This window comes from Vibrio sp. PNB23_22_6 (genome assembly GCF_052877535.1).
This window is the reverse complement of the sequence record NZ_JBNFXP010000025.1, coordinates 1-55,366: the sequence shown is the minus strand read 5'-3', so window position 1 is coordinate 55,366 and position 55,366 is coordinate 1. Positions and strand designations below refer to the sequence as shown.

General features: G+C 45.8%; 51 protein-coding genes, 3 tRNA genes, 1 other RNA gene and 1 pseudogene. 45 read left to right on the top strand and 11 right to left on the bottom strand.

Going from position 1 to position 55,366, the window contains the following annotated elements:
- The 7 genes and pseudogenes from ACVA54_RS16710 to ACVA54_RS16680 form a co-directional block, all read left to right on the top strand.
- Window positions 1-143: transketolase-like TK C-terminal-containing protein (locus ACVA54_RS16710; RefSeq protein WP_446619251.1), on the top strand; the 143-nt coding region annotated here is incomplete at its 5' end.
- Window positions 144-283: 140 nt separating this feature from the next.
- Entirely contained in the window at window positions 284-1,336 is a 1,053-nt protein-coding gene (gene epd, locus ACVA54_RS16705) for an erythrose-4-phosphate dehydrogenase (protein WP_099080705.1), read from the top strand.
- Window positions 1,337-1,489: 153 nt separating this feature from the next.
- Window positions 1,490-2,653: a phosphoglycerate kinase gene (locus ACVA54_RS16700; RefSeq protein WP_099080706.1), complete on the top strand. Its 1,164-nt coding sequence runs from the start codon at window positions 1,490-1,492 to the stop codon at window positions 2,651-2,653.
- Between the two features lie 154 nt (window positions 2,654-2,807).
- Window positions 2,808-3,884 (top strand): class II fructose-bisphosphate aldolase, encoded by a 1,077-nt coding sequence (gene fbaA, locus ACVA54_RS16695; protein WP_099080707.1) that lies wholly within the window; start codon window positions 2,808-2,810, stop codon window positions 3,882-3,884.
- Between the two features lie 480 nt (window positions 3,885-4,364).
- Window positions 4,365-5,231: a small-conductance mechanosensitive channel MscS gene (gene mscS, locus ACVA54_RS16690; protein WP_099080708.1), complete on the top strand. Its 867-nt coding sequence runs from the start codon at window positions 4,365-4,367 to the stop codon at window positions 5,229-5,231.
- Between the two features lie 90 nt (window positions 5,232-5,321).
- Window positions 5,322-5,741 (top strand): annotated as a pseudogene (locus ACVA54_RS16685) (LysR family transcriptional regulator); the annotation flags it as partial.
- Window positions 5,742-5,881: 140 nt separating this feature from the next.
- Complete coding sequence (locus ACVA54_RS16680) at window positions 5,882-6,574, top strand: oxidative stress defense protein (RefSeq protein WP_099080709.1); 693 nt, start codon at window positions 5,882-5,884, stop codon at window positions 6,572-6,574.
- 71 nt (window positions 6,575-6,645) lie between these two features.
- Here ACVA54_RS16680 and serA read toward each other — a convergent pair whose 3' ends face one another.
- The 5 genes from serA to ACVA54_RS16655 all read right to left on the bottom strand — a co-directional run bounded on the left by serA (window position 6,646) and on the right by ACVA54_RS16655 (window position 9,951).
- A complete protein-coding gene (gene serA / locus ACVA54_RS16675; RefSeq protein WP_099080710.1) occupies window positions 6,646-7,875 on the bottom strand; it encodes a phosphoglycerate dehydrogenase in 1,230 nt (409 codons plus the stop codon).
- Between the two features lie 261 nt (window positions 7,876-8,136).
- Entirely contained in the window at window positions 8,137-8,793 is a 657-nt protein-coding gene (gene rpiA / locus ACVA54_RS16670) for a ribose-5-phosphate isomerase RpiA (protein WP_099080711.1), read from the bottom strand.
- A gap of 58 nt (window positions 8,794-8,851) precedes the next feature.
- A complete protein-coding gene (locus ACVA54_RS16665; RefSeq protein WP_099080712.1) occupies window positions 8,852-9,445 on the bottom strand; it encodes a 5-formyltetrahydrofolate cyclo-ligase in 594 nt (197 codons plus the stop codon).
- Between the two features lie 4 nt (window positions 9,446-9,449).
- A non-coding RNA gene (gene ssrS / locus ACVA54_RS16660) (6S RNA) lies at window positions 9,450-9,634 on the bottom strand.
- Between the two features lie 8 nt (window positions 9,635-9,642).
- The gene (locus ACVA54_RS16655; protein ID WP_099080713.1) at window positions 9,643-9,951 is read right to left on the bottom strand and encodes a cell division protein ZapA; all 309 of its coding nucleotides are present in this window, start codon (window positions 9,949-9,951) and stop codon (window positions 9,643-9,645) included.
- 248 nt (window positions 9,952-10,199) lie between these two features.
- Here ACVA54_RS16655 and ACVA54_RS16650 point away from each other — a divergent pair, with 248 nt between their 5' ends.
- The 3 genes from ACVA54_RS16650 to ACVA54_RS16640 are packed head-to-tail and all read left to right on the top strand — an operon-like array spanning window position 10,200 to window position 13,238.
- Window positions 10,200-10,778 carry a YecA/YgfB family protein gene (locus tag ACVA54_RS16650; protein ID WP_446649762.1) on the top strand — a complete coding sequence of 193 codons (579 nt, stop codon included), beginning with the start codon at window positions 10,200-10,202 and terminating at the stop codon, window positions 10,776-10,778.
- A 41-nt stretch (window positions 10,779-10,819) separates the two neighbouring features.
- Complete coding sequence (gene ubiH / locus ACVA54_RS16645; RefSeq protein ID WP_099080714.1) at window positions 10,820-11,998, top strand: 2-octaprenyl-6-methoxyphenyl hydroxylase; 1,179 nt, start codon at window positions 10,820-10,822, stop codon at window positions 11,996-11,998.
- 31 nt (window positions 11,999-12,029) lie between these two features.
- Window positions 12,030-13,238, top strand: coding sequence for an FAD-dependent 2-octaprenylphenol hydroxylase (locus ACVA54_RS16640; protein WP_099080715.1), 1,209 nt, complete (start codon window positions 12,030-12,032; stop codon window positions 13,236-13,238).
- 88 nt (window positions 13,239-13,326) lie between these two features.
- On the opposite strand, the gene ACVA54_RS16635 is transcribed toward ACVA54_RS16640, so the two are convergent.
- The 3 genes from ACVA54_RS16635 to ygfZ form a co-directional block, all read right to left on the bottom strand.
- Window positions 13,327-13,533 (bottom strand): DUF1107 domain-containing protein, encoded by a 207-nt coding sequence (locus ACVA54_RS16635; RefSeq protein ID WP_005449772.1) that lies wholly within the window; start codon window positions 13,531-13,533, stop codon window positions 13,327-13,329.
- Between the two features lie 638 nt (window positions 13,534-14,171).
- Window positions 14,172-14,645, bottom strand: coding sequence for an aminoacyl-tRNA deacylase (locus ACVA54_RS16630; protein WP_446649761.1), 474 nt, complete (start codon window positions 14,643-14,645; stop codon window positions 14,172-14,174).
- On the bottom strand, window positions 14,638-15,606 hold the full coding sequence (gene ygfZ / locus ACVA54_RS16625) for a tRNA-modifying protein YgfZ (RefSeq protein ID WP_099080717.1): 969 nt from the start codon (window positions 15,604-15,606) through the stop codon (window positions 14,638-14,640). The genes ACVA54_RS16630 and ygfZ overlap by 8 nt, the downstream gene beginning before the upstream one ends.
- A gap of 156 nt (window positions 15,607-15,762) precedes the next feature.
- On the opposite strand from ygfZ, the gene ACVA54_RS16620 reads away from it, so the two are divergent.
- Window positions 15,763-16,023, top strand: a complete 261-nt coding sequence (locus ACVA54_RS16620) for an FAD assembly factor SdhE (RefSeq protein ID WP_099080718.1) — start codon at window positions 15,763-15,765, stop codon at window positions 16,021-16,023.
- Window positions 16,024-16,141: 118 nt separating this feature from the next.
- Complete coding sequence (locus ACVA54_RS16615) at window positions 16,142-16,411, top strand: hypothetical protein (RefSeq protein ID WP_099080719.1); 270 nt, start codon at window positions 16,142-16,144, stop codon at window positions 16,409-16,411.
- Window positions 16,412-16,416: 5 nt separating this feature from the next.
- Here ACVA54_RS16615 and nadB read toward each other — a convergent pair whose 3' ends face one another.
- Complete coding sequence (gene nadB / locus ACVA54_RS16610; protein ID WP_099080752.1) at window positions 16,417-18,024, bottom strand: L-aspartate oxidase; 1,608 nt, start codon at window positions 18,022-18,024, stop codon at window positions 16,417-16,419.
- A gap of 557 nt (window positions 18,025-18,581) precedes the next feature.
- On the opposite strand from nadB, the gene rpoE reads away from it, so the two are divergent.
- From rpoE to acpS, 11 genes are all read left to right on the top strand, one after another.
- The gene (gene rpoE, locus ACVA54_RS16605; protein WP_099080720.1) at window positions 18,582-19,160 is read left to right on the top strand and encodes an RNA polymerase sigma factor RpoE; all 579 of its coding nucleotides are present in this window, start codon (window positions 18,582-18,584) and stop codon (window positions 19,158-19,160) included.
- Window positions 19,161-19,186: 26 nt separating this feature from the next.
- Entirely contained in the window at window positions 19,187-19,813 is a 627-nt protein-coding gene (locus ACVA54_RS16600) for a sigma-E factor negative regulatory protein (protein WP_172438180.1), read from the top strand.
- Window positions 19,810-20,775, top strand: a complete 966-nt coding sequence (gene rseB, locus ACVA54_RS16595) for a sigma-E factor regulatory protein RseB (RefSeq protein WP_099080722.1) — start codon at window positions 19,810-19,812, stop codon at window positions 20,773-20,775. Before ACVA54_RS16600 ends, rseB begins: the two co-directional genes overlap by 4 nt.
- Window positions 20,772-21,242, top strand: coding sequence for a SoxR reducing system RseC family protein (locus ACVA54_RS16590; protein WP_099080723.1), 471 nt, complete (start codon window positions 20,772-20,774; stop codon window positions 21,240-21,242). Before rseB ends, ACVA54_RS16590 begins: the two co-directional genes overlap by 4 nt.
- 155 nt (window positions 21,243-21,397) lie before the next feature.
- Window positions 21,398-23,191 (top strand): translation elongation factor 4, encoded by a 1,794-nt coding sequence (gene lepA / locus ACVA54_RS16585; protein WP_099080724.1) that lies wholly within the window; start codon window positions 21,398-21,400, stop codon window positions 23,189-23,191.
- Window positions 23,192-23,295: 104 nt separating this feature from the next.
- A complete protein-coding gene (gene lepB, locus ACVA54_RS16580) occupies window positions 23,296-24,195 on the top strand; it encodes a signal peptidase I (protein WP_099080725.1) in 900 nt (299 codons plus the stop codon).
- A gap of 20 nt (window positions 24,196-24,215) precedes the next feature.
- Entirely contained in the window at window positions 24,216-24,893 is a 678-nt protein-coding gene (gene rnc / locus ACVA54_RS16575; protein WP_099080726.1) for a ribonuclease III, read from the top strand.
- Window positions 24,886-25,848: a GTPase Era gene (era, locus tag ACVA54_RS16570; protein WP_099080727.1), complete on the top strand. Its 963-nt coding sequence runs from the start codon at window positions 24,886-24,888 to the stop codon at window positions 25,846-25,848. The genes rnc and era overlap by 8 nt, the downstream gene beginning before the upstream one ends.
- A 111-nt stretch (window positions 25,849-25,959) precedes the next feature.
- Entirely contained in the window at window positions 25,960-26,688 is a 729-nt protein-coding gene (gene recO / locus ACVA54_RS16565) for a DNA repair protein RecO (protein ID WP_099080728.1), read from the top strand.
- The gene (pdxJ, locus tag ACVA54_RS16560) at window positions 26,685-27,416 is read left to right on the top strand and encodes a pyridoxine 5'-phosphate synthase (protein ID WP_099080729.1); all 732 of its coding nucleotides are present in this window, start codon (window positions 26,685-26,687) and stop codon (window positions 27,414-27,416) included. The genes recO and pdxJ overlap by 4 nt, the downstream gene beginning before the upstream one ends.
- 12 nt (window positions 27,417-27,428) lie before the next feature.
- Window positions 27,429-27,809 (top strand): holo-ACP synthase, encoded by a 381-nt coding sequence (acpS, locus tag ACVA54_RS16555; protein WP_099080730.1) that lies wholly within the window; start codon window positions 27,429-27,431, stop codon window positions 27,807-27,809.
- Window positions 27,810-27,898: 89 nt separating this feature from the next.
- Here acpS and barA read toward each other — a convergent pair whose 3' ends face one another.
- Window positions 27,899-30,697 (bottom strand): two-component sensor histidine kinase BarA, encoded by a 2,799-nt coding sequence (barA, locus tag ACVA54_RS16550; RefSeq protein ID WP_099080731.1) that lies wholly within the window; start codon window positions 30,695-30,697, stop codon window positions 27,899-27,901.
- 189 nt (window positions 30,698-30,886) lie between these two features.
- Here barA and rlmD point away from each other — a divergent pair, with 189 nt between their 5' ends.
- The 13 genes from rlmD to rpoS all read left to right on the top strand — a co-directional run bounded on the left by rlmD (window position 30,887) and on the right by rpoS (window position 45,053).
- Window positions 30,887-32,206 carry a 23S rRNA (uracil(1939)-C(5))-methyltransferase RlmD gene (rlmD, locus tag ACVA54_RS16545; protein WP_446649760.1) on the top strand — a complete coding sequence of 440 codons (1,320 nt, stop codon included), beginning with the start codon at window positions 30,887-30,889 and terminating at the stop codon, window positions 32,204-32,206.
- A 124-nt stretch (window positions 32,207-32,330) separates the two neighbouring features.
- Window positions 32,331-34,550, top strand: coding sequence for a GTP diphosphokinase (relA, locus tag ACVA54_RS16540; protein WP_099080733.1), 2,220 nt, complete (start codon window positions 32,331-32,333; stop codon window positions 34,548-34,550).
- Between the two features lie 220 nt (window positions 34,551-34,770).
- On the top strand, window positions 34,771-35,562 hold the full coding sequence (gene mazG, locus ACVA54_RS16535) for a nucleoside triphosphate pyrophosphohydrolase (protein WP_099080734.1): 792 nt from the start codon (window positions 34,771-34,773) through the stop codon (window positions 35,560-35,562).
- 157 nt (window positions 35,563-35,719) lie between these two features.
- Window positions 35,720-37,360, top strand: a complete 1,641-nt coding sequence (locus ACVA54_RS16530) for a CTP synthase (RefSeq protein WP_099080735.1) — start codon at window positions 35,720-35,722, stop codon at window positions 37,358-37,360.
- 81 nt (window positions 37,361-37,441) lie between these two features.
- Window positions 37,442-38,743: a phosphopyruvate hydratase gene (gene eno, locus ACVA54_RS16525; RefSeq protein WP_099080736.1), complete on the top strand. Its 1,302-nt coding sequence runs from the start codon at window positions 37,442-37,444 to the stop codon at window positions 38,741-38,743.
- 332 nt (window positions 38,744-39,075) lie between these two features.
- Window positions 39,076-39,357 carry a cell division protein FtsB gene (gene ftsB / locus ACVA54_RS16520; protein ID WP_099080737.1) on the top strand — a complete coding sequence of 94 codons (282 nt, stop codon included), beginning with the start codon at window positions 39,076-39,078 and terminating at the stop codon, window positions 39,355-39,357.
- A gap of 1 nt (window position 39,358) precedes the next feature.
- Window positions 39,359-40,063 (top strand): 2-C-methyl-D-erythritol 4-phosphate cytidylyltransferase, encoded by a 705-nt coding sequence (ispD, locus tag ACVA54_RS16515; RefSeq protein WP_099080738.1) that lies wholly within the window; start codon window positions 39,359-39,361, stop codon window positions 40,061-40,063.
- Window positions 40,064-40,080: 17 nt separating this feature from the next.
- Complete coding sequence (gene ispF / locus ACVA54_RS16510) at window positions 40,081-40,557, top strand: 2-C-methyl-D-erythritol 2,4-cyclodiphosphate synthase (protein ID WP_446649759.1); 477 nt, start codon at window positions 40,081-40,083, stop codon at window positions 40,555-40,557.
- 45 nt (window positions 40,558-40,602) lie between these two features.
- On the top strand, window positions 40,603-41,646 hold the full coding sequence (truD, locus tag ACVA54_RS16505) for a tRNA pseudouridine(13) synthase TruD (RefSeq protein ID WP_099080740.1): 1,044 nt from the start codon (window positions 40,603-40,605) through the stop codon (window positions 41,644-41,646).
- The gene (gene surE, locus ACVA54_RS16500; RefSeq protein ID WP_099080741.1) at window positions 41,646-42,422 is read left to right on the top strand and encodes a 5'/3'-nucleotidase SurE; all 777 of its coding nucleotides are present in this window, start codon (window positions 41,646-41,648) and stop codon (window positions 42,420-42,422) included. The genes truD and surE overlap by 1 nt, the downstream gene beginning before the upstream one ends.
- Window positions 42,422-43,048 (top strand): protein-L-isoaspartate(D-aspartate) O-methyltransferase, encoded by a 627-nt coding sequence (locus tag ACVA54_RS16495; protein WP_099080742.1) that lies wholly within the window; start codon window positions 42,422-42,424, stop codon window positions 43,046-43,048. Before surE ends, ACVA54_RS16495 begins: the two co-directional genes overlap by 1 nt.
- A gap of 14 nt (window positions 43,049-43,062) precedes the next feature.
- The gene (locus ACVA54_RS16490; protein ID WP_099080743.1) at window positions 43,063-43,986 is read left to right on the top strand and encodes a peptidoglycan DD-metalloendopeptidase family protein; all 924 of its coding nucleotides are present in this window, start codon (window positions 43,063-43,065) and stop codon (window positions 43,984-43,986) included.
- An 80-nt stretch (window positions 43,987-44,066) separates the two neighbouring features.
- Window positions 44,067-45,053, top strand: coding sequence for an RNA polymerase sigma factor RpoS (gene rpoS / locus ACVA54_RS16485; protein WP_099080744.1), 987 nt, complete (start codon window positions 44,067-44,069; stop codon window positions 45,051-45,053).
- Window positions 45,054-45,137: 84 nt separating this feature from the next.
- Here the strand turns inward: rpoS and mutS are convergent, their stop codons facing one another.
- Window positions 45,138-47,699, bottom strand: coding sequence for a DNA mismatch repair protein MutS (gene mutS, locus ACVA54_RS16480; protein WP_119463561.1), 2,562 nt, complete (start codon window positions 47,697-47,699; stop codon window positions 45,138-45,140).
- 85 nt (window positions 47,700-47,784) lie between these two features.
- Here mutS and pncC point away from each other — a divergent pair, with 85 nt between their 5' ends.
- From pncC to ACVA54_RS16435, 9 genes are all read left to right on the top strand, one after another.
- Complete coding sequence (gene pncC, locus ACVA54_RS16475; RefSeq protein WP_099080746.1) at window positions 47,785-48,267, top strand: nicotinamide-nucleotide amidase; 483 nt, start codon at window positions 47,785-47,787, stop codon at window positions 48,265-48,267.
- Between the two features lie 201 nt (window positions 48,268-48,468).
- Window positions 48,469-49,512: a recombinase RecA gene (gene recA / locus ACVA54_RS16470; RefSeq protein ID WP_099080747.1), complete on the top strand. Its 1,044-nt coding sequence runs from the start codon at window positions 48,469-48,471 to the stop codon at window positions 49,510-49,512.
- Between the two features lie 207 nt (window positions 49,513-49,719).
- On the top strand, window positions 49,720-50,187 hold the full coding sequence (recX, locus tag ACVA54_RS16465; protein WP_099080748.1) for a recombination regulator RecX: 468 nt from the start codon (window positions 49,720-49,722) through the stop codon (window positions 50,185-50,187).
- Between the two features lie 142 nt (window positions 50,188-50,329).
- Window positions 50,330-52,912: an alanine--tRNA ligase gene (gene alaS, locus ACVA54_RS16460; protein ID WP_446642637.1), complete on the top strand. Its 2,583-nt coding sequence runs from the start codon at window positions 50,330-50,332 to the stop codon at window positions 52,910-52,912.
- Window positions 52,913-53,114: 202 nt separating this feature from the next.
- Window positions 53,115-54,302, top strand: a complete 1,188-nt coding sequence (locus tag ACVA54_RS16455; protein ID WP_446596925.1) for an aspartate kinase — start codon at window positions 53,115-53,117, stop codon at window positions 54,300-54,302.
- 92 nt (window positions 54,303-54,394) lie between these two features.
- Window positions 54,395-54,592: a carbon storage regulator CsrA gene (gene csrA, locus ACVA54_RS16450; RefSeq protein ID WP_004415691.1), complete on the top strand. Its 198-nt coding sequence runs from the start codon at window positions 54,395-54,397 to the stop codon at window positions 54,590-54,592.
- 295 nt (window positions 54,593-54,887) lie between these two features.
- A tRNA-Ser gene (locus ACVA54_RS16445) sits at window positions 54,888-54,979 on the top strand.
- Between the two features lie 31 nt (window positions 54,980-55,010).
- Window positions 55,011-55,087: transfer RNA gene (locus ACVA54_RS16440), tRNA-Arg, on the top strand.
- A 29-nt stretch (window positions 55,088-55,116) separates the two neighbouring features.
- A tRNA-Ser gene (locus ACVA54_RS16435) sits at window positions 55,117-55,208 on the top strand.
- The last annotated feature ends 158 nt before the right edge of the window (window positions 55,209-55,366 follow it).

Below are 55,366 nucleotides of genomic sequence, written 5' to 3'. Positions count from 1 at the left end.
TCTGGTACAAGTACGTTGGCTTCGACGGTCGCATCATCGGTATGACAACGTTCGGTGAATCTGCACCGGCAGAGCAATTGTTCGAAATGTTTGGTTTCACGGTAGAAAACGTAGTGAACACAGCAAAAGAGCTGCTAGCGTAAGCTGAAGTAGATATAAGAAAAGCCGAGTGTTCATGCTCGGTTTTTTTATGTCTCAAATAGAGAAAACTATTCAGTTAATGCGTTCCAACCTTCAATCAGGTACTATCTGTGACACGAAATTTTAGTGGAGTGAAGGACGAATGCTAAAGGTTGCGATCAATGGATTTGGGCGTATCGGTCGTAATGTACTGCGGGCAGTGTATGAAAGCGGTAAGCATCAACAGATCAAAGTCGTTGCGGTCAACGAATTGGCTCAGCCAGAAGCGATGGCTCACCTCCTCCAATATGACACCAGTCATGGCCGTTTCTGCAAGAAAGTCTCTCACGACCAAGAACACCTCTATATTCATCACGGCTCTTATCATCAAAGTACGGGCGAATTTGATACTATTCGCATTCTCCACCTTTCTGAAATCGAACTATTGCCATGGCGTGATCTAGAAGTTGATATTGTACTCGATTGTACCGGTGTTTATGGTTCTCAAGCGGATGGTTTAGAGCATATTGCCGCTGGAGCGGAAAAGGTTCTATTTTCCCACCCTGGTGCAAACGACCTGGATAACACCATTATTTATGGGGTGAATCATGAAACCTTACGAGGGGAACACAAGGTCGTCTCTAACGGGTCATGTACCACCAATTGCATCGTGCCGATTATTAAAGTCTTAGATGAAGCGTTTGGCATTGAATCTGGTACCATTACTACCATCCACTCTGCAATGAACGATCAGCAAGTCATAGATGCTTATCACTCTGATTTACGCCGTACTCGTGCCGCAAGCCAATCAATTATTCCGGTAGATACAAAATTGCATAAAGGCATTGAAAGAATCTTCCCGAAATTTTCCAACAAATTTGAAGCCATTTCGGTGCGCGTACCTACCGTTAACGTTACTGCGATGGATTTAAGTGTCACAATTAGTACAAATGTGAAAGTTAATGACGTAAATCAAACCATTGTTAACGCATCTCAGTGTACATTACACGACATTGTTGACTATACTGAATCGCCGCTCGTTTCTATTGACTTTAACCACGATCCCCATAGTGCAATTGTCGATGGAACACAGACCCGAGTAAGTAATGGGCATCTAGTAAAAATGCTCGTTTGGTGTGATAACGAATGGGGCTTTGCTAATCGAATGCTGGATACTGCGTTAGCAATGCAGGCTTCCTCTCAAGGAGAGTCTTGAGCGTTGAAAGCCCTGGAGAAATTTTTTTATTTTTACCCTTGAAATAAATCAGAGGTATCTCCATATCAGTAACCAGTTTAAAGAATTAACAGGCTTGGCAGGGTTGCTGAGTTGTCAAAAACTTTATTAATTTAATATTTGAGAGGACACATCATGTCTGTAATCAAGATGACTGACCTGGATCTTGCAGGTAAACGCGTATTCATCCGTGCTGACCTAAACGTACCAGTAAAAGACGGTAAAGTAACTTCAGATGCACGTATCATTGCATCTCTACCAACTATCAAAATGTGTCTAGAAGCTGGCGCAAAAGTAATGGTTACTTCTCACCTAGGTCGTCCAACTGAAGGCGAATATGCAGAAGAGTTCTCTCTAGCTCCTGTAGTGAACTACCTAAACGATGCTCTTGATTGTGAAGTTAAGCTAGCGAAAGATTACCTAAATGGTCTAGAACTAAACGCTGGCGAGCTTGTTGTTCTTGAAAACGTTCGCTTTAACAAAGGCGAGAAGAAAAACGAAGAAGAGCTATCTAAAGCATACGCAGCGCTATGTGATATCTTCGTAATGGATGCATTCGGTACTGCTCACCGTGCACAAGCGTCAACACACGGTGTAGGTATGCACGCTCCAGTAGCATGTGCTGGTCCTCTACTAGCTGCTGAACTAGAAGCACTAGGTAAAGCAATGAGCAACCCAGAGCGTCCACTCGTTGCTATCGTTGGTGGCTCTAAAGTTTCTACTAAACTGACTGTTCTTGAGTCTCTATCAAAAATCGCTGACCAATTAGTTGTTGGTGGTGGCATCGCGAACACATTCATCGCAGCTGAAGGCCACAACGTAGGTAAGTCTCTATACGAAGCAGACCTAGTTGAGACAGCTCAAAAACTAATGAAAGAGTGTGCGATTCCAGTAGCAACTGACGTTGCATGTGCAAAAGCATTTGATGAGAACGCAGAAGCTGAAATCAAAAACGTTGCTGACGTGCAAGACGACGACATGATCTTCGACCTAGGCCCTGATTCAACTGCGGCTCTAGCTGAAATCATCGGCAACGCAAAAACTATCCTTTGGAATGGTCCTGTAGGCGTATTCGAATTCAAAAACTTCGAAGCAGGCACTCGCGGCATTTCTGAAGCAATCGCTAAGTCTGCAGCATTCTCTGTGGCGGGCGGTGGTGACACGCTAGCTGCTATCGACCAGTTCGGTATTAAAGCTGACGTTTCTTACATCTCTACTGGCGGTGGTGCATTCCTTGAGTTTGTTGAAGGTAAAGTACTTCCTGCAGTTGCGATGCTAGAAGAGCGCGCTAAAGCGTAAGAATTAATGAGAGCGGGGGTGATACTCCCGCTTTCTTGTTTGCTGCAACCAGGAAGGAACTCTGCTAGAATACCTCCAGTTGTGAGCAAACGTTTGCAAGAATTTAAACTTAATTGTTTTATTTTTAAAACGACAGAAAAATAGGATCAAATCCATGTCTAAGATCTTCGATTTCGTAAAACCAGGTGTTATTTCTGGTGATGATGTACAGAAAGTTTTTGAAGTAGCGAAAGAAAACAAATTCGCACTTCCAGCGGTAAACGTTGTTAACACTGACTCTATCAACGGTGTTCTTGAAGCAGCAGCTAAAGTTAAAGCGCCAGTTGTCGTTCAGTTCTCTAACGGTGGTGCAGGTTTCTTCGCAGGTAAAGGCGTTAAACTTGAAGGTCAAGGTGCACAAATCCTTGGTGCTGTAGCTGGTGCGAAATACGTTCACGCAGTAGCTGAAGCTTACGGTGTTCCAGTTATCCTTCACACTGACCACGCAGCTAAGAAACTTCTTCCTTGGATCGACGGTCTACTAGACGCTGGCGAAGCTTTCTTTGCTGAAACTGGTAAGCCACTATTCTCTTCTCACATGATTGACCTTTCAGAAGAGTCTCTAGAAGAGAACATCGAAATTTCAGCTAAATACCTAGAGCGTATGGCTAAGATGGGTATGACACTAGAAATCGAACTAGGTTGTACTGGTGGTGAAGAAGACGGCGTTGATAACTCTCACATGGATGCATCTGAGCTATACACTTCTCCAGAAGACGTTGCTTACGCATACGAGAAACTAAGCGCAGTTTCACACCGTTTCACTATCGCAGCATCTTTTGGTAACGTACACGGCGTTTACAAGCCAGGTAACGTTGTTCTAACTCCAACTATCCTACGTGACTCTCAAGCATACTGTGCAGAGAAGTTCGGTATCGCACCAAATGCTCTAAACTTCGTATTCCACGGTGGTTCTGGTTCTACAGAAGCAGAAATCCAAGAGTCTATCGGCTACGGTGTTATCAAAATGAACATCGATACTGATACACAGTGGGCAACGTGGGATGGTATCCGTACATACGAAGCGGAAAACCACGACTACCTACAAGGTCAAATTGGTAACCCAACTGGCGAAGATGCACCAAACAAGAAGTACTACGATCCACGCGTATGGCTACGTGCAGGTCAAGCTTCAATGGTTGCTCGTCTAGAGAAAGCATTCTCTGACCTAAACGCAGTAGACGTACTATAATTTCTTTGAAATAGTACTCGCAAAATTACCCAAACCCGCTCTTATGAGCGGGTTTTTTTATGTCTATTTGGCGCTTTTTGAGAATGTTTCGCTGAACTTTCACACAAGACGCTCAATCATTCACCACACTAGGACTGATGGAGATGGTGTTGAATATCTTATATGCATAGTCGCAATTTTTGAAACATAAGATGTTTAACGCGAGGTGGACTGGAACAATAGAAAGACTGTGGTGAAATGTAACTTCATTGCGTAATCTGTAACAGGCTAGTATCAATTAACGCAGAGTAAGTGGCTGTTTTGCATATCTTTGCGAAACTTTAACTTTGCAAAAAGTCAGAATTGGGATATTGTGCCAAAATTCTGACACTGTTCAGTAAAGCAATAAGGATGTTATTCACAATAAGAACACATAAGTATTGTGGTTAATATTTAAACAGCAATTAGACTGATATCTCTTTATTTTTGAGGATACGAATTATGGCAGGCGAATCGATGGGTATCGATACCTCTTTGACTGATGGGCTAAATGAAGCGCAGACGTGGTTAAGCAACAACTCAGATCTTCTGATTCAATATGGCGTTAATATTATCTCAGCTGTACTGATTCTATTTATTGGTAATTTTATCGTGAAGATGATTGCTAATAGTGTGGCGAAGGTGCTTGAGAAGAAGAGCATGGATAAAGCGGTTGTCGAGTTTATCCACGGTATTGTTCGGTACCTACTATTAGTGATTGTTTTGATCGCAGCGCTGAGCCGAATTGGCGTGCAAACGGCTTCAGTGGTCGCGGTAATCGGTGCGGCAGGCTTAGCCATTGGTCTTGCTCTACAGGGTTCACTGTCTAACTTTGCAGCTGGCGTTCTTATTGTTGCTTTCCGCCCATTTAAATCAGGTGATTACGTTGAAGTCGGCGGTGTGGCGGGTAGTGTAGAAGCGATCCAAATTTTCCAAACTGTGCTAAAAACACCAGACAACAAAATGGTTGTTGTGCCTAACTCTGGCGTGATTGGCTCACCAATTACGAACTACTCTCGTCATGCAACGCGCCGCGTCGATCTTGTTATCGGCGTTTCTTACAAAGCGGATTTGAAGCAAACAAAGCAAGTGATTCGTGAGGCATTAGAAAAAGACTCTCGCATTCTGAAAGATCCAGAAATGACGATCGGTGTACTCGCACTCGCAGACTCTTCAGTTAATTTCGTGGTTCGCCCATGGTGTAATACGGAAGATTACTGGAATGTTTACTTCGACTCGACTCAAGCGATCAAAGAAGCGCTGGATGAAGCTGGTATCGAGATTCCATTTCCGCAAATGGATATTCATTTCAACAAAGTCGATGCTTAATCAATAAGATTGAGAACACCAAAAAGCGAGGCATTGGCCTCGCTTTTTTATATCTCGCAAAGAGCGTAATGGCCTGCCTGCTGAAGCGATGATGCTGTTGTTTATCAAGGCAGTTTTGATCGGGCTGCAGAGCACCTATTTGTGTCTCAATCTGCGATTTCTCAGCGTATCAAACAGCTTGAAAAGTACCTTGCTCAGCCGGTATTGATTCGAGATCTGCATAAAACATTTTTGACTGAGCATTTTAACATCCACCTAGACAGCGTAATTCACCATAATATCAGCAGCTCAGAAGCTTTTCTAAAAATGGCCTTGGCTGGTATTGCCTATTGTTTGATCCCTCGTTTACAGATTACGGATGAGATTGAAAGAGGGGCGCTTATTGATATTACCCCAGGCTTTTTGATGCCGTATCAGATTTGCTGGCACCATTGGCAGTTGGAGGCAGGTGTATTGCAACAAATGTTGCAAGCGATCATTCATTATGCTCAGCAGCATTTACCACAATAAGTTATCAAGTTAAGCGCGGTTTAGATTGGTATCACGTTGGAGTAACACCGTCAAAGTTGTGTTAGAAGTGGGGTGAAGTGCTTGGAAAATCAGCAAAATTACCTATGATGAGTTCATCTCAATATAGATGGATTTGTCGAATGAAACTATTTTCATGTTTGCTAGCTTCTACACTGAGCCTTACTAGTGTATCAGTATTCGCTAATGTCCCTGAGTTTGCTCACCTGAGCACGACTGGTTATGGCGAGGTTGTGGCTACTCCTGATATGGCCACTTTTTCAGTAAAAGTGGTGGATACCACAATGACTGCGGAGCAAGCGAAGTTATCCGTTGATGACAAGGTGGATGCATTTTTAAAAAGTCTTGCTGACGCAGGTCTATCGAAAGAGCACATCATTAGCTCAAACCTTTATTTGGCACCTCAGTATCATTACCCCAAATCAGGTAAAGCGGAGTTGGTAGGTTATCGTGCATCACGCAGTATTGATGTGACAGTTAATGACCTTGCAAAACTCAATCAATACTTGGATATGGCGTTAAAAGCGGGCATTAATCAAGTGGATAATATTCAGCTTAAGGTAAGTAATCAGCTTGAGTATCAGCAAAAAGCGCGCATGGCGGCAATCAAAGATGCTCAAGACAAAGCGGCATCTTTAGCAACAGGCTTTGATAAAAAATTAGGCGATGTTTGGCAAATCAATTACAACCAGATGCATGCTCGCCCGGTTTTAATGCGTTCAATAGCGATGGATGCAAAACAAAGCGCGAATAGCTACCAAGATTCGACGTTGGTGATTCGTGATCAAGTTGATGTGGTTTACAAGCTGAAATAACGATTAAGCAATACGACGAATAGAAATAGAAAAGGCAGGGATTTCCCTGCCTTTGTCATATCTGGTTGTACTTAGTGAAGAATACGAGCACGAATTGTGCCTTCAATACCTTTTAACTTCACTAGTGCTTCTTCTGCTCGGTGGGTCTCAACATCAATCACCACATAGCCGATTTCTACTGCCGTTTGTAGGTACTGACCCGCAATGTTGATGCCTTCTTCTGCAAAAATGGTGTTAATTTGCGTCAGAATACCAGGGCGGTTTTTGTGGATGTGTAGTAGACGTGAACACTCACGATGCTCAGGCAAGGATACTTCAGGGAAGTTCACACTAGATAGCGTTGAACCATTGTCTGAGTATTTTGCTAGCTTGCCCGCCACTTCAACACCGATGTTCTCTTGTGCTTCTTGGGTAGAACCGCCGACATGTGGTGTTAGGATGACGTTGTCGAATTTTTGTAGTGGAGATTCGAACGCATCAGCATTGGTTTTTGGTTCTACAGGGAATACATCAACCGCAGCACCCGCAATATGACCTGATTCTAGGCTGTGGCATAGGGCAGGGATGTCTACCACTGTCCCACGCGCGGCGTTGATAAAGATCGCACCCGGCTTCATACGAGCGAACTCTTCTTCACCCATCATGTTTTTGGTTTCTGGTGTTTCAGGAACATGCAGAGAAATGACATCACACTTGTTTAGTAGCTCACTCATCGTGAACACTTGCGTTGCGTTACCTAGCGACAGTTTGTTTTCAATATCATAGTAGTAAACGCGCATTCCCAGGTTTTCTGCAATGATACCCAACTGAGTACCAATGTGACCGTAACCGATGATGCCAAGACGTTTTCCACGCGCTTCGTAAGAGCTGTCTGCGCTCTTCTTCCAAATGCCGCGGTGTGCTAATGCGTTTTTTTCTGGAATGCCACGAAGAAGCAGTAGGATTTGACCGAGCACCAACTCAGCAACACTGCGCGTGTTTGAGAACGGCGCGTTAAAGACAGGCACACCACGTTGTGCTGCGGCGTTTAGGTCAACTTGGTTAGTACCAATACAAAAACAGCCAATTGCAACAAGCTTATTTGCTGCATTGATCACATCTTCTGATAGGTTAGTTCGGGAGCGAATACCGATGAAGTGAACGTCTTTTACTGCTTCGATCAGTTCTTCTTCAGGGAGTGAACCTTTGTGATATTCAATGTTGCTGTAGCCTGCTGCTTGAAGAACTTCAACTGAAGAAGGGTGCAGCCCCTCAAGTAAGAGGATTTTAATCTTTTCTTTTTCCAGTGAAACTTTGGCCATTATTATCGTCCTTAAAATGGAAAGATGGGCTAATGTGGCGCACATAAAGCAAAACTATTAAAAGAGTGGGTCATTAATAGTTTTGTTGAAAGGCAAACGTTTTCTCGTGCGCATTCTGCTCAATAAAGTAACAAAAAAAAATTGCTTTGGGTAAGAAAATTACGGAATAAGGTAGGCGTTTGTTAGAAAAAGAGATGAAAAAACGGCGCCTTATGGCACCGTTTGTAATGAAATAACAGAAAAATCAGAACAACGTATGTTTTATTCTTCTATTTTTGCACCTTCCGGAGTACCAGTGATCACAACGTCAGCACCGCGATGAGCGAAGAGACCAACCGTTACCACACCAGCGATACCGTTGATTTTGTCTTCCATGTCTTTTGGATTGGTTATTCGCATGTTGTACACATCTAGGATCATGTTACCGTTGTCCGTCACTACACCTTCACGGTATGCAGGATCACCGCCTAGTTTCACCAACTCGCGAGCAACGTAAGAGCGCGCCATTGGAATAACTTCTACAGGAAGTGGGAACTGACCAAGTACGTCAACCGCTTTTGTGCCGTCAACGATACATACGAATTTGTCTGAGATAGCGGCCACGATTTTTTCACGAGTCAGTGCTGCACCGCCACCTTTGATCATTTCGCGAGCTGCGTTGATTTCATCTGCACCATCAACGTAGACATCAAGTCTTGCTACGTCGTTACACTCGTATACTTCAATACCGAGTTCTTTTAGACGTTCAGTAGAGGCAACAGAACTAGACACTGCGCCTTTGATATCGTCTTTGATACTGCCTAGGGCATCGATGAAGTGATTCACGGTAGAACCAGTACCTACACCAATAATGCTGCCTTTTTCAACATATTTAAGTGCAGCCCAACCAGCCGCTTTCTTCATTTCATCTTGAGTCATGCCAATCTCCTGAATAGGTATTCGTTAACGTTTGCGGCGTGATTATAACGGGTAAGTGTTACTTTTCCCATTGCCAGATTTTGCTTGGAGTCACGATCTTAGGCAACGGGATATCCCAACTTTCTGTAGGGAGGCGATCGACATGTTGGCAGTCGTGTGCAATGCCGATTGGCGCGGCGCCTTCCCCGGTACTGAACCAGCTAGCAAGTGTTCGGTCGTAGTAGCCACCGCCCATACCTAAGCGGTGACCAATACTGTCAAACCCGACTAAAGGGGTGCAGATTAGGTCGAGTTCGCGAATAGGCTTGAGATAACGAATATCGAGTTTGGGCTCTAAAATCCCGTATTGGTTATAAACCAACTGGTCGTCATGTAAGTACTGCAAAAACAGTAAATGGCCTTTGGCAAAAGGATGAATGACAGGTAAGTAAATGGATTTACCTTGCTGCCATAGCCATTCAATGAGTGGCTTGGTATCCAGTTCTCCATCGGCGGAGAGGTAGAGAGCAATATGCTGCGCAGTTTGGATCTCTGGTAGGTGAACAAACTGGGTAACGAGATCGAATCCAGCTTGAAACTGGGTATCACTGCATAATGCGTTGCGTTTTTCGCGGATAAGTTTACGAAATTCTTGTCGAGATAGAGCTGACATGGAAGGTTACCCCAGGGTGCCGTTGAGGATTGTGGCCCTTGAACCAGCTAGTTCAAGGCGGATCAGCAATGATAACCGTAGGCTTCTCGGTGCATGCCAAGCTTGCTCAATAGCTATCAAGTACTAACCCTTTGGTATTGCTTATCGGCTCGGGGACTTAAATCCTGCTGACAAACACCCCAGGGTAAATTTGGTATCTACTGCTGTCCCTGCTTTACTTTGTTTAGTGCGCTTTCTAGCGACGCGCTGAGCTTTTCCATTCGCTCAGTGATTTCCTGTTGCTGCCCGGTAGACTCGTATGATTTAGTATGCAACTCATAACTAATATTCAACGCAGCAAAGGTTAATAGCTGTACTTCATTGGTTACCTTAGTACGCTCGCTCATCTCTTTCAATCGTCGATCGAGATCTTTTGCCGCTGTAACCAGTGACTCTTCTTGCCCGGGAGGACAATTCACTCGTGTCATTTTGCCAAGAATTTCAACGTCGACCGCTTGATTGCTCATGATGAATAAACTCTATATTCGCGCTATCTAAGGTGTTGTTACGTACAACTACCGAGGGAGAAACTATAGGAAAACCGCAATTAAGATTCAAGCATTTCCCATCACAGAACGAAAAATGGTGAAGTGATCACACAGGAAATGGACAAATTGAGCAATTCCTATCCAAAATTGAATTTGATAGCCGTTTCAGCCGACTAGGCTTGATGGTAGGATATATCAAAAGATGATTATGAAGCATGAGCCCAGATATGAGTGAAATCACCCTTCCAGAATACCAATCTATTGCTGCTGAATTGAAATCCGCTAACCTTGCTGTAACGCCTGCTGAATTGCATGGCCTGCTTGTTGGTATGCTAAGTGGTGGATTGGCAACGAATGACCAAACCTGGCAACCCATTCTTTTTGATTACACCAACGATGGTATGGGCTGGCCGACAACTGCGCTCGTTTTCGCACAGAATGTTTTTAAAGTGACGGCCAGTGAATTAACGGGCTCTTCAATGGAGCTGTCTTTGTTGCTTCCGGAAGATCCTAGTGAAGATGGCTTGTTTGTTTTGGCTGATGGCTTGTCTGATTTCGTTAACCATTTCATTTCAGGTCTAGGCTTAGCGGGTATTACGCTAAATAAAGCGTCTGATGATGTGAAAGAGGCGTTGGCTGATCTAGAAGAGATCGCCAAGCTAGGAATTGATGAAGATGATGATCTTAGTGAGCAAGCCCAACTGCTAGAACACGTTATCGAACATGTAAAAGCGTGCGTGCTAACAATTCACGCCGAGTTTGGTGTTCGCCTTGAAAGCAATGACAGCAAGCCAACGATCCACTAATTGCACGGTTTTCAATAATCGAATTATTTCTAGAGGTTAGCATGAGGCAATATGATGTTGTAATTGCTGGTGGTGCCATGGCCGGAGCCACGCTTGCGTTAGCGATTGACTATTTATCTAAAGGCGAATTGAAGATCGCAGTGGTTGAACCTTTTAAAGCTCAGTCAGATGCACACCCAGGCTTTGACTCGCGTTCGATTGCGTTATCCTATGGTACGGTCAATATTTTGCGTCGTTTTCAGCTATGGTCTGCGATTAAGCCTTTTGCGACTCCTATTGAACATATTCATGTTTCCGATCGTTCTCATGCCGGAATGACAGACATCAGCAAACAAGACGTCGGTGTTGAGGCGCTCGGCTACGTAGTGGAACTAGCTGATGTTGGTCGAGCTTACCAAGCGCTGCTGGAGAAGAGTGAATCGATAACCCTGTTTTGTCCGGATGGTGTTACTCATATTGAGCGAGAGCACGACCAAGCCCGCATTGAACTAAGTAGCGGAGAGACGCTAGAAGCTAAATTGCTGGTGGCCGCTGATGGTGCAGTGTCTCAATGTTGCCAGCAAATTGGTTTGGTGCTGTCTGAACACGATTTTGACCAAGTCGCGGTGATTGCGAATATTGTTACGCAAGAGGCGCCTCAAGGGCGTGCATTTGAACGTTTTACTGAAAACGGTCCTGTTGCTCTTTTACCTATGAGTGACAACCGCATGTCGTTAGTTTGGTGTCTCCGCCCTGAAGAAGCAAAAGCGGTGATGAACTTTTCTGATGCAAAGTTCCTTGAGCGATTACAACATGAATTTGGCTGGCGTTTAGGCGCGATGCAGAAAGTGGGACAACGTGCGAGTTACCCATTGCTATTACGTCATCGCAAACAAAATATTTCTCATCGTTTTGCGATTGTGGGTAATGCGGCACAAACGCTTCACCCAATTGCCGGGCAGGGCTTTAACCTTGGTATTAGAGACGTGGCATCACTGGCGGAAGAAATCGTCAAGCAGAGTGATGATGTTGGGTGCTATCAAGGGTTGATGCGTTTTAGTCAACGTCGTGAAGATGACCGCCGTGAGACCATCTGGCTGACGAGTTCGTTGGTACACATATTTTCAAACGATTTACCTGCGATGAAAATTGGTCGTAACCTCGCGCTAGCAGCGATGGATAACTTTTCTATTTTTAAGCAGCCACTATTACGCCATACGCTTGGTTTAGTGAAGCGATGAGTGACAGCAACGAATTAGGTAACAATAAGCAATGATGCAAAGTGTAGATATCGCCATTATTGGCGGTGGTATGGTTGGGTTAGCGCTGGCCACGGCTTTTAAGGACAGTGATCTGCGTGTGGCTGTGATTGAAGGTGCAGTACCTGACGATACGCTAAACGAACTGCCAGATGTTCGCGTTTCTGCGTTAAGCCGTTCGAGTGAAATTATTTTGCGTAATCTAGGTGCATGGGAGGGCATTGAACAACGTCGTTCCGTCCCTTATTACGCGATGGAAGTGTGGGAGCAAGACAGTTTCGCGAAGATCGACTTTGACGCACAAAGTATGGCGCAGCCAGATCTAGGTCATATCGTTGAAAATCGGGTGATTCAACTTGCCCTGTTAGAGCAAGTGGAAAAGTTGGATAATGTGACGCTATTCATGCCAGCACGCTGCGCCACACTAGCGGTTGGTGAGCAAGAAAGCTGGCTAACGCTCGATAATGGCCAAGCGATGACCGCGAAGCTGGTGGTGGGAGCAGATGGCGCGAATTCTTGGTTGCGTAATCAAATGGACATTCCGCTGACCCTTTGGGATTACGGTCATAGTGCGTTAGTTGCAAACGTGAAAACGGCTGATGCTCATAATAGTGTCGCACGTCAGATTTTTACTCCCCAAGGCCCACTGGCTTTTCTGCCTATGTCTGATCCACACATGAGCTCCATTGTGTGGTCGACGGATCCGAGCCGCGCCGAACAACTGCTAGCAATGAGTGAGCATGACTTCAATAAAGCGCTGACGAGTGAGTTTGATGCTCGCTTAGGTTTGTGCGAAGTGGTGGGGGAGCGTGCCGCGTACCCACTCAAAATGCGTTATGCGCGTGACTTTGTGGTTGAACGAGTCGCCTTGGTTGGTGATGCCGCCCATACTATCCACCCGTTAGCTGGGCAAGGTGTGAACTTAGGTTTGCTTGACGCCGCAAGCTTAGCGCAAGAAGTGCTAGCCTTGTGGAAACAAGGTCAAGATATCGGAACGAAGCGTAATTTGCGTGGTTACGAACGCTGGCGTAAAACGGAAGCGGCGAAGATGATCGCGGCAATGCAAGGTTTCCGTGATTTGTTTAGTGGCGAGAACCCAGCCAAGAAGCTAGTGCGTGGTATTGGTTTGAGCTTAGCGGGACAATTGCCAGGTGCGAAAGACGAAATCATGAAGCGAGCATTGGGCTTGAAAGGCAATCTGCCGGATCTTGCTCGTCGGTGAACGCTTGCTGAGTTTCATTATGTGAAAGACGCAAAAAAGGCTGGTTAATCCAGCCTTTTTTATTACATCGATGTTTCGCTAAGCCAAGTTAAGCATACGCACATCGGAGTTTCATGATTTCTTGGTTAATCTCTTTTACTGCTTGAAAGTGGCGTTTTTCAGCTTTCTCCGGCAACATCAACTTTCCGTTATCAAACTCGAACTTACCGACTCCGTAAATATAGATTCTGCCTTTAAAAAGACGACTTATGTGTTTAGCAATCATACCGGGTGTATAGCGCTTAAACAGTCTCATATTTACTTTTCCTTATCTCTTACCTAGCGCGCTTATTCTACGTTTTACATCCAAAAATTATTGTGACAGCAATAGTATTCGGCATAGGCTGGGTGTGTGATTTAAGAGATTTGTGCAGCATTAGACAAATTGACAGAGCCACCGCTCAAATAGCGTGAGGATTACCCCAAAAAAATGTGATGGGAGGAACCTGCTCTGCCGCTATGTCTGTATACGTGGTGTATTTAGCCTTGGTTTTGTTACAAGATTAAGAATAGAAGGAAAAATATTGGTTGCAAAATTTTGTGGTGAAATGAACATCTAGTGCATTGGGCCAGTGGCTTTCATGCAGAGAGATAAAGGGATAGAAAAAGGGTAAGTAAAAAAATGCCCGCTTCGGCGGGCGAATAGTCACAGATGCATTACACAAAAGTGGACGATTGGCTTCATAAACGCAGTCATTAAACTCAGTATGTCCACTTTATGTTGGTTAAGCAGTTGTTGAAAACTTAACCAACAAATTCAGCATATACGAGTTTTTACTGTGTGACTATTTATGTTTTTAAAATGACTAAAAATACCATGATATGATCGAGTTGACATGAGTGAGATCACACAGGGATGAGAATGCTAGGTATGATTACATTGAGAACCTGAGTTTAGCGGCAGATATCAGCGAGGGTGGGGTGACACAACGTAATAAGATCATTGATGGACAATGCTAATCCAGCCATTCGATCGCCACTGCTGATGGTGATTTCTTTTTCTTCCAACAAACTTCGGTCGAACACAATAGGCATGTCGCGCTTTAGTCGTAACGGGGTGACGGTGCCAATCATGTATCCGGTGATTGCTTGTACGTCAGCTTGGTCAACACAGGTCATGCGACGGCATTGCAGCAGTGCACGAACTTTTCTAGGATCAATGCTACGATCGCCAGGCGCACAGGCGAGCGCATATTGATTGCCCATATCACGCAACAAGATCGTTTTGACCATTTGTGAAGGACGGATGCCACGTTGTTGCGCGGCATCCTCAATTGTCGTAGCGGGTCTTTGGTGAGGAAGAAGGCGGAACGCTATGTTCTGATCTGCCAAAAACTGCATCAAAGGAGTATGGAAGGTATTATTCATCTTCAAGGCTGTACGGCAGTGCCGCGATTTCCCATTCGCATTCTGGTTGAGCAATCAAGCGTAGGCGAGTGCCATCGTCTAGATTATTCGGCAATACAATCAAACCCATCGCTTGGTTGTCGCAAAATTGGTAATGCGCGAGCAATGCACCCACTGATCGCCAGTTTTCACCCACGCTACGTTCCAATTCAATCGCGCCTTCACCCAGTGCGTCTGCGGTTGCACCTTTCACTATGTACATTGCACGTTTATTGGTACCACGATACTTTGCTCGAGCGACGGTCTCTTGACCGGTGTAGCAGCCTTTGGTGAAGCTGATCCCACCAAGTGCTTGCAGGTTCAGAGCTTGTGGAATGTGTTCGTTTTGCGCTTCGGTTGCTACGAATGGCAACGCCGATTCAATATCAAAGCGAGTCCAAAGTTCATGAGTGGTCAGTGTGGCTTGGCTGTTTGTAACCAACGCTTGCGCTGTTTCTGCTGTCACGACAAGTAGCCAACGGTTTTCTGTCACTTTAACGGCTGTACCTCCTTGGATGACACACACATCACCAGCACCCTCAGTTATGCTAGAGACAAATGCGTCAGCATTCTCACCCGCAACACCAAGAATGATGTCGCTCGATTCCTCGATGATGACTTTGGAGAATACGGCGTACTTTTTGATCTCTTTCAGTTCGACTTCAATGGCTGATTTGGGTTGGATCATGCCGTAGCCATCGTGGTGATGGAATAAACGGAAGACGCTCCATACTTTACCTTTCGCATCACAGTGTGCACCTAGCGTAGATTGGTCTTTTTCAAGAGAAACCACATCACAGGTTACTTGGCCTTGTAGGTACGACTTTTTATCCTCCCCGACGATGGTGATCATGCTCAAATTATCGAGAAGTGAGATAGACAGCTCGGGCAAAGCGTCTTGCGTTGATAGCGGTAGTGGTGAAAAGCGAGTTTGCCATTCCATGATTACAATGCCTTTATAAAATATTTTTAACTATGTTAATCGCACAAAGCGAGTTTGTCAGCTTTCGCTAGCGTATTGTGACCCGGGTACTAGTGACACCGCTTTTCCCTTGTTACACTCCGCTATAAGAACAAGACATCTATGAAGGAATACTGAATGTACACTGCGGAAGAAAAGGCGCGTATTAAATGGGCTTGTCGTCGAGGCATGCTTGAGCTTGACGTGGTGATTATGCCGTTTTTCGAAGAGTGTTTTGACACTCTAACAGAACAAGAGCAGCGTGATTTTGTCTCTTTACTAGAATGTGACGATCCGGATTTGTTCACATGGGTGATGGGGCATGGTCGTAGCGAAAACTTAGGCCACGCTTCAATGGTTGATAAAATTGTCGCGCACAACCTCAGTAAAGTTCGTTAATCTCACGATTTATACCTCTTTAATCGCCCAAGTCTCTAACCAGCTTCTTCTCCATGGTTTAATTTGGGCGGTTATCTGCACTGATATCCCATTTATCTTATCGACCTATCTGTTATTAATGATCGCCAAATGCCAAAATCAAGGTACCTTTGTGCAGCCCTCTGCTCAAGGGCATTGGTATTTTCACCGCGATGGCGTGGTAAGAAACGCTTTTCAAACTTCTTTGTTGTCCAAAGTAGATACCTCCGCTGCAAGTTTTAAAGTCTCTTTTGAGTTAGAGTCCGGAGAGTGGGGAACGATTTGGCGAGATAGTTGCGCTGATGAGCAATACCGACAGCTTTGTTTGATATTACGTCAATGGAAAATGGGAGCTGATGCTCCCATTTGATGTTTTTATTTGTTTGGCGTCAGAATCGTTGGCCCACTATTTTCCAGCTGATTTGGGTAATCCAAGGTGTAGTGCAGGCCTCGGCTCTCTTTGCGCTGCATCGCACAACGTACCATCAGTTCTGCTACTTGCAGTAGATTACGAAGCTCCAGCAAGTTGTTCGAAACGCGGAAGTGACTATAGTACTCGTGTGTTTCTTGCTGCAACATTTGAATGCGGCGCAGTGCGCGTTCCAGACGCTTATCGGTACGTACGATGCCCATGTAATCCCACATAAATAGACGTAATTCATGCCAGTTATGCTGAATGATGACTTCTTCGTCACTGTTCGTCACTTGGCTTTCATCCCAGCAAGGCACTTGCGGTGCGAGCTCTACGTCGTGGTGGTGCTTAAGAATATCTTTTGCTGCCGACCAGGCATAAACCACACACTCCAGTAACGAGTTCGATGCCATACGGTTTGCGCCGTGCAAGCCGGTGTAGCTCACCTCGCCAATGGCATACAGATTTTTCAGATCGGTATTGCCGTTTTGATCCACCATGACGCCGCCACAGGTGTAGTGCGCTGCTGGTACAATCGGGATCGGCTCTTTGGTCATATCAATGCCCAAATCCATCAAGCGAGAGTAGATCGTAGGGAAGTGTTTGGTAATAAAGTCAGCTGGTTTGTGACTGATGTCTAAGTACATGCAGTCTGCGCCGAGGCGTTTCATCTCGAAGTCGATCGCACGGGCAACCACATCACGTGGTGCGAGTTCTTTACGTTCATCGAAATCTGGCATAAAACGTGAGCCGTCAGGGCGACGTAGGTATGCGCCTTCACCACGCAGAGCTTCTGTCAGTAGGAAATTACGCGCTTCAGGGTGGAATAAACAGGTTGGATGGAACTGATTGAATTCCATGTTCGCAACGCGACAGCCTGCACGCCACGCGATCGCAATACCATCGCCCGATGACACATCTGGGTTAGAGGTGTATTGGTAAACTTTGGAAGCGCCGCCCGTTGCGAGCACAACAAATTTTGCACGAACGGTTTCAACTTGCTCTTTGTTGCGATTCCAAATGTAAGCACCAATGACTTTGCTCTTATCACCACCGACTTTATCTTCGGTGATAAGGTCGAGTGCGTTGTGGCGCTCAAGAACATGAATGTTAGGGTGGTTGTGGGCGTTATCTTGCAGAGAGGTTTGCATTGCCATGCCTGTTGCATCGGCAGCGTGCAAAATACGGCGACGGCTATGGCCCCCTTCACGAGTTAGGTGATAGCGAGGCTTATCATCAGAATCGTCTTCTTCACGATCAAATGGTACACCGCCATCAATTAACCACTGCACACACTCTTTTGAGTTTTCGGCGATGAACTTGACGGTCTCTTCGTCACAGATGCCATCTCCAGCAATTTGTGTGTCTTCAACATGAGATTCAATGGTGTCGGACTCATCAAATACGGCTGCGATACCACCTTGCGCGTAATAGGTAGCCCCTTCGCTGCGTGGTCCCTTGCTGAGTACCATCACCTTACAGTGGTTGGCGACGCGTAAAGCCAACGACAAGCCCGCAGCGCCACTCCCTACCACTAATACGTCACATTCATGTTCACGATTTGTGTTCATATAACTTTTATAATCCCAAGCTAAGGTAACAAGGCTACCTTGTGTATATTTTGCACACCATGTGCGTTCCATTAACGCGACGTTCGTCGCTTAGGGCTAAGTTGGGAGACTGTTCTAAATCATCGTTTTTCTGGTGGCTTTAGCCACTCTATTTTATTGCACGTCAAAGACATACAAATTTGTCTGAGTGTTATTTGAATCTCGATGTTCGGATAGCCATTAGCCATGCAAGTGAAAAGTAATAGTTTGCCATTGCCATTGCTTTTCTAGTGTCTACCCAGCACAATCTGGGAGAGAGAGCATCTATTATACCCATTTCCCCTTAAGTATGCTCGCTTGTCACTATTAGACTTAGGTCAGACAAGGAGCGGGATTTGGTTGGTGGCATCACACTGTGAAAAAACAATGAGAAAAAATTGCGAAAGTGTGGAACTTTCTTATTCACGTAGCAGTCACAATAGTGCTCAAGTAAGCAGTGGTGTCAATACTACGTTTTGCATAATTAGTACCCATATCTGAGAAGAGTAGGGGCATAACAGATAGGAGTATCGGCTCGAATGAACGAGCAGCTGACCGATCAAGTATTGATTGAGCGAGTTCAGAATGGTGATAAGCAAGCATTCAACCTGCTGGTAATAAAGTATCAGAACAAGGTATGTAATCTTATTTCCAGATACGTAAGTAATCCTGGTGATGTTCCAGATGTAGCACAAGAAGCGTTTATCAAGGCTTACCGAGCTATCCCTAGTTTTCGTGGGGAGAGTGCGTTTTATACGTGGCTGTATCGCATTGCTGTGAATACTGCGAAAAATCACATCGTCGCTCAAGGGCGCAGACCACCAGCAAGCGATGTTGATGCTGAAGAAGCTGAATTTTACGAAACAGGTAATGCACTTAAAGAAATTTCGAACCCTGAGAACCTAACGTTGTCCAAAGAATTACAACGGGTAGTGTTCAGTGCTATCGAAGCCTTACCTGAAGATTTGAAGACAGCAATGACATTACGAGAGCTTGATGGCTTAAGTTATGAAGAAATTGCTGAAGTAATGGATTGTCCGGTGGGAACAGTACGATCACGTATCTTCCGTGCTCGTGAGGCGGTGGAAAAGAAAATCAAACCTCTTTTACAACGCTAGTACAAGTGATAACTATGGTGAAAACAATGGCTGACAAAGAAAAACTTTCAGCACTCATGGATGGAGAATTGGTTGATAAGGCTTTGATTCAAGAATTAGAGCAAGACCAAGAAAGTCGTGATGCTTGGCAGAACTATCATCTTATCGGTGATGTGATGCGAGGTGACGCGCCCGCAAAACCAGAGTGGAATATTGCTGAAAGCGTGGCGTTAGCGTTAGAAGGTGAACCTGTACATCGTGCTATTGATTCGCGCAGTGCGAATGTGATTTCAATCAGTGACACACTAAAAGAGTCGCAACCGGAACCACAGAAAGCCAAACGCCAGTTACCAGAATGGTTGACTCAGTTTGGGCAAGTTGCCGTTGCTGCATGTGTGTCATTGGCAGTGATTTTAGGTGTGCAACAATACGGTGGTAGTGACCCAATGTCACCACAAGCGGAGCAACTTCCAGTGCTTCAAACTGTGCCATTTGCAGGCAGTGCTGAGCCAGTGAGTTTGACGCGTGAATCCGTAGAGCGTTCTGTTGGTGAAGCCAATATGCAAGAGCAGCGTAAACGCGTACATGCTATGCTTCGTGATTACGAGCTGCAGCTAAGAATTAACAGTGATGCATCTCAGCAAGATGAACATCTGACACCGGATATTGAATGAATAAATTTCTGATCAGCGCTTGCGCTCTGTTCAGTCTGATGTCTTCGCATGCCTTTGCTGGTGATAAGCCAGCGGAGGCGTTGTTGCATCAAATGAGCGAGGCGAGTCAAAACCTAAGCTACGAACTCTCTTATATCCTCATCAAAAAGAACAGCATTGAACCCTTGTTGTATCGCCACGCGACTCATGGTCAAGACCAATACGCCCATCTTGTGTATCTGAGCGGCCCTGTGCGTGAGGTGATTCGTCGTGGCTCTGAAGTGAGTTATGTCGAAACGGGCGCGGAACCTTTTACCATCGAGTCCGGCAAGATGGTCGCACCAACGATGCCAATGCTGAACACCAATATTGATGAGTTGAATCTTTACTACGATTACGTGCAAGTAGGCCGTGCGCGCGAAGCTGGCGTGCCGACTCAAGTATTACGGATCGTACCAAAAGACGGTTTGCGCTATTCCTACGTGCTTTGGATTGATGAAAAGAGCAAACTGCCTCTACGCGCGGATCTTGTTGACCGCGATGGCGAGATGTTGGAGCAATACCGTACCATTTCCTACACGGTGAACCCTAAAATAGCAGAGCTGATGAGTGGGCTCCAAGATGTACAGCTTCCAGCCGTGTTGACAATGCCGAAAGGCGACAATGGAACCAGTAACTGGAATGTGGGCTGGACGCCAGCAGGTTTTCATCCCAACGAGCTAAATCGCTACCGTATGGCGGTGACCGATCAAATGGTAGAGAGCCAACTGTATTCTGATGGCTTATTCAGCTTCTCCGTGTATGTAGCAAACAAAGATGAACACTCGTTAAAAGGCCAGTTGGTTCGCCAAGGGCGTAGGACGTTACATAGCTTCATCAATGGCAACTATGAAATTTCAGTGGTGGGCGATATTCCACCCGCAACGGCTCAACGTATCGCACAATCGGTTACCTTTGATGTAGCAAAGAGTGAAGTACAATGATGACCGCATTAGCAACCGTGACAGGAGTTCAACGTCACGGTCAGCAATACGACGTTGACCTCAGCTGCGAGCAACAGACCAGTTGCAGCAGCTGTTCATCGCAAAAAAGCTGCGGAACAGGTGTGGTGACCAAAGCGATCGGCAACAAAACCTTGTCATGGCACCTGCGTACTGAAAAGTCTGTCAAAGTTGGTCAGGTGGTAGAAATCGGCTTTCCTGAATCGAGTTTGATCAAGTCAGCGATGGCGGTGTATCTTTTTCCTCTATTTGGGTTAATGATTGGTGCGCTTATTGGCCATGCTGCCTTTGCTCCGCTCACGGGAGGAGGTGAAGGGGTCATCATTATCACTTCAGTCTTGTTTGCCGCAGGTGGTATGTTTGTGGCGAAATGCGTTTCTCGTCCTTTAGAGGATGCGTCAAAACAACAAGTCACACTCATTCGAGTGCTTGGTGAGCCGATCCAATAGCTTGAGCCCCTCATTTTTGAGTCATTCAGGTATATACTTTAAAACAGGTGCGCCCGTTCACGAAATTGGGTAGAATCTGCCAACTTGATTGAAATGCCGTCAGCTGACGGCTTTCTTACTGTCCTTATTTGTAAAGAGTTAGTCACCCTAAATCTATGAAGCACATTCGTAACTTTTCGATTATCGCCCACATCGACCATGGTAAGTCGACCCTATCAGACCGTCTCATCCAAGTATGTGGAGGATTGAGCGATCGTGAAATGGCCGCACAGGTTCTGGATTCTATGGATCTTGAACGTGAGCGTGGTATCACCATTAAATCTCAGAGTGTGACGCTAAACTACACTGCTAAAAACGGTGAAACGTATCAGCTGAACTTCATCGATACTCCGGGACACGTTGACTTTGCGTACGAAGTATCACGCTCTCTAGCCGCTTGTGAAGGTGCGCTACTCGTGGTTGACGCCGGTCAGGGTGTAGAAGCTCAAACGCTCGCTAACTGTTACACCGCAATCGAAATGGATTTAGAGGTTGTGCCAATCCTTAACAAGATTGATCTACCAGCTGCGGATCCTGAGCGTGTAGCGGAAGAAATTGAAGAAATCGTTGGTATTGATGCGATGGAAGCAACCCGCTGTTCTGCGAAGACAGGCCTCGGTGTTGATGACGTACTTGAAAATATCGTATCAGCGATCCCTGCACCAGAAGGTGATCCAGATGCGCCACTGCAAGCGCTGATCATTGACTCATGGTTCGATAACTACCTTGGCGTTGTTTCTTTGGTTCGTATTAAAAACGGCTCTCTGAAGAAAAACGAAAAGATCAAAGTGATGAGCACTGGTCAAACTTGGGGTGTAGACCGTCTAGGTATCTTCACACCTAAGCAAGTAGATACCGATGTTCTAAATACTGGTGAAGTAGGCTGGGTAGTTTGTGGTATCAAAGACATCCTTGGTGCACCAGTTGGTGATACGCTGACACTAGCGAAAAACGGTAGCGATAAGCCACTACCCGGCTTTAAGAAAGTAAAACCTCAGGTATACGCGGGTTTGTTCCCAGTATCATCTGATGATTACGAAAACTTCCGTGACGCACTAGGCAAGCTAAGCTTAAATGACGCATCACTATTCTATGAGCCAGAAAACTCGGCTGCACTTGGTTTTGGTTTCCGTTGCGGCTTCCTTGGCATGCTGCACATGGAAATTATCCAAGAGCGTCTTGAGCGTGAATACGATCTTGATCTTATTACGACAGCACCGACCGTAGTTTACGAAGTTGAACAAACAAACGGTGACACCTTGTACGTAGATAGCCCAGCGAAGCTACCTGCAGTGAATGATATTGAACACATTCGTGAGCCTATCGCACGTTGTAATATTCTTGTACCAGCGGACTACCTAGGTAATGTTATTACCCTCTGTGTAGAGAAACGTGGTATGCAAGTCGATATGGTTTACCATGGTAACCAAGTTGCAGTGACGTATGATATTCCGATGGCAGAAGTGGTACTGGACTTCTTTGACCGTCTTAAGTCAACGTCTCGTGGTTACGCATCATTGGATTACAACTTCCAACGCTTTGAAGAATCAAACATGGTTCGTGTAGACGTTCTATTGAACGGTGATAAAGTGGATGCCCTGGCGATCATCACTCACAAAGATCAAGCACAAAGCCGTGGTCGTTTGTTGGTAGAGAAGATGAAAGAATTCATCCCTCGTCAGATGTTCGATATCGCAATCCAAGCGGCAATCGGTAACCACATCATCGCGCGCTCTACCGTAAAACAGCTGCGTAAGAACGTAATTGCGAAATGTTACGGTGGTGACGTGAGCCGTAAGAAGAAACTTCTGAAGAAACAGAAAGAAGGTAAGAAACGTATGAAGCAGATCGGTAACGTAGAGCTGCCTCAAGAAGCGTTCCTAGCGATTCTTCACGTGGGTAAAGACTAGAGTTGAACTTTATCTCACTCTTGTCTGTCATAAGACGTAGATAACAACATAAGTGAAAGGGTTTCGGCTCTTTCACTTTCGTATTTTTTAGATAAGGGAATTTAATGGCGAATACATTTTCACTGATCCTTGTTATCGTAACTTTGGTAACAGGCGTCGTTTGGCTACTGGAAAAGTTGGTGTTTGCGAAAAAGCGTCAGGCGAAAGTGGCAGAGATCCAAGCACAGACAGCAAATGGTCTGGATGCGGTGACGCTACAGAAAGTAGAAAGCCAACCTTGGTGGATAGAGAACAGCGTGTCTATCTTCCCAGTGATTGCATTCGTTTTAGTATTGCGTTCTTTTATCTATGAACCGTTCCAAATTCCCTCAGGGTCAATGATGCCAACCCTACTCGTAGGTGACTTCATTCTGGTGGAAAAATACGCGTATGGATTGAAAGATCCCGTATGGCGTACTCAACTAGTGGAAACGGGTAAGCCTGAGCGTGGCGATATCGTGGTATTCAAATACCCACCTCAACCCAACATTGATTATATCAAGCGCGTTGTTGGTCTACCGGGCGATACGGTTCGTTACTCAGAGGGTAAAGACCTGTGTATCAAAGCAAAAGGCGAGTCGGTTTGTAAGCCGGTGAAATTGAGTAATGTAGAAGAAAGCCCATTTATTCAAAATGGCATTCCTCTGATTCAAATGAACGAAAAGTTGGGTGATGTATCCCATCAAGTTTTGGTTAACCCACTGTCTCGAGACCGAGTACAGAGCTACCAGCCACGCCCTGGAGTGAATGAGTGGGTTGTACCGCAAGGTCAGTACTTTGTGATGGGTGATAACCGTGACAACAGTGCTGACAGCCGTTACTGGGGCTTTGTACCAGAAGCAAACTTAGTCGGAAAAGCGGTTGCTATCTGGATAAGCTTTGAGTTTGAGCGCGGTGCAGACAGCGTTCTACCTTCATGGATTCCAACCGGTGTGCGTTTTAACCGCATCGGCGGTATTCACTAACCATTTAATATCGAGAGAGTATGAATTCTCCAATTGATAAACTAGAGAGAAAGCTTGGCTACCAGTTTAATGATGCTGAGCTTATCAACCTGGCGCTGACTCACCGCAGCGCCAACAGCAAGCACAACGAACGTCTTGAGTTTCTGGGCGATTCAATTTTAAGTTTTGTCATCGCTGATGATCTGTACCATCGTTTCCCAAAAGTAAACGAAGGTGACATGAGCCGCATGCGCGCCACTTTGGTTCGCGGACATACATTGGCTGAGCTGGGTCGTGAATTCGGTCTAGGAGATTACTTAAAATTAGGTCCAGGTGAATTGAAGAGTGGTGGTTTCCGCCGAGACTCTATTCTAGCCGATGCGGTAGAAGCCATTATTGGTGCGATTTACCTTGATAGTGATCTTGAAGTTGTGCGTGGTATTGTACTGAGTTGGTACAACAGTCGTCTTGAGGCGATTAAGCCAGGCGTATCACAGAAAGATCCAAAAACTCGCCTACAAGAGTTCCTGCAAGGCAGAAGAAAACCACTGCCAGCTTACACAGTGACTAATATTAAAGGTGAAGCGCACAACCAAGAGTTCACGGTTGAGTGTGAAGTAGCAGGTGTGGATAAGCCTGTCATTGGTAAAGGCACCAGCCGCCGCAAGGCAGAACAAGCGGCTGCAGAAACAGCACTTGAGCAATTAACGAATGGCTGATAACGAATTCGATATCGATGCATATTTTGCATCACCTGGTGAGCAAAGTTCACCAGAGAACCAACATTGTGGCTTCATTGCTATTGTTGGCCGCCCTAACGTAGGTAAATCGACACTTCTGAATAAAATCTTGGGTCAGAAAATTTCGATCACGTCACGTAAGCCGCAAACAACACGTCACCGTATTATGGGCGTGGATACGGACGGTGATTACCAAGCGATTTACGTTGATACACCAGGACTTCACATTGAAGAAAAGCGTGCGATCAACCGTTTAATGAACCGTGCGGCAAACTCGTCTTTGAGTGATGTGAACTTGGTGTTTTTCTTAGTTGATGGTACGCATTGGACCAAAGACGACGAGATGGTACTGAATAAGCTTCAAAAATCGAACTTCCCAGTTGTCCTGTGTGTAAACAAAGTCGATAACGTGCAAGATCGTAACGAAGTGATGATGCACATGGCTGACATGTCTAAGAAAATGGACTTTGTTGACGTTGTGCCAATCTCTGCGAAGCAAGGTAAGAATATCGATGTGCTGCGCAAGCATGTGCGTGATCACTTACCAAAAGCGACGCATCACTTCCCTGAAGAGTATGTGACAGACCGCTCTCAGCGTTTCATGGCGTCTGAAATTGTTCGCGAAAAGCTGATGCGTTTTACCGGTGATGAACTGCCATACTCGGTAACGGTTGAAATCGAACGCTTCGATTACAACCCTGAAACCGACGGCTTCCACATCAATGCCTTGATTCTTGTTGAGCGCAGTGGCCAGAAGAAGATGGTGATTGGTAAAGGTGGCGAGAAGATCAAGACCATTGGTCGCGAAGCGCGTCTAGATATGGAAGAGCTGTTTGGTCGTAAGGTATACCTAGAGACTTGGGTAAAAGTGAAATCTGGTTGGGCAGACGACGAACGTGCACTGCGCTCACTAGGCTACATCGACGACCTATAAGCTTGGCTGCGAAGATACTTCGCTCCAACATCGATTAACATTCAATATCGATTAAAATAAGGAGCCTTTGGCTCCTTATTTTTTATTACCGACTTAGGCACACTGATTGAAATGAGCAACCAGTCTTCAGAAGGCTTTCAACGCTGCTTTGTATTGCATCGACGCCCTTACAGTGAATCGAGCTTAATCCTTGATGTATTCAGTGAGGAGTATGGGCGGGTCACGTTAATGGCAAAAGGTGCACGCAGTAAACGCTCCAATCTAAAAGGAGCGCTGCAGCCTTTCACGCCTTTGTTACTCAAATGGTCTGGCAAAGGCTCAATGAAAACTTTGCGTCAAGCAGAGCCCATTAGCCTTGGTTTACCTCTGAGTGGAATCCATCTTTATTCTGCAATGTATGTGAATGAGTTGATCGGTCGCGTACTGATGGCAGAAGTACCAATGCCCGCTCTATTTCATGACTATCTACATGCATTAACAGAGCTTGCTCAGTGTGATAACCCAGAGCCGGGATTGCGTCGTTTTGAACTAGCACTTCTATCTGCGATGGGTTATGGGGTCGACTTTTTGCACTGCGCCGGTACAGGTGAGCCTGTTGATCCTGATATGACCTATCGTTATCGTGAGCAAAAGGGATTCATCGCTTCGGTAAGGCGCGATAACCTGACTTTTTTAGGCAACGAATTGATAGCGATTAGTGAACGGCGTTTCGTCACTAAAGAGCAATTAAAAGCGGCGAAACGCTTTACACGACTAGCATTAAAGCCGTATCTTGGCGGCAAACCTTTAAAAAGTCGCGAATTATTTATTCAGACCAGAGCACGGAGTAATGGAAAATGAGCTCAATCTACTTAGGCGTTAATATCGATCATATTGCTACTCTTCGTAATGCACGTGGTACGAAATACCCAGATCCTGTACACGCAGCAGAGATTGCAGAGCGCGCAGGTGCGGACGGCATTACGATTCACTTGCGTGAAGATCGCCGCCATATTAATGATCGTGATGTGCGTATCCTAAGAGAAACCATTCAGACTCGTATGAACTTAGAAATGGCGGTGACGGATGAGATGGTTGAGATTGCACTTCAAACTCAACCTGAGTTTGTTTGTCTGGTACCTGAAAAGCGTGAAGAATTGACGACAGAAGGCGGTCTGGATGTGGTTGGTCAACTTGAAAAAGTGAAAGCGGCCACCCAAAAACTGACCGAAGCAGGCATCAAAGTGTCGCTGTTCATTGATGCTGACCGTCAGCAAATCGATGCAGCAAAAGCATGTGGTGCACCATACATTGAACTTCACACAGGTCACTACGCAGACGCGGCAACAGAAGTAGACCAGCAAGACGAACTAAAGAAAATCGCAGCAGGCGCAAGCTACGCTGACAACCTAGGCATCATTGTTAATGCAGGCCATGGTCTGACTTACCACAACGTTGCACCTATTGCGGCTCTGCCAGAAATTTACGAGCTAAATATCGGTCACTCGATCATTGGTCGTGCAGTATTCGATGGTCTAGAAAAATCTGTGGCCGAAATGAAAGCCATCATGGTTGCCGCGCGCAAATAATCAGATTTCAGCATGGCAATTTTAGGATTAGGCACTGACATCGCTGAGATTGAGCGCATCGAGAAGGCGCTTGCTCGAACTGGTGAGCCGTTTGCAAAACGCGTCCTTACACAAGAGGAAATGGCAAAGTTTGCTGAACTGAAGCAAAAGGGACGTTACCTTGCGAAGCGTTTTGCAGTAAAGGAAGCGGCATCAAAAGCTCTGGGAACGGGCATTGCCAAAGGTGTGACCTTCCATGATTTTACTGTCTCCAATGATGAGTTTGGTAAGCCAGTGTTGACTTTATCTGGTGTTGCAAAGCAAATCACAGAGTCGATGGGCGTCAATCATGTTCATCTGTCGATTTCTGATGAGCGTCATTACGCGGTCGCGACGGTGATTTTTGAATCCTAACTTGTCTGATTGCGGATTAAAAACCGAATACGAAAAAGCCAGAGTCGATGCTCTGGCTTTTTTATTGCGTTGATTTATGAAGCTATTCTCTATTGTTCAAGATAGAGCTTCGCCGTTGTGGTGACTTTAATCATCTCATCTTGTAGCTCGAACATTTCCGGCTCGATGTCTTCGATGTCAGCACCTGAGCACAGCGCTTGCTCTAACGTTGCACACAATGACTTCAACCTTGGTACGCCGCAGTAAGAGCTGCTGCCGTGAAGTTTATGCACCACATGGATAAGATCATCACGCGAGAAATCTTCTTGTACTAATGCTTGATCGACCACTTCTTCCACCTCAGGAATAAAATCAATCAACATACGCAGCATGTCTTTGGCTAAGTCTTCTTTGTTGGCACTTTGCTTCAATGCCGCTTGCCAGTCGATGATGACGTCTTGTTGTGGTTTTTCTATCGCTGGTGGTGCTGTCTCTACAACAGGCTCTACATAAGATGGCGCAATCTTGTCGACACTTTCAGTACAAGTATTTGGGTTCCAGTGAACCAAAACCTGCTGCAACACATGCTCTTCAATTGGTTTGGTCAGGTAGTCGTCCATGCCAGCAGCCAGAAGTCGGTCACGCTCGCCCGCCATAGCGTGAGCGGTCACCGCAATTACTGGGGTATCTTTGTTAAGATCTAGCTCTTTGATGTGCTGACAAGCGGTCACTCCGTCCATCAATGGCATTTGGATGTCCATAAAGATCAGATCGTATTTCTTCTCGGTCGCGAGGTTCACTGCTTGCTGACCATTGCTGCACGCTGTCACCGTTTCGACACGCTCTTTTAGTAACGCAGCGATCAGTTTTAAGTTGGCCGGATTGTCATCAACAGCGAGTACCGTTAGTGGCAATCGCTCGCTTTCTAACGCCTCAATGGGTGTTACCTCAGGTTGAGGTGCTTCAGTGTGCTCAGAGATGAGGCTTTGCAATAGCTTACGGCGCGACAATGGTTTAGTTAGACATTGAATTTGGAGCGTATTCATGACTTGATCGGCCAGTGCAAGCTCGGTACTTGGCGTTCCCATTATCACACTCGGAGCCATACGTTTGGCTTGCTCAATCCAAGCGGTCACCGACTCTTCGTCATAAGTTTGGTTGGCTGCAAGGTTAAGCAATACGTAGTCGTAGTGTTCGTCATTTTCCGGAAGTGATGAACGATAAGTGACTATCATGCCTTCTTGGTTCAAGAGTTGCTGTGTCACGGATGCAGCTTGCATGTTGGGTTCGACTAATAGCAGTTGCTTACCAGTGAGCAATTCTACGTCAATCAGATCGCTCATCGGCATTTCAGTCGAGCTGAGACGCAGCGTAAACCAGAAGGTTGAACCTTGGTGCAGACGACTGGTAAGGCTGATTTCGCCCTCCATTTGACTGACCAGTTTTTGCGTGATGACCAAGCCAAGGCCAGTTCCACCATAGCGACGAGAAATACTCGCATCTGCTTGGCTAAAGGCTTGGAATAACTGCGCTTGTTGACGCTCTGAAATACCAATTCCCGTATCACGCACCATAAATTGTAGCTCGACAGAGTCAGCAGATTGAGAGCGCATCTCGACGCTGATATCGATGTTGCCACGCTCAGTAAATTTGATCGAGTTGCCGACCAAGTTGGTTAAGATTTGTTGGATGCGTAGTGGATCACCGACGAGACCCTGTGGGAGCTTCGGATCGACTTTTAACGTGATTTCCAGACCTTTTTCATGCGCGCTAGTCGCTTGTAAGCTGATGACTTCCTCTAGGCTTTCTCGGAAGTTAAATGGGATGTTTTCTAGTGCCAGTTTACCTGCTTCCAGTTTTGAGAAGTCAAGAATGTCATTGATGATATTCAGCAGGTTGTTGGCGGATTTTTCAATTGTTTGCAGATAATCCGTTTGACTGTTTGACAACTGGGTCTTCAACATTTGTCGAGTAAAGCCGATCACACCATTGAGAGGTGTACGCAGTTCGTGAGACATATTGGCTAAGAATTCAGATTTTACGCGAGCAGCTTCTTGTGCTCGTTTCTTCGCGATATCCAATTCGACGTTCTGAATTTCGAGCTGTTCTAACGTTTCACGTAAATCGGAAGTTGCTTGGTCTATACTGTGTTGCATCTCCACGTGGTACTCAGACAGCGAGACCGCCATGGCGTTGATGCCGTTCTTCAGTTGATCCAATTCGCCATGCATTTTTCCTTCAATACGCACATCTAGGTGGCCGCGGCGAATTCTATCCACGACGTTCTTCATATGAGTGATCGGCTGAGTGACGTCGTGCATTAGGCGAGAGGCAAATATACTGGCTAAGCTAATGCCAAGAACCAGTACGAGGAAAGCAGAGAAAACTTCTTGGTATTGCTGTAAGCGAAGTGTTGAGAGGTCCATTTCCACAGCAATGTAGCCAATAGCTTTGGAAGCTTGGCCCTCGTTAGAGAGAGCGGATAAGTAACGACCTTCTGACAAAATGGGGACGCGAAGGATAAGGGCGTTATCAAATATTTCTGAATTACCCAGTTGAGGAATGGGCTGATCTTTTGGAAACGTCAGAGCTTCAAAATCGGGATGAAAGTTAGAGGTAACAAACAGTTCATGCTGTTCATCAAATACGGCAATACTGCGTACCAACTTTGAGTTTTTGCGGTGCGTATAACTAATCAGTCGGCGAACAGCTTCTCGACTTTCAGAAAGTAAGTGGGCTTCACTGGCAATGGCAAGCGGTTCGATAATGCTGTTACCGGTGGTGATCACTTGTGTCTCGAGGTCTTGGTAGCGATTAAATGAGAAAAAACCGCTCAGTAATAAACCAATAATGAGTGTGGGCGCGAGAGTGAGTGTAATTACGCGTGCTCGTAAGCCATATCTGGTCATGTTATCTGATTACATCGGGGGCTGGATATGGGAAAATAACGCATCATTGCTCAAGTATCATAATTAACTTGAGTATAAGTGGCGTCACCGAATAAACGGTAAGCATAATCAAGTCACTCGAATCACACAACGGCTGCAATCAAGAATAGTGAAGCCGTAGAGCAATTAGACACAAATCAGGCACAGAGCATGGCACGTATCTTTCAACCTAAAAAGAAAACGCAACTAAATACTCGTCACCAAGCGGTGCAGGTGGAGCGTTTGGATCACCACGGCGCAGGCATTGCTTACCTTAAAAATAAGCCCTTATTCATTAATGGCGCTCTACCGGGTGAGGAAGTGGTTACCCAATTGGTGGAAGAGAAGAGCAAATTTGCACGCGGTCAGTTGATTCAAGTTATTCAACCGAGTGAAGCGCGTGTCGAGCCATTCTGTCCGCACTACCATGAATGCGGTGGATGTGACTTACAGCATCTTAATTATGACCAACAATTGACACATAAACAGCAGACGCTCCGCCAGCTAATGCGAAAATTCGCGGGTAGCGATATTGAGCTCGATGCGCCGATATTGGGTGAATCGCTCGGCTATCGTCGCCGTGCGCGAGTCAGTCTATTTGTAGACAAGAAAACGCGCCAATTGCATTTTGGTTTCCGTAAGAAGCAAAGCAAGCAAATCGCGCAAGTGACAGACTGCCCAGTGCTAGCGCCTGAGTTGAATGTGCTATTGCCAGAAATCTACTCGACGTTAAAAGCGTTTAGGAAACCAGAGCAGCTAGGTCACGTAGAGTTGGTGCTAGGCGACAATTGCCCATGTATTACATTGCGCCATCTAAGCAAGCTGACTGAAAAAGAAACCAACACGCTGGTGGAATTGGCGAAGTGTCATCATGCAGCGCTCTATCTGATGCCAGAAAGGGATCAGCTTGATTTGATTGAAGGTGAAGCACCTTTCTATCAAGAAGCTGGTGTCACCGTGCCATTTACGCCAAATAACTTTATTCAAGTGAACCAAGCGGTGAACCAAAAAATGGTGGCGCAAGCGTTGGAGTGGTTAGACCCACAAAGTGACGAGCGAGTGTTAGATTTGTTTTGCGGTCTAGGAAACTTCAGCCTACCAATTGCCAAGCGAGCGAAGCACGTCGTGGGGGTTGAGGGTGTCGCTGAGATGGTGGCAAAGGCAGCAAATAATGCCTCCTTGAACCAAATCAATAACGCACAATTTTATCACGCTAACCTTGAGGAAGATTTTGAGGGGCAAGTTTGGGCGGCAGAACAGTTCGACAAAGTGCTGCTTGATCCCGCAAGAGCTGGTGCGAGTGGGATCATCGATCAAGTTTCTGCACTTGGCGCACAGCGTGTAGTTTATGTTTCTTGCAATCCTGCTACCCTTGCAAGGGATAGTCAGAGCTTACTAGAACAAGGCTATCAATTAACCAAATTGGGTATGCTGGACATGTTCCCTCATACTAGCCATTTAGAGTCGATGGCACTATTTGAAAAGTCTTAACCTTTAAGACGTTGGCCACTTACTTGTGGTGAGTGGTCAAAAAGCCTGCGCATAACGCGGGGCACTAGAACTAACCTGGATGGTGATAGTCAAACCACACAAATATAATAATTAGGATGATGAGATGGTTGCGGTAAGAAGCGCGCATTTAAACCAAGACGAACAGTTTGAACTTGATAACTGGGTGGCTAGCCTAGGGCAAGAGAAGAACACAGCAAAACGCTTAGCTGAAGTGTATCGAGACTGCCAAACGATTTTGGTCGATCACGAACAGGCTGAGCTATTGTTGTGGCGTGGACGAGAGATGATCGAGATCTTGATCACCTTGTCGATGGATAAAGCGACGTTAATCGCTGCCCAACTGTTTCCTTTGGTCTCTAGTGGTGCTTTTGACAGAGAAGCACTGGAAGAGAAATACAGCAAAGAAATCATTAAATTGATTGATGGTGTCGAGGAAATGGCAGCCATCGGACAACTTAATGTGACCATGGACGGCGGTGCGGCGTCGTCTCAAGTGGATAACGTTCGTCGTATGCTGTTAGCGATGGTCGACGATTTTCGCTGCGTGGTCATCAAGCTGGCTGAGCGTATCTGCAACCTGATTGAAGTCAAACAAGCGCCAGATGAGGTGCGATGTGCAGCCGCAAAAGAGTGTGCCAACATCTATGCGCCACTTGCTAACCGTCTTGGTATTGGTCAGCTGAAATGGGAAATAGAAGATTACGCATTTCGTTACCAACAACCTGAAACCTATAAGCAAATCGCTAAGCAGCTTTCTGAGCGCCGTATTGTACGTGAACAGTACATTAAAGACTTTGTTGATGACCTCACTCAAGAAATGAACACTTTTGGCATCAACGCTGAAGTCAGTGGTCGTCCAAAGCATATTTACAGTATCTGGCGAAAAATGCAGAAGAAAAGTCTGGCATTTGATGAATTGTTTGACGTACGTGCAGTACGTATCATCGCCGACAAACTTCAAGACTGTTATGCCGCACTTGGTGTGGTTCACACCAAATACAAGCACTTGCCAAATGAGTTTGACGACTATGTCGCCAACCCAAAACCAAATGGTTACCAATCAATTCACACCGTCATCCTTGGTCCGGAAGGTAAGACAATAGAGATCCAGATCCGAACCAAGCAAATGCATGAAGAGTCGGAGCTGGGTGTCGCTGCGCACTGGAAATACAAAGAAGGTGCAAGTACTCGCAGCGGCTACGACGAGAAGATTACATGGTTACGTAAGCTACTGGATTGGCAAGAAGAGATGTCCGATTCTGGCGAAATGCTGGATGAGCTACGCAGTCAGGTATTCGATGACCGCGTGTATGCCTTTACCCCGCGTGGCGATGTTGTCGACTTGCCAATGGGCGCGACGCCACTTGATTTCGCCTACCACATTCACTCAGAAGTGGGCCACCGTTGTATCGGCGCCAAAGTTGCGGGGCGAATCGTACCATTTACCCACAAACTGCAAATGGGCGATCAGGTAGAAATCATCACTCAGAAAGAACCGAATCCATCACGTGATTGGTTAAACCCTTCTTTAGGTTTCGTCACATCAGGCCGCGCGCGTGCGAAAATCAATGCATGGTTCCGTAAGCAAAGCCGTGAGAAGAACCTAGAAGCCGGCCGTGAAATTCTTGAACATGAGTTAGCAAAAATTGGTGCAACGCTCAAAGATGCAGAGCACTACGCGGTGAAGCGCTTTAACGTCAACAGTGCGGATGAGCTTTACGTTGGCATTGGTAGTGGTGATTTGCGAATTAACCAAATTGTTAACCATATTAATGCATTAGTTAATAAGCCAACAGCCGAAGAAGAAGACAAGCAAGCGCTCGAAAAGCTGCAAGAAGCAGAGGGTAAAGCACCCGCACAAAGCCGACCACAAAAAGATGCCGTGGTTGTCGAGGGGGTCGATAACCTGATGACGCACCTTGCGCGTTGCTGTCAGCCAATCCCAGGTGATGAAATCGCAGGGTACATCACCCAAGGTCGAGGTATTTCGGTTCACCGCAGTGATTGTGAACAGCTTGATGAGCTTCGCCATCATGCACCAGAACGTATCATCGATACCGTATGGGGTGGCGGCTATGTTGGCTCATACATCCTGACCGTTCGCGTTGAAGCGATGGAACGTGGCGGTCTACTAAAAGACATCACCACACTGTTTGCCAACGAAAAAATCAAAGTCACCAGCATGAAGAGCCGCGTCGATTACCGTACGCAAATGTCGATCATGGACTTTGATCTTGAAGTCACCAACCTTGAAGTGTTCTCTCGCGTATCGAAACGCGTTGAGCAGATTAAGGATGTCATGTCGGTAAAACGCCTCGGCTAAAATTCTCGTCATACTTGAAGCTGATAGCGTTGTTGCCTGCGCTCACTCCGGAGTGCCGGCCCAGGCTCATCACATAGGCAAGCTATGCTCAGGAGTCTCGCTCGCTTGCCGCCTAGCTACAGCTTCAATTATTTAGAGAATTGATCAACATATAACAAAGGTGAGTGGTTTTGACTGCTCACCTTTTTCTTTAGATAGAAAGGGTTAAAGGAACAGAAAAATGAGTCATCCAATTGAACAGTTAGAACAAATCATGGCGAAGCTGCGTGACCCAGAAAGTGGCTGTCCTTGGGATTTAAAGCAGACATTTGACACTATCGTTCCTCACACTATCGAAGAAACCTATGAAGTCGTTGATGCGATTCAAAACCGCGATTGGTCAAACCTAAAAGAAGAGCTCGGAGACTTGTTGTATCAAGTGATTTTTTATAGTCAGTTGGCCAAGGAGCAGGCGTTGTTTGATTTTTCTGATGTGGTGGAGACGGTGAATGAAAAACTGACTCGTCGCCATCCTCATGTTTTTTCTGAAGTGGAATTTGATTCCGAAGAAGAAATTCATGCCAATTGGGAAGCGGAAAAAGCCAAAGAAAAAGCACAAGTAGGCAAATCGGAAGAAAGTATTCTAGACTCAATACCAAACTCTCTGCCTGCGCTTTCTCGTGCTACAAAGATTCAAAAGAAATGCGCTAAATATGGTTTCGATTGGGATTCACTTGGCCCGGTAGTAGAGAAGGTTCAAGAAGAAATTGAAGAGGTCATGGAAGAGGTACTTCAAATCACACCAGATGCAACTAAGGTAGAGCTTGAGTTGGGGGATTTATTGTTTGCAACGGTAAATCTTTCACGTCACTTGGGGCAAGATCCTGAAGTGGCACTGTCTAAAGCGAATTTGAAGTTTTCAAGACGTTTTAAAGGCGTAGAGGCGAAGGTCGCGCAAAAGGGAAAAACGCTAACGGACTTTAGTTTGAATGAACTGGAATCGATGTGGGATGAAGTAAAACGAGAAGAGTGAAGCCAAAATGGCATGAGCACTCGACTTTGATTTGAAGCAAAAAATAAAAAATTGCGGTGTGATAGATTTCACGTTGTGGCGTTAGGGAGCTTCTGGTATATTTACGTCCCGTCCAGAAGCACTCCATTTCCCTCATTCAACCAATTTCAGGTTAAACATGACGACAAATTACATTTTTGTTACTGGCGGGGTTGTATCCTCTCTAGGTAAAGGTATTGCAGCAGCATCTCTTGCGGCTATTCTTGAAGCTCGTGGTCTTAAAGTGACGATGATGAAGCTTGACCCTTACATCAACGTTGACCCAGGCACAATGAGCCCAACTCAACACGGTGAAGTGTTTGTTACAGAAGATGGTGCGGAGACTGACCTTGACCTTGGTCACTACGAGCGTTTCATTCGCACTAAGATGACTAAGCGTAACAACTTCACTGCTGGTCGTGTTTACGCAGACGTTCTACGTAAAGAGCGTCGTGGTGACTACCTAGGTGCTACCATTCAGGTAATTCCTCATATCACTAATGCTATCAAAGACCGCGTAATCGCAGGTTCTGAAGGCCATGATGTTGCTATCGTTGAGGTAGGCGGCACGGTAGGTGATATCGAGTCACTGCCATTTATGGAAGCAATTCGTCAGCTAGCAGTAGAACTTGGTCGCGAGCGCGCAATGTTCATGCACCTAACTCTAGTTCCTTACCTAGCAGCTGCTGGCGAAGTGAAAACTAAGCCAACTCAGCACTCTGTTAAAGAGCTGCTATCTATCGGTATCCAACCAGATATTCTAGTTTGTCGCTCAGATCGTATGATCCCAGCAAACGAACGTAAGAAGATTGCTCTTTTCTGTAATGTTCAAGAAAAAGCAGTTATCTCAATGAAAGACGTAGATTCTATCTACAAGATCCCTCAACTAATCAAAGCTCAAGGTCTAGACGATCTTGTTTGTGCTCGTTTTGGCATTAATGCTCCAGAAGCAAACCTGTCTGAGTGGGAACAAGTAATCTACGAAGAAGCGAACCCAACAGGTGAAGTTACGATTGGTATGGTTGGTAAGTACATTGAACTGCCAGATGCATACAAATCAGTAAACGAAGCCCTAAAACACGCAGGTCTTAAGAACCGTCTGAGCGTTAAGATTCAGTATGTAGACTCTCAAGATGTTGAGAACAAAGGTGTCGAGATCCTTGAAGGTCTAGACGCAATCCTTGTTCCTGGTGGTTTCGGTGACCGTGGTATCGAAGGTAAGATTCGTGCAGCGCAATACGCTCGTGAAAACAATGTTCCTTACCTAGGTATCTGTCTAGGCATGCAAGTCGCACTGATCGAATACGCGCGTAACGTAGCGGGTATGGAAGGTGCGCATTCAACAGAATTTAACAAAGAAACTAAGTACCCTGTGGTAGGCTTGATCACAGAATGGGTTGATGGCGAAGGTAAAGTTGAAGAACGTACCGAGAAGTCTGACCTAGGTGGTACGATGCGTCTTGGCTCACAACTTTGTCACCTAGAAAAAGGCACAAAAGCACGTGAGCTTTACGGCAACGCGACTATTTATGAGCGTCACCGTCACCGTTATGAAGTGAACAACAATCTTCGTCCGCAAATCGAAAAAGCAGGCTTAAAAGTATCAGGTCTATCTGCAGACAAGAAACTGGTAGAAGTGATTGAGAACCCAGCTCACCCATGGTTTGTAGCGGCTCAATTCCACCCTGAGTTCACATCTACACCACGTGATGGTCACCCACTGTTCGCTGGTTTCGTGAAAGCGGCTGGTGAATACCAACGCGGCGAATTTGAGAAGTAAGTAAGGAATACAGGCAGTAACGTAAGCTGTGTTGCTGCCTTTAATTTTGACATTATATATTCAACGAGAAGGAAACATTCAATGTCTAAGATCGTTAAAGTTCTAGGTCGTGAAATCATCGATTCACGTGGTAACCCAACAGTAGAAGCTGAAGTACACCTAGAAGGCGGTTTCGTAGGTATGGCTGCTGCTCCATCTGGCGCATCTACTGGTTCTCGCGAAGCTCTTGAACTACGTGACGGTGACAAAGCCCGTTTCCTAGGTAAAGGTGTTCTTAAAGCTGTTGAAGCGGTAAACGGCGCAATCGCTGAAGCTCTAGTTGGCAAAGACGCGAAAGACCAAGCTGCAATCGACGCAGTAATGATCGAACTAGACGGCACTGAAAATAAATCTAAGTTCGGTGCGAACGCTATCCTAGCGGTTTCTCTAGCAAACGCTAAAGCTGCAGCAGCAGCTAAAGGCATGCCTCTATACGAGCACATCGCTGAGCTAAACGGTACTGCAGGTCAGTTCTCAATGCCTCTACCAATGATGAACATCATCAACGGTGGTGAGCACGCAGACAACAACGTTGACATCCAAGAGTTCATGATCCAACCAGTTGGTGCTAAGACTCTTAAAGAAGGTCTACGTATCGGTGCTGAAGTGTTCCACAACCTAGCTAAAGTTCTTAAGTCTAAAGGCTACAGCACTGCAGTTGGTGACGAAGGTGGTTTCGCTCCTAACCTTAAGTCTAACGCTGAAGCACTAGAAGTTATCGCAGAAGCTGTTGCAGCTGCTGGTTACGAACTAGGTAAAGACGTTACTCTTGCTATGGACTGTGCAGCATCTGAGTTCTTCGACAAAGAAGCTGGCATCTACAACATGAAAGGCGAAGGTAAAACTTTCACTTCTGAAGAGTTCAACCACTACCTAGCTGAGCTAGCTAACCAATTCCCAATCGTTTCTATCGAAGACGGTCTAGACGAGTCTGATTGGGATGGCTTCAAGCACCAAACTGAACTACTAGGTGACAAGCTTCAACTAGTAGGTGACGACCTATTCGTTACTAACACTAAGATCCTTGCTGAAGGTATCGAGAAAGGCGTAGCTAACTCTATCCTTATCAAGTTCAACCAAATCGGTTCTCTAACAGAGACTCTAGCTGCAATCAAGATGGCTAAAGATGCAGGTTACACAGCAGTAATCTCTCACCGTTCTGGCGAAACTGAAGATGCAACTATCGCTGATCTAGCGGTAGGTACAGCTGCAGGTCAAATCAAGACTGGTTCTATGAGCCGTTCTGACCGCGTTGCTAAGTACAACCAACTAATCCGTATCGAGGAAGCTCTAGGTGAGCGCGCTCCTTTCAACGGTCTTAAAGAAGTTAAAGGTCAAGCTTAATTCTTAATTGAATTAATGGCTTAGCTTAAAGTTTTGAAACGCTCCACTTCGGTGGGGCGTTTTTTTTATCTGATATAATGGCGCGGGCTTCGCCCTTTTGGAACACTTTTCTTCGAGAGTCGAGAACGGACTTCAAAGGAGTATCGCGAACTTTTATTTGTCATTTCTTTGAATGCCGAAGAAGAGGGTAGAGAATCTCTTTGTTTCATTTTGCGGCTTTTTTTCCTGTAAGGAGCGTGTGAGTATCTTCATCTCCCCTAGAGGCTACCTCGCATTTATGCTATATATGTCCTCTTATCTAATCCCTTCCGGTACAGAATGTTAGCAGCGATATGCGAATCTTTGTTATAGCCCTTACGTTACTGTTTGGCTGGCTTCAATACACTCTATGGTTTGGTAAAAATGGAGTGTCGGACTACTACACAGTGAAAGATGAAATTGAAGTTCAGCAACAAGTGAACAGCAAGCTGCAAGCTCGTAATAATGAGATGTTCGCAGAAATTGATGACTTACGACAAGGTCTTGATGCGATTGAAGAGCGAGCGCGTCATGAGCTTGGCCTAGTCAAAGAAGGGGAAACTTTCTACCGCATTATTGGTGAGGAAAATCAGTAAAATGTTAGATTCAGCGCCATCTCATGTTGCAATCGTGCCTGCAGCCGGTGTCGGTAGTCGAATGAAAGCAGACCGCCCTAAGCAGTATCTGATGATTGACGGTAAAGCCGTCTTGGAGCATACGGTCGAGAAACTCCTTTCTCATCCTAAAATTGCTAAGGTTGTGGTTGCGGTGACAGATGGTGATCCTTATTACCCAGAATTATCGATTGCCCAACATCCCGACGTTATTCGAATTGCGGGTGGCAAAGAAAGGGCAGACTCGGTGCTATCGGGGCTAAACTATGTAAGTACCCAACTTGAAAGTGAGTGGGTATTGGTTCACGATGCGGCAAGACCTTGTGTGTCGATAACTGATATTGACCGTTTGATTGACGTTTGCCGTTCTCACCAAATCGGCGGTATTCTAGCGTCACCAGTGAGAGATACCATGAAGCGTGCAAATTCAACGCAAGATATTGATCATACGGTAGACAGAGAGGCATTATGGCACGCACTAACGCCACAAATGTTTAAAACTCAGCAACTGACTCAAGCGCTGGCCGACGCATTGCAGCAAGGCGTCACGATTACCGATGAAGCTTCTGCTCTTGAGTGGCGAGGTGAAACACCGGCCTTAGTTCAAGGCAATGCGAGCAATATAAAAATTACTCAGCCAGAAGATCTTGCTTTAGCGGAGTTTTATCTACGCCGTGAACGCGGCTAGAAAAGAAAGGATAGAAAATGATTCGAATTGGTCACGGTTTTGATGTGCACAAGTTTGGTGGAGAAGGCCCGGTTATCATCGGTGGTGTTGCCATACCTTATGAGCAAGGCTTGATTGCACACTCAGATGGTGATGTCGCTTTGCACGCATTAAGCGACGCTTTACTTGGTGCTATCGCTGCAGGCGATATTGGCCGCCACTTTCCTGATACGGATGATAAATGGAAAGGGGCGGATAGCCGTGAACTGTTGAAAGACGTGTATCGTCTTGTAAAAGAACAAGGCTACCGACTTGGTAATGCGGACATTACTATCATGGCGCAAGCGCCAAAGATGGCGCCTTATATTGATGCCATGTGTGCGGCAATTGCCGAAGACCTGGAAACCAACATTAGCTACATTAACGTAAAAGCGACCACGACAGAACGTCTCGGTTTTACTGGACGCAAAGAAGGCATTGCAACGGAAGCAGTGGTACTTTTGTTTAAGCAATAACTAGCAATTTGCTCCTCTAAGCTGTGATATCAGCGGAAAAACATCATGTCAGACATTTTATCTTCATTGGCTTTCTTAACCGGTAAGCCAGTTGCATCAGCAAAAATTAAAGCGCAACCAGAGCATTTTCAGGTTCGCGAAGATCTCGGTTTTGCTTTTACGGGGGAAGGCGAGCACTTGATGGTGCGTATCCGTAAAACCGGAGAGAACACCAGTTTCGTCGCGAATGAATTGGCGAAAGCTTGTGGCGTTAAATCAAAAGACGTCAGTTGGGCAGGGCTCAAAGATCGCCACGCGGTGACCGAACAGTGGTTAAGCGTACACTTACCAAAGGGTGAGACGCCAGACTTCACGGAGTTTTTGGCGCAGTACCCAAGTATTGAGATTCTAGCGACAGACCGACACAACAAAAAGCTGCGTCCTGGTGACTTAGTAGGTAACGAGTTTGCGGTTACTTTGTCCGATGTGAGCGATGTGGCTGATGTTGAACAGCGTCTTGAAAAAGTGAAGCAAGTGGGCGTGCCGAACTATTTTGGCAGTCAACGTTTTGGTAACGATGGTAATAACCTCGTCGAAGCTCGTCGTTGGGGCCGTGAAAACGTCCGTACCCGCAACCAAAATAAACGTAGTATGTACTTATCTGCTGCGCGTTCGTGGATTTTTAATCGTATCGTTTCAGCGCGTCTAGAAAAAGGGTTATTTGATCAGTTTATCGAAGGTGATATTGCACAGACAGAAACCGGCATTCAAGTTGTCGATGCAAGTAACCTTGTTGAGCTTCAAGCGCAATTCGAGCAGGGGGGAGTGAGCATTACAGCAGCACTGGCTGGCGATAATGATCTACCAACTCAAGCGCAAGCACAAGCTTTAGAACAGCCATTTTTGGATGATGAGCCCGATTTGATGAAGTTGATTTGTGGCAATCGCATGCGTCATGATCGCCGTGATATCGCTTTAAAACCAAAAGACTTGGCTTGGACCGTTGATGGCAATAACATCACATTGACCTTCTCACTGGATGCGGGCTCTTTTGCGACATCTATTGTTCGTGAGTTGGTTATCGAGGAAAAAGTAGAAAGAGAATACTAATGGAAGTGGATTCACTAAACGCAAAGCCCTTAAGAATTCTACTGAGTAACGATGATGGCGTTCATGCTCAGGGAATTCACGCTCTCGCGAAAGAGCTTAAAGCGATTGCACAAGTGACCATTGTTGCCCCAGATCGTAATCGTTCTGGAGCATCTAATTCACTGACGCTTGAGCAGCCGCTGCGAGTGACAGAGATCGCGCCAGATACTTTTTCTGTGCAGGGGACGCCGACAGACTGCGTGCACTTTGCATTGAATGAATTGATGAAAGGCGACCTACCAGATTTGTTGTTAACTGGTATTAATCATGGTGCTAACCTCGGTGACGATGTGTTGTACTCAGGGACAGTTGCAGCGGCAATGGAAGGGCACTTCCTTGGCGTTCAGTCGGTCGCCTTTTCTTTGGTCGGTAAACAAAATTTTGACTCTGCAGCAAAAATAGCGCGAAAACTGGTTGAGCAACATTTGGCGTTCCCCATTCCAACCAACCGCTTATTAAACGTGAACGTACCTGATCTGCCGCTAGACAAGCTGGGCGAGATTGAAGTAACTCGGCTAGGTGCTCGCCATCACGCTGAGAATATGATTAAGCAGAAAGATCCGCGTGGTAATGATATTTATTGGCTAGGTCCTCCTGGTAAAGAGCAAGATGCCGGAGAAGGCACAGATTTTTATGCCATTGAACATGGCCGTGTCTCAATCACACCATTGCAAGTTGATCTCACGGCTCATGAGTCACTACGCGCGATGGCCAGTTGGTTAAAGGAAGAGAAGTAATGAGTAACCCACATGCTGACAGGTTGATAGCGTTTCTTATCGCCAGTGGCATCAGTGATCAACGTGTATTAGATGTAATCTATCGTTTACCACGGGAAAGTTTTGTGTCGCAAGCGATGATGCATCAAGCCTACGATAACAATGCGTTGCCGATTGGTCAGGGGCAAACCATTTCTCAACCTTACATCGTTGCTAAAATGACAGAGCTGTTAGATCTAAAGTCAGACAGTAATGTACTAGAAATCGGTACGGGTTCTGGTTATCAAACCGCAGTGCTTGCTCAAATCGTTGATCATGTTTATTCCGTTGAACGCATTAAATCTCTGCAATGGGGCGCTAAACGTCGTCTGAAGCAACTTGATATTTATAATGTATCGACCAAACATGGTGATGGCTGGCTTGGATGGGAAGCAAAAGGCCCATTTGATGCGATTATTGTTACAGCGGCGGCGGAGGCGATCCCTCAAGCGCTTCTAACGCAGCTAAAAGATGGTGGCAAGATGGTCATTCCTGTCGGTGAAGATGAACAACAGTTATTAAAAATAGAGCGAAAAGGCGAACAGTACCTATCAACCGTGGTTGAGATGGTTAGGTTTGTGCCATTAGTTGCTGGTGATTTGGCTTAAGGGTTGAAGACTAGGTGAATAGGTTGTTATGTCGTTTTGGTATTAGCTGTCTGTTAGCTGTGGGACTGGTGGGTTGTGCGGCTCATATTCCTGCGCCTGTTTCCAGCCTAAATAAGGACTATTCTAGCGTTGACCGAGGCAGCTATAGAGGTAGTTATTATGAAGTAAAGAATGGTGATACACTTTATTTTATAGCCTATGTCACAGATAAAGATGTAAATGATCTAGTTCGTTACAATGAACTGGCTGCACCCTATACCATTTTCCCAGGACAAAGGTTAAAACTTTGGGCTCCAAAATATGTCGCCCCCAAATTTGGCCATAAAGTAGAACCTGTTGTGGTTCCAGTAGTTGCAAAGACACCTACGCCAGTGACGAAACCATCAACAGTCTCAAAACCGCAAAAATCAAGTAAAAACTCTAATCAAAAGCCAATCAATACTTCCACTCAGGTTGCAAAAAAAACGCCGCCTAAGAAGGTTGAACAATCAAAACCAAAGGAGTATGTTGGTACAAAAGTTAACCAAAATATCAAGCCAAAGCCGCCAGTAACCACTGCGAAGAATGACAAAGTATCTAAGTGGTTGTGGCCAACAAAAGGGAGAGTAATTAAGAATTTTTCGGCGGGTGAACAGGGAAATAAAGGCATCGATATCGCAGGGCAGCGAGGTCAGTCAATTGTTTCAACCGCCCCAGGCACTGTGGTTTATTCTGGTAATGCGCTAAGAGGTTATGGCAATCTTATTATAGTGAAGCATAACGATAATTATTTAAGCGCATACGCACATAACGATAGGCTGCTGGTTTCTGAAGGACAGAGTGTCAAGAGTGGACAAAAAATTGCGACCATGGGTAGCTCAGGTGCTAAGTCCGTTAAATTGCACTTTGAAATTCGTTATCAAGGTAAATCCGTCAATCCAAAGCGTTATTTGCCTTAAAACTTTGAAAGACAACTTGCGACATCATTTAGCGACATATTGAGTTGTTATGTCTTGCTAACTCGCCAGGGGGAGGCGTTATGAGTATCAGCAACACAGTAACCAAAGTTGATGAGTTTGAATATAACAATGCATCAGAAGAGTGCGTTGATAAAGAACTTGAAAAAGCATCATCCAATAAAACCAAAACCGTTGCTCGTGAGGAATTAGATGCGAGCAGCAAGAGCTTAGATGCCACACAGCTGTATCTGGGCGAAATTGGTTTCTCTCCACTACTCACTGCAGAAGAAGAAGTGCTTTATGCACGCCGCGCACTTCGTGGTGATGAGGCCGCTCGTAAGCGTATGATTGAAAGTAATTTGCGCTTGGTTGTCAAAATTTCTCGCCGATACAGTAATCGTGGTTTAGCTCTTCTTGATCTTATTGAAGAGGGGAACCTAGGGCTGATCCGTGCAGTAGAGAAGTTTGACCCAGAGCGAGGTTTTCGTTTCTCAACGTATGCGACGTGGTGGATTCGCCAAACGATTGAGCGCGCGTTGATGAACCAAACTCGTACCATCCGCTTGCCAATCCATGTCGTGAAAGAGCTGAACATTTATCTGCGTACTGCGCGTGAACTTTCTCAAAAGCTCGATCATGAACCAACAGCTGAAGAGATCGCGTCTCAGTTAGATATCCCAGTTGAAGACGTGAGTAAGATGCTACGTCTTAATGAGCGTATTAGCTCTGTCGATACACCGATAGGTGGAGATGGTGAAAAAGCACTACTGGATATTATTCCGGACGCAAACAATTCCGATCCTGAGGTATCAACTCAAGATGACGATATCAAGTCATCGTTGATTCACTGGTTAGAAGAGCTAAACCCTAAGCAGAAAGAAGTGCTTGCACGACGTTTTGGTTTGCTTGGTTATGAGCCATCAACGCTAGAAGAGGTGGGGCGTGAAATTGGTTTGACTCGTGAACGCGTTCGTCAGATTCAAGTTGAAGGTTTACGTCGCTTACGTGAGATCTTGATTAAACAGGGTCTGAACATGGAAAACTTGTTCAACGTAGAAGACGACTAGTTCTGATTTTATAAGAAAAACAAAAAGGTTATGGTGACCCCATAGCCTTTTTGCGTTTTTTCATCTAAGAGATAAGTATTGGAGCTAGAGCATCTTCTTCAAGCGGTAAAGCTCTTCTAATGCCTGACGAGGGGTCAGGTCATCTGGATCAATATTAGACAATGCTTGTTCCACATCGCTTGGTTCAGGAATAAGGCTAAGCTGGTTCGCTACATCCACCGTAGTGGGGCGAGGACCATCACTTCCTTGACCTAATTGCTCAAGCTGAGAGAGCTTCATACGTGCATTTTTGATCACAGATTTTGGTACGCCGGCCAACCCTGCTACTGCTAAACCGTAGGATTTACTTGCCGCGCCTTCTTGAACGGCGTGCATAAACGCAATGCTGTCACCATGTTCAACCGCATCAAGGTGAACGTTAGCAAGGTTCGGCAATTGGTTTGGTAGTTCTGTCAGTTCGAAGTAGTGCGTAGCAAATAGCGTCATCGCACCAATTTGTGTTGCCAGCCATTCGGCGCTTGCCCATGCTAAAGAAAGGCCATCGTAAGTACTGGTGCCGCGTCCGATTTCATCCATCAGCACCAAACTGTTCTTCGTTGCATTGTGCAGAATGTTCGCAGTCTCGGTCATTTCGACCATGAAGGTTGAACGACCCGAGGCGAGATCGTCAGAGGCACCGATACGGGTGAAGATGCGGTCCAATGACCCAATATGAGCCGATTCTGCCGGTACGTAAGAGCCGATGTGGGCCATCAGCGCAATTAATGCCGTTTGGCGCATGTAGGTCGACTTACCGCCCATGTTTGGGCCGGTGATGATCAGCATCTTACGGTTTGAACTGAGCTCAATTGGGTTAGCAATAAATGGTTCGCTGGTGACTTGCTCAACCACTGGATGACGACCTGCTTGGATACGAATACCTGCTTCTTTATCCAACGATGGTCGGCAGTAATCCAGAGTATCTGCACGCTCAGCTAAGTTTTGTAGGACATCCAATTGAGAAATCGCTGAGGCAAGGTTTTGCATTTTCTCAAGGTTTGGCATCAATAAATCAAACAGTTCTTCCCACAGTTTTTTCTCTACCGCGAGCGCTTTCGACTTTGAATTCAGTACCTTGTCTTCGTGCTCTTTTAGCTCAGGAATGATGTAACGTTCCGCATTTTTTAGTGTTTGGCGACGCACATAATGCGGTGGTACAAGGTGACTTTGACCACGGCTCACCTGAATGAAGAAACCGTGTACGGCGTTGTAGCCAACTTTTAGTGTATCGATACCGTGACGCTCACGCTCATCAGCTTCTAACTTCTCTAGGTATTCAGTGGCACCATCTGCCAGTTTGCGCCACTCATCAAGCTCAGTATCATAACCTTCTGCGATTACGCCGCCATCACGAATCACCACTGGTGGGTTTTCTTTGATCGCGCGTTCTAGCAAATCACATACATCATCCATTGGTGCAGCAAACTGAGCCAGCTTCGTGAGGTATGGATGAGCGAGAGAGGAAGTGACTGATTCCAGTTCTGGTAATTGTTGCATCGCATGACGCAGGCGAGCCATATCGCGTGGGCGTGCCGATCGAAGTGCCAAACGAGCCAGGATACGCTCGATATCGCCGATCTGTTTAAAGATGGGTTGAATGTCGGTGAACAGGCTTTGATCCTTGATTTCACCAATGGCATCTAGGCGATGGTTTAATGTATCAACGCAGCGCATTGGCTGGTGTAACCAACGTTTTAGCATACGGCTGCCCATCGGAGTGGAGCAGTGATCCAGTATTTCCGCCAATGTGTTGTCGGTGCCGCCAGAAAGGTTTTGTGTCAGTTCTAGGTTACGACGCGTTGCCGCATCCAAGATAACGGAATGGTCTTGACGATCATAAGTGAGCGAGCGAATGTGTGGTAGGGCAGTACGTTGAGTGTCTTTTACGTATTGGATCAAACAGCCTGCAGCGCACAGACCTAGCGTTGCGTGTTCTACACCAAAGCCAACGAGATCGCGAGTGCCGAATTGTTGATTGAGTTGTTGCTTAGCAGTATCCAGCTCAAATTCCCACACAGGGCGACGGCGATTACCATTGCGGCTTGACATCAAATGGACAGATTCAAAGTCTTCTGGGAATAGTAACTCGCGTGGCGCAGTCCGTTGTAGTTCTGCGGCCATCGCCTCTTCAGTTTCGGGTTCAACCAACTGGAAACGTCCTGAAGTTACATCCAAAGTCGCATAACCAAACTTACCGTTGTGGGAGTATATGGCGGCAATTAGGTTATCAATACGCTCAGACAGTAACGCTTCATCGGTCACTGTCCCCGGTGTAACAATACGCACCACTTTGCGCTCGACCGGACCTTTACTGGTAGCCGGGTCGCCAATTTGCTCACAGATTGCGACAGACTCACCAAGCTGAACGAGTTTGGCTAAATAACCTTCTACAGCATGGTATGGAACGCCAGCCATCGGGATTGGCTCTCCTGCTGATGCACCGCGTTTAGTCAACGAAATATCAAGCAGTTGGGATGCGCGTTTGGCATCATCGTAGAAGAGTTCGTAGAAGTCGCCCATGCGGTAGAACAGCAAAATTTCTGGGTTCTCAGCTTTAAGCTTGAGGTATTGCTGCATCATCGGAGTGTGTTTTTGTTCAGCTTTCACAGGTAAGATCTTTAGTTTATTTCCGTAGCGACTTAGGATACGTGAATCCCGATCAAGTAAAAAGAGACAAAGGGCATTTTTGACCATGGAACAAACATCAAAATTGAGTGCTGATTTAGGAGCACTATTAGCGAAGCATGGGCATATGATGACAACGGCGGAATCCTGTACGGGAGGTGGTGTCGCTACCGCTATCACTGACATTGCAGGCAGCTCTGCTTGGTTGGATCGCGCGTTTGTCACCTACAGTAACGAAGCAAAAATGGAGATGCTTGGGGTGCAAGCCACCACGTTAGAATCCTATGGTGCCGTCAGCGAACCGGTTGTGATTGAAATGGTGCAAGGCGCATTGAAACACTCCAACGCCACCATCGGTGTGTCGATCAGTGGCATTGCTGGGCCTAGCGGTGGTAGCCAAGAAAAACCGGTTGGTACGGTCTGTTTCGCGTTTGCAGATACCCAAGATTGGTTGCAGGTTGAGACGATGCATTTTGCTGGCGATCGTGCCGAGGTGCGTGAGCAGGCGGTGATTCATGCACTTACTCAATTGCAGCAACATTTAATCTGAAATTTCTTCGAACAGCGTTAGCCCAGATTTGATAAGGGCTAGAGCAAGTCGCTCTATTGAGCAGACCAAATTTTTTTTATACAGGTATAGACACTGTATGAATCAACAGTATAATAACTTTCATTGCTGAGCAGTTTTCCTGCTTATGAAAAATGAATTACTATTCGTCGCCCAAAGAAGATGAATAAATCGGAGAAAGTAATGGACGAGAACAAACAAAAGGCGCTCGCCGCTGCGCTAGGTCAAATTGAAAAGCAATTCGGTAAAGGCTCTATCATGCGCCTTGGTGATAACCGCGCAATGGACGTAGAAACCATCTCAACAGGTTCTCTTTCTCTTGATATCGCTTTGGGTGCTGGTGGCTTACCTATGGGCCGTATCGTAGAAATCTACGGTCCAGAATCTTCAGGTAAAACAACGCTAACACTAGAGCTTATCGCAGCAGCACAGCGTGAAGGTAAAACATGTGCGTTTATCGATGCTGAGCATGCACTAGACCCGGTATACGCGAAGAAACTGGGTGTTGATATCGATGCGCTATTGGTTTCTCAGCCAGATACGGGTGAGCAAGCGTTAGAGATCTGTGATGCACTTGCACGTTCTGGCGCGATTGATGTCATGGTTATCGACTCAGTTGCAGCATTAACACCTAAAGCAGAAATCGAAGGCGAAATGGGCGATAGCCACATGGGCTTGCAGGCGCGTATGCTTTCTCAAGCAATGCGTAAACTAACAGGTAACCTAAAGCAGTCTAACTGTATGTGTATCTTCATCAACCAAATCCGTATGAAGATTGGTGTGATGTTCGGTAACCCTGAGACTACAACGGGTGGTAACGCGCTTAAGTTCTACGCTTCTGTTCGTCTAGATATTCGCCGTACTGGTGCAATCAAAGAGGGCGATGAGGTTGTCGGTAACGAAACGCGCATCAAAGTCGTTAAGAACAAGATTGCAGCACCGTTTAAAGAAGCAAATACACAAATCATGTACGGTCAAGGTTTCAACCGTGAAGGTGAACTGATTGACCTAGGCGTGAAGCACAAACTAGTTGAAAAAGCAGGTGCTTGGTACAGCTACAATGGTGACAAGATTGGTCAAGGTAAAGCGAACGCTTGTAACTATCTACGCGAAAACCCAGAAGTGGGTAAGACCATCGATATTAAGCTTCGTGAAATGCTATTATCACCAGCTTTGCTAGAAGCGCCAGAGTCTAGCGAGAAGCCTGAGCAAGAAGAAGAGTTTTAATCTTCTGATTAAATAAATCAAAACAAGGCCCTGCTATGCGGGGCTTTGTTGTATTTGCTGAAATCAAAACCAAATAAAACAAAGAGCTGAGCAATACCAATCACAGCAATTCAGAAAGCAGAACTAGCGTCATAATAAGCTAGGGTGAAGCGTAATATATTACGATTGGTATCGAGATAGTACAGCAATAACACGTTTAGGATCATTATGTACCAAAAGCGTCAAGCGCCAACGTTGTCGAGTAAAGAAGCGGCCATACAGTTGTTAAGCCGTCGTGATCACGGGCAATACGAGCTTTACCAAAAACTTGCTTTGAAAGGTTACGAAGAAGCGGACATCGAAGCTGCTATTAATTTTTGCCTCGACCACCACTATTTGGACGATTTGCGTTATGCCAAAAGCCAGATCCGACAGCATGTATACAAAGGGTATGGGGAACGTCGTATTCGTCAAGAGCTCAATCAAAAACGTATTGCGGAATCCATTATCGATATGGCGATGACCGAAGAGCCACAAGACTGGTTTGAACGAGCAAGAATGGCGGCGGAAAAGAAATTCAAAGGAGTCAAAGCCAAAGACCAAAAAGAGTACGCTAAACAGGTGCGATTTATGCAATATCGTGGCTATAACTTTGACCAAATAAGTTATGCGCTAAGCTTTGATTATGAAGATTAGCGGTGAATCCCACACCCTGATTTTTGTTTTGCTTCAAATTTTTTCTTCTCCCCCCTCTTTTCCGCAAGAAAACTAGTCGTAGCTGATTGCATGATCTACAATACTGCAAAATTCTAACTCGACTATTTTCAGGAAGAGCTGCATGTACATGAGCACTGATGAGGTTCGTAACGCGTTCCTCAAGTTCTTTGAAAGCAAAGGACACCAAATCGTAGAAAGTTCATCGTTAGTTCCACATAACGACCCAACACTGCTGTTCACAAACGCAGGTATGAACCAATTTAAAGATTGCTTCTTAGGCTTGGAAAAACGCGCCTACACTCGAGCAACTACGGCTCAACGTTGTGTACGTGCTGGTGGTAAACACAATGACCTGGAAAACGTTGGTTTCACCGCTCGTCACCACACGTTCTTTGAAATGCTAGGCAACTTTAGCTTTGGTGACTATTTCAAAGAAGATGCAATCGCATTTGCTTGGGAATTCTTAACAGAAACGCTAAAGCTACCAGCAGACCGCCTGCTTGTTACTGTCTATGAGACAGATGACGAAGCATTTGAAATCTGGAACAAGCAAGTGGGTATTCCTGCCGATCGTATTATTCGCATTGGCGACAAAAAAGGTGGTAAGCCATACGAGTCAGATAACTTCTGGCAAATGGGTGATACTGGTCCTTGTGGTCCATGTACCGAGATTTTCTACGATCACGGTGAGCACATCTGGGGTGGCCGTCCTGGTACACCTGAAGAAGATGGTGACCGTTTCATCGAGATCTGGAACAACGTATTCATGCAGTTCAACCGTCATGCAGACGGCACAATGGAACCGCTTCCAAAACCATCGGTAGATACGGGTATGGGTATCGAGCGCATCTCTGCGATCATGCAAGGTGTTCACTCAAACTACGAAATCGATGTATTCCAAGCGTTGATCAAAGCAGCGGCTGAAACGATCGGTTACGAAGACCTATCGAACCAATCGCTACGCGTTATCGCTGACCACATCCGTTCATGTTCATTCCTGATCGTGGATGGCGTTATGCCTTCAAATGAAGGCCGTGGTTATGTTCTACGCCGCATCATTCGTCGTGCCGTTCGTCACGGTAACAAGCTGGGCGCACAAGGTGCATTCTTCCACAAACTGGTTGGTGTACTAGCAGACATCATGGGTACTGCGGGCGAAGAGCTGAAGCGTCAACAAGCAGTGGTTGAAAAAGTACTGCGTATCGAAGAAGAAAACTTCGGTCGCACACTTGAGCGCGGTATGGCGATTCTAAACGAAGCATTAGATAACCTAGACGGTAAAGTGCTAGACGGCGAGACAGTATTCAAGCTCTACGATACTTACGGATTCCCAGCTGACTTAACCAACGATGTGGCTCGTGAGCGTGAGTTCGCGATCGACGAAGAAGGTTTCGAGAAAGCAATGGAAGAGCAGCGTCAACGTGCGCGTGAAGCAGGTAACTTCGGTACTGACTACAACGCAGCAATCAAAGTTGATACGCAAACAGAATTCTGCGGCTACACAGGTACGAAAGGCTCTAGTTCAGTCGCGGCAATGTTCGTTGAAGGCAACGAAGTAGATGCACTGTCTGCTGGCGACAAAGCGATCATCGTACTTGGTGAAACACCATTCTACGCTGAGTCAGGCGGTCAATGTGGTGACGCTGGTGAAATCCGAACGGAATCTGGTGTATTTCGTGTTGAAGACACTCAGAAACTAGGTAACGCAATCGCACACCACGGTGTCATGGTAGAAGGCGTTCTAGCAAAAGGTGACGAAGTTGCAACCATCGTTGACGCAGAGCGTCGCGCCGCTATCTCTCTAAACCACTCAGCGACGCACTTGCTACATGCAGCACTTCGCCAATTGCTTGGTGAGCACGTTACGCAGAAGGGCTCGCTAGTGAAAGCTGATGGCCTGCGTTTCGACTTCTCACATCTAGAAGCAGTAACGGCCGCTGAACTGAAAGAAGTTGAGCGTCTAGTGAACGCACAAATTCGTCGTAACCACGCGATTGAAACCAACGTGATGGACATTGAGTCTGCGAAGAAGAAAGGCGCAATGGCACTGTTTGGTGAGAAGTACGATGACGAAGTTCGCGTACTATCTATGGGCGATTTCTCTACTGAGCTTTGTGGTGGTATCCACGCTTCTAACACCGGTGATATTGGTCTATTCAAGATCACTTCAGAAGGCGGTATCGCGGCTGGCATTCGTCGTATCGAAGCGGTAACGGGTGAAGGTGCGCTAGACGCAATCGAAGCTCAAGCGGCTAAGTACGAAGAGAAACTGGCTGAATCAGCACAGAAAGCGAAATCTCTAGAGAAAGAAATCCAGAAACTGAAAGACAAGATGGCTGCTGCAGAAAGTGCAAACATCATGGGTAAGGTTCAGGACATTAATGGTACAAAAGTACTGATTGCTGCGCTAGAAGGCGCGGATAACAAGAATCTACGTACTATGGTTGATGACATCAAAAACCAAGTAGGCAGCGGCGTTATCCTTCTTGCTAACGTGAATGATGACAAAATTGGCCTAATTGCAGGTGTGACGAAAGACCTTATCGGCAAAGTAAAAGCGGGTGACCTCGTTAAGATGGTTGCTGAGCAAGTTGGCGGTAAAGGCGGTGGTCGTCCAGACATGGCTCAAGCTGGTGGTACAGACGTTGCTGCGCTGCCTGAAGCAATTCAGTCTGTACAACCTTGGCTAGAAGAACGCCTATAATTATTTATAAAATGAATTACGCTCAATCAATGTTCTTTGATTGGGCGTAATTTTTTTATGGCAACCAAGTGGTTTAATTGACCGTATTTTGACCAAGTTATTTGAGCGACTTGGTTTTGTTGTAACTACCGCTTATATAATTTTCAACGAATAAAATACAAGTGGTCCTAATGAAACTTTGGTCTTGGGAAGGTGAAGACTGGTGAAAAAGCCCCTTATCGTGCAAAAGTTTGGTGGAACCTCGGTAGGCTCAATTGAGAGAATATATCAGGTAGCTGAACACATCATTAAGGCGAAAAATGATGGTAATCAAGTTGTCGTTGTTGTGTCTGCGATGTCAGGCGAGACAAACCGACTAATGGATCTCGCTAAACAAGTTGATAGCGTTCCAACGGCTCGAGAACTTGATGTTTTGCTCTCTGCTGGTGAGCAAGTGTCGATGGCACTACTGGCAATGACACTTAATAAATTGGGTTATGCCGCGCGCTCACTTACCGGAACACAAGCGAACATTGTGACGGATAATCAACACAATGACGCGACGATTAAACACATTGATACTACTACGATTATGGGTTTTTTAGAGCAAGATCAAATCGTTATCGTGGCAGGTTTTCAAGGTGTGAACGAAAATGGGGATATCACCACATTAGGTCGAGGTGGCTCTGATACGAGTGCAGTGACATTAGCTGGTGCGTTAAACGCAGACGAGTGTCAGATTTTTACCGACGTTGATGGCATTTATACTTGTGACCCGCGTGTAGTAAAAAATGCTCGCAAGATCGACGTGATCGATTTTCCTTCAATGGAAGCGATGGCGAGTCGAGGTGCGAAAGTGTTGCATTTACCTTCTGTGCAATATGCATGGAAGCATAATGTTCCGCTACGCGTGCTTTCAACATTCGATTTGAATGAAGGCAGCTTGGTTAAAGGAGACTTAGGCAATCAAGCCGTCTCGGGTATTGCTATTCAACGAGATCTTGCCATTATTGAAGTGGATAAAGAACATTTATCGAGTGCTACAAAGCAATGTCAGATGTTGGGTATCGACATTTGGAATGTGATCGAGGAAACAGAAAGAACAGGTATCATGATAAAACAAGATGCATGTGCCAAGTTGGAACTGGTGTTCAGCGATAAAATCCGTAATAGTGAAGAAGTAAGTCTATTGACCGCAGTAGGGCTCGAAGCCAGTGGAATGGTGGAGCATGCTGTTAGTTTGTTGGCAGGAAAGGATATTTCAACCCATTTCTGTTCAACCGATGCTCTCTCAATGATGCTAGTCTTACTCCCTGAGAGTATTGATGTGGCAGCAAACATTCTTCATGAAGCTTACGTTACATCCAGCGAAGTATTGAGCATTCAGCAAAAACATGCCTTTTTAGGCTAATTTTCGGCAACAAGATAGTTTACGAAAATATAACTTTTGTTGGATAATAGCTTTGTAGCAAGAAAATTTAGAGATTACTCAAGGAGCAAAGAATGCTAATTTTGACTCGCCGTGTAGGCGAAACACTTATGATTGGTGATGAAGTGACTGTGACTGTACTAGGTGTTAAAGGTAACCAAGTACGTATCGGCGTTAACGCTCCGAAAGAGGTTTCTGTTCACCGTGAAGAAATCTACATGCGCATTCAAGCTGAAAAAGGCAATGGCAACGTTGCTTCAGGCAACTACTAAGTCGCTCCTGTTTACAGAACTTAGTTTGAATGGAAAAGGCTAGCCTACGGGCTAGCCTTTTTAGTTTGTGCCATATATCTAAGTGACTGAGCGCGAAATCAACCATCGCGAGCGAACTGGATATAAATGTATTTTTTTAAGAGAGTAGTCTCTTTTTTTCATCATAATAGAGTGGTAAAGTTCATTTAACGATCGCTTTGATTAAATCCGCACCGCTTAAACGTTTTTTGCGTTTTTTTTTAAAGAAAGTGTTTGACATATTTTCGGTAAAACGTAATATGTGCCTCCGCAAGACGGTGAGGTGGCCGAGAGGCTGAAGGCGCTCCCCTGCTAAGGGAGTATACGGTTTATCCCGTATCGAGGGTTCGAATCCCTCCTTCACCGCCATTCTTGCAACGTTGAGAAATCAACAAAAAGTGCGTCCTTAGCTCAGCTGGATAGAGTACCTGGCTACGAACCAGGCGGTCGGAGGTTCGAATCCTCCAGGACGCGCCATATCTCCTCGGAGATATAACAATGAAAACGGTGAGGTGGCCGAGAGGCTGAAGGCGCTCCCCTGCTAAGGGAGTATACGGTTTATCCCGTATCGAGGGTTCGAATCCCTCCTTCACCGCCATTCATTGACTGGCCGATTGGCCTTTTTTTTGTTTCGTAAGAAATAAAATGTGACTTGTTTCACAGCTTCTTTAGCAAGAAGAACTGCGCGTCCTTAGCTCAGCTGGATAGAGTACCTGGCTACGAACCAGGCGGTCGGAGGTTCGAATCCTCCAGGAC

What these genes read in the sequence shown, in the direction of transcription:
- ACVA54_RS16640 (WP_099080715.1), top strand. Translation starts at nt 12,030, where the DNA reads ATGATGCAAAGTGTAGATATCGCCATTATTGGCGGTGGTATGGTTGGG.
- fbaA (WP_099080707.1), top strand. Translation starts at nt 2,808, where the DNA reads ATGTCTAAGATCTTCGATTTCGTAAAACCAGGTGTTATTTCTGGTGAT.
- ACVA54_RS16680 (WP_099080709.1), top strand. Translation starts at nt 5,882, where the DNA reads ATGAAACTATTTTCATGTTTGCTAGCTTCTACACTGAGCCTTACTAGT.
- ubiH (WP_099080714.1), top strand. Translation starts at nt 10,820, where the DNA reads ATGAGGCAATATGATGTTGTAATTGCTGGTGGTGCCATGGCCGGAGCC.
- ACVA54_RS16600 (WP_172438180.1), top strand. Translation starts at nt 19,187, where the DNA reads ATGGCTGACAAAGAAAAACTTTCAGCACTCATGGATGGAGAATTGGTT.
- ACVA54_RS16495 (WP_099080742.1), top strand. Translation starts at nt 42,422, where the DNA reads ATGAGTAACCCACATGCTGACAGGTTGATAGCGTTTCTTATCGCCAGT.
- ACVA54_RS16620 (WP_099080718.1), top strand. Translation starts at nt 15,763, where the DNA reads ATGTACACTGCGGAAGAAAAGGCGCGTATTAAATGGGCTTGTCGTCGA.
- recX (WP_099080748.1), top strand. Translation starts at nt 49,720, where the DNA reads ATGTACCAAAAGCGTCAAGCGCCAACGTTGTCGAGTAAAGAAGCGGCC.
- ACVA54_RS16590 (WP_099080723.1), top strand. Translation starts at nt 20,772, where the DNA reads ATGATGACCGCATTAGCAACCGTGACAGGAGTTCAACGTCACGGTCAG.
- ACVA54_RS16650 (WP_446649762.1), top strand. Translation starts at nt 10,200, where the DNA reads ATGAGTGAAATCACCCTTCCAGAATACCAATCTATTGCTGCTGAATTG.
- csrA (WP_004415691.1), top strand. Translation starts at nt 54,395, where the DNA reads ATGCTAATTTTGACTCGCCGTGTAGGCGAAACACTTATGATTGGTGAT.
- ygfZ (WP_099080717.1), bottom strand. Translation starts at nt 15,606, where the DNA reads ATGGAATGGCAAACTCGCTTTTCACCACTACCGCTATCAACGCAAGAC.
- rnc (WP_099080726.1), top strand. Translation starts at nt 24,216, where the DNA reads ATGAATTCTCCAATTGATAAACTAGAGAGAAAGCTTGGCTACCAGTTT.
- rlmD (WP_446649760.1), top strand. Translation starts at nt 30,887, where the DNA reads ATGGCACGTATCTTTCAACCTAAAAAGAAAACGCAACTAAATACTCGT.
- relA (WP_099080733.1), top strand. Translation starts at nt 32,331, where the DNA reads ATGGTTGCGGTAAGAAGCGCGCATTTAAACCAAGACGAACAGTTTGAA.
- mscS (WP_099080708.1), top strand. Translation starts at nt 4,365, where the DNA reads ATGGCAGGCGAATCGATGGGTATCGATACCTCTTTGACTGATGGGCTA.
- ACVA54_RS16635 (WP_005449772.1), bottom strand. Translation starts at nt 13,533, where the DNA reads ATGAGACTGTTTAAGCGCTATACACCCGGTATGATTGCTAAACACATA.
- ACVA54_RS16700 (WP_099080706.1), top strand. Translation starts at nt 1,490, where the DNA reads ATGTCTGTAATCAAGATGACTGACCTGGATCTTGCAGGTAAACGCGTA.
- eno (WP_099080736.1), top strand. Translation starts at nt 37,442, where the DNA reads ATGTCTAAGATCGTTAAAGTTCTAGGTCGTGAAATCATCGATTCACGT.
- barA (WP_099080731.1), bottom strand. Translation starts at nt 30,697, where the DNA reads ATGACCAGATATGGCTTACGAGCACGCGTAATTACACTCACTCTCGCG.
- truD (WP_099080740.1), top strand. Translation starts at nt 40,603, where the DNA reads ATGTCAGACATTTTATCTTCATTGGCTTTCTTAACCGGTAAGCCAGTT.
- ACVA54_RS16665 (WP_099080712.1), bottom strand. Translation starts at nt 9,445, where the DNA reads ATGTCAGCTCTATCTCGACAAGAATTTCGTAAACTTATCCGCGAAAAA.
- ACVA54_RS16655 (WP_099080713.1), bottom strand. Translation starts at nt 9,951, where the DNA reads ATGAGCAATCAAGCGGTCGACGTTGAAATTCTTGGCAAAATGACACGA.
- recO (WP_099080728.1), top strand. Translation starts at nt 25,960, where the DNA reads ATGAGCAACCAGTCTTCAGAAGGCTTTCAACGCTGCTTTGTATTGCAT.
- serA (WP_099080710.1), bottom strand. Translation starts at nt 7,875, where the DNA reads ATGGCCAAAGTTTCACTGGAAAAAGAAAAGATTAAAATCCTCTTACTT.
- rpoS (WP_099080744.1), top strand. Translation starts at nt 44,067, where the DNA reads ATGAGTATCAGCAACACAGTAACCAAAGTTGATGAGTTTGAATATAAC.
- recA (WP_099080747.1), top strand. Translation starts at nt 48,469, where the DNA reads ATGGACGAGAACAAACAAAAGGCGCTCGCCGCTGCGCTAGGTCAAATT.
- ACVA54_RS16630 (WP_446649761.1), bottom strand. Translation starts at nt 14,645, where the DNA reads ATGAATAATACCTTCCATACTCCTTTGATGCAGTTTTTGGCAGATCAG.
- lepA (WP_099080724.1), top strand. Translation starts at nt 21,398, where the DNA reads ATGAAGCACATTCGTAACTTTTCGATTATCGCCCACATCGACCATGGT.
- surE (WP_099080741.1), top strand. Translation starts at nt 41,646, where the DNA reads ATGGAAGTGGATTCACTAAACGCAAAGCCCTTAAGAATTCTACTGAGT.
- era (WP_099080727.1), top strand. Translation starts at nt 24,886, where the DNA reads ATGGCTGATAACGAATTCGATATCGATGCATATTTTGCATCACCTGGT.
- alaS (WP_446642637.1), top strand. Translation starts at nt 50,330, where the DNA reads ATGTACATGAGCACTGATGAGGTTCGTAACGCGTTCCTCAAGTTCTTT.
- acpS (WP_099080730.1), top strand. Translation starts at nt 27,429, where the DNA reads ATGGCAATTTTAGGATTAGGCACTGACATCGCTGAGATTGAGCGCATC.
- lepB (WP_099080725.1), top strand. Translation starts at nt 23,296, where the DNA reads ATGGCGAATACATTTTCACTGATCCTTGTTATCGTAACTTTGGTAACA.
- ftsB (WP_099080737.1), top strand. Translation starts at nt 39,076, where the DNA reads ATGCGAATCTTTGTTATAGCCCTTACGTTACTGTTTGGCTGGCTTCAA.
- pdxJ (WP_099080729.1), top strand. Translation starts at nt 26,685, where the DNA reads ATGAGCTCAATCTACTTAGGCGTTAATATCGATCATATTGCTACTCTT.
- rseB (WP_099080722.1), top strand. Translation starts at nt 19,810, where the DNA reads ATGAATAAATTTCTGATCAGCGCTTGCGCTCTGTTCAGTCTGATGTCT.
- rpoE (WP_099080720.1), top strand. Translation starts at nt 18,582, where the DNA reads ATGAACGAGCAGCTGACCGATCAAGTATTGATTGAGCGAGTTCAGAAT.
- pncC (WP_099080746.1), top strand. Translation starts at nt 47,785, where the DNA reads ATGGAACAAACATCAAAATTGAGTGCTGATTTAGGAGCACTATTAGCG.
- rpiA (WP_099080711.1), bottom strand. Translation starts at nt 8,793, where the DNA reads ATGACTCAAGATGAAATGAAGAAAGCGGCTGGTTGGGCTGCACTTAAA.
- ACVA54_RS16615 (WP_099080719.1), top strand. Translation starts at nt 16,142, where the DNA reads ATGATCGCCAAATGCCAAAATCAAGGTACCTTTGTGCAGCCCTCTGCT.
- ispF (WP_446649759.1), top strand. Translation starts at nt 40,081, where the DNA reads ATGATTCGAATTGGTCACGGTTTTGATGTGCACAAGTTTGGTGGAGAA.
- ACVA54_RS16530 (WP_099080735.1), top strand. Translation starts at nt 35,720, where the DNA reads ATGACGACAAATTACATTTTTGTTACTGGCGGGGTTGTATCCTCTCTA.
- ispD (WP_099080738.1), top strand. Translation starts at nt 39,359, where the DNA reads ATGTTAGATTCAGCGCCATCTCATGTTGCAATCGTGCCTGCAGCCGGT.
- mazG (WP_099080734.1), top strand. Translation starts at nt 34,771, where the DNA reads ATGAGTCATCCAATTGAACAGTTAGAACAAATCATGGCGAAGCTGCGT.
- epd (WP_099080705.1), top strand. Translation starts at nt 284, where the DNA reads ATGCTAAAGGTTGCGATCAATGGATTTGGGCGTATCGGTCGTAATGTA.
- nadB (WP_099080752.1), bottom strand. Translation starts at nt 18,024, where the DNA reads ATGAACACAAATCGTGAACATGAATGTGACGTATTAGTGGTAGGGAGT.